Origin of the sequence: Roseobacter sp. N2S, from assembly GCF_031454055.1 — a bacterium.
In the GTDB taxonomy this organism is placed as follows: domain Bacteria; phylum Pseudomonadota; class Alphaproteobacteria; order Rhodobacterales; family Rhodobacteraceae; genus Amylibacter.
On record NZ_JAVDQB010000001.1, the window covers coordinates 1,021,496 to 1,079,166 of the forward strand.

The 57,671-nt window shown below is 56.2% G+C and carries 52 protein-coding genes and 2 tRNA genes (2 of these 54 running past the window's edge); 21 read left to right on the top strand and 33 right to left on the bottom strand.

Annotated features, from left to right (window positions below; translation table 11 throughout):
* From edd to GGE09_RS05075, 3 genes are all read left to right on the top strand, one after another.
* A protein-coding gene (gene edd, locus GGE09_RS05065; protein WP_309744481.1) for a phosphogluconate dehydratase crosses the window boundary here: on the top strand, nt 1–1,104 show its 3' portion. The gene continues 714 nt to the left of window position 1, outside the view; the window shows 1,104 of its 1,818 coding nt (coding positions 715–1,818); the start codon falls outside the window, past its left edge; its stop codon occupies nt 1,102–1,104.
* 3 nt (nt 1,105–1,107) lie between these two features.
* Entirely contained in the window at nt 1,108–1,764 is a 657-nt protein-coding gene (gene eda, locus GGE09_RS05070; protein ID WP_309744483.1) for a bifunctional 4-hydroxy-2-oxoglutarate aldolase/2-dehydro-3-deoxy-phosphogluconate aldolase, read from the top strand.
* An 81-nt stretch (nt 1,765–1,845) separates the two neighbouring features.
* On the top strand, nt 1,846–2,589 hold the full coding sequence (locus GGE09_RS05075) for an SDR family oxidoreductase (protein WP_309744485.1): 744 nt from the start codon (nt 1,846–1,848) through the stop codon (nt 2,587–2,589).
* A gap of 73 nt (nt 2,590–2,662) precedes the next feature.
* Here GGE09_RS05075 and fabI read toward each other — a convergent pair whose 3' ends face one another.
* Entirely contained in the window at nt 2,663–3,481 is an 819-nt protein-coding gene (gene fabI, locus GGE09_RS05080) for an enoyl-ACP reductase FabI (protein ID WP_309744487.1), read from the bottom strand.
* A 244-nt stretch (nt 3,482–3,725) separates the two neighbouring features.
* On the opposite strand from fabI, the gene pdxH reads away from it, so the two are divergent.
* The 6 genes from pdxH (at nt 3,726) to GGE09_RS05110 (ending at nt 11,383) form a co-directional block, all read left to right on the top strand.
* Nucleotides 3,726–4,352 (top strand): pyridoxamine 5'-phosphate oxidase, encoded by a 627-nt coding sequence (pdxH, locus tag GGE09_RS05085; protein ID WP_309744489.1) that lies wholly within the window; start codon nt 3,726–3,728, stop codon nt 4,350–4,352.
* 152 nt (nt 4,353–4,504) lie between these two features.
* Entirely contained in the window at nt 4,505–5,026 is a 522-nt protein-coding gene (locus GGE09_RS05090) for a cold shock domain-containing protein (RefSeq protein ID WP_309744491.1), read from the top strand.
* 49 nt (nt 5,027–5,075) lie between these two features.
* Nucleotides 5,076–5,477, top strand: a complete 402-nt coding sequence (locus GGE09_RS05095; RefSeq protein ID WP_309744493.1) for a DUF192 domain-containing protein — start codon at nt 5,076–5,078, stop codon at nt 5,475–5,477.
* 73 nt (nt 5,478–5,550) lie between these two features.
* Nucleotides 5,551–5,627 (top strand) — tRNA-Pro (locus tag GGE09_RS05100).
* A gap of 546 nt (nt 5,628–6,173) precedes the next feature.
* Complete coding sequence (locus GGE09_RS05105) at nt 6,174–9,833, top strand: vitamin B12-dependent ribonucleotide reductase (protein WP_309744495.1); 3,660 nt, start codon at nt 6,174–6,176, stop codon at nt 9,831–9,833.
* Between the two features lie 377 nt (nt 9,834–10,210).
* On the top strand, nt 10,211–11,383 hold the full coding sequence (locus GGE09_RS05110) for a calcium-binding protein (protein ID WP_309744497.1): 1,173 nt from the start codon (nt 10,211–10,213) through the stop codon (nt 11,381–11,383).
* A 19-nt stretch (nt 11,384–11,402) separates the two neighbouring features.
* Here GGE09_RS05110 and GGE09_RS05115 read toward each other — a convergent pair whose 3' ends face one another.
* Entirely contained in the window at nt 11,403–12,611 is a 1,209-nt protein-coding gene (locus tag GGE09_RS05115) for an MFS transporter (RefSeq protein WP_309744499.1), read from the bottom strand.
* A 94-nt stretch (nt 12,612–12,705) separates the two neighbouring features.
* Between GGE09_RS05115 and GGE09_RS05120 the strand changes: the two genes are divergently transcribed.
* Nucleotides 12,706–12,781: transfer RNA gene (locus GGE09_RS05120), tRNA-Thr, on the top strand.
* Between the two features lie 53 nt (nt 12,782–12,834).
* Here GGE09_RS05120 and GGE09_RS05125 read toward each other — a convergent pair.
* The 4 genes from GGE09_RS05125 to GGE09_RS05140 all read right to left on the bottom strand — a co-directional run bounded on the left by GGE09_RS05125 (nt 12,835) and on the right by GGE09_RS05140 (nt 19,578).
* Entirely contained in the window at nt 12,835–15,174 is a 2,340-nt protein-coding gene (locus tag GGE09_RS05125) for a TRAP transporter large permease subunit (RefSeq protein ID WP_309744500.1), read from the bottom strand.
* Nucleotides 15,175–15,213: 39 nt separating this feature from the next.
* Nucleotides 15,214–16,263, bottom strand: a complete 1,050-nt coding sequence (locus GGE09_RS05130) for a TAXI family TRAP transporter solute-binding subunit (protein WP_309744503.1) — start codon at nt 16,261–16,263, stop codon at nt 15,214–15,216.
* 111 nt (nt 16,264–16,374) lie between these two features.
* Nucleotides 16,375–18,837, bottom strand: coding sequence for an ATP-dependent helicase HrpB (gene hrpB / locus GGE09_RS05135; RefSeq protein WP_309744504.1), 2,463 nt, complete (start codon nt 18,835–18,837; stop codon nt 16,375–16,377).
* A 6-nt stretch (nt 18,838–18,843) separates the two neighbouring features.
* Nucleotides 18,844–19,578 carry a DUF3108 domain-containing protein gene (locus GGE09_RS05140; protein WP_309744506.1) on the bottom strand — a complete coding sequence of 245 codons (735 nt, stop codon included), beginning with the start codon at nt 19,576–19,578 and terminating at the stop codon, nt 18,844–18,846.
* 139 nt (nt 19,579–19,717) lie between these two features.
* Between GGE09_RS05140 and meaB the strand changes: the two genes are divergently transcribed.
* From meaB to GGE09_RS05155, 3 genes are all read left to right on the top strand, one after another.
* The gene (gene meaB / locus GGE09_RS05145) at nt 19,718–20,704 is read left to right on the top strand and encodes a methylmalonyl Co-A mutase-associated GTPase MeaB (protein ID WP_309744845.1); all 987 of its coding nucleotides are present in this window, start codon (nt 19,718–19,720) and stop codon (nt 20,702–20,704) included.
* 171 nt (nt 20,705–20,875) lie between these two features.
* A complete protein-coding gene (gene rpmB, locus GGE09_RS05150; protein WP_309744508.1) occupies nt 20,876–21,163 on the top strand; it encodes a 50S ribosomal protein L28 in 288 nt (95 codons plus the stop codon).
* 83 nt (nt 21,164–21,246) lie between these two features.
* Nucleotides 21,247–21,729, top strand: coding sequence for a copper chaperone PCu(A)C (locus tag GGE09_RS05155; protein ID WP_309744510.1), 483 nt, complete (start codon nt 21,247–21,249; stop codon nt 21,727–21,729).
* Between the two features lie 9 nt (nt 21,730–21,738).
* On the opposite strand, the gene GGE09_RS05160 is transcribed toward GGE09_RS05155, so the two are convergent.
* Complete coding sequence (locus tag GGE09_RS05160) at nt 21,739–22,326, bottom strand: thymidine kinase (protein WP_309744511.1); 588 nt, start codon at nt 22,324–22,326, stop codon at nt 21,739–21,741.
* A gap of 777 nt (nt 22,327–23,103) precedes the next feature.
* Between GGE09_RS05160 and GGE09_RS05165 the strand changes: the two genes are divergently transcribed.
* A complete protein-coding gene (locus GGE09_RS05165) occupies nt 23,104–23,445 on the top strand; it encodes a helix-turn-helix transcriptional regulator (protein ID WP_309744513.1) in 342 nt (113 codons plus the stop codon).
* Nucleotides 23,446–23,609: 164 nt separating this feature from the next.
* Here the strand turns inward: GGE09_RS05165 and GGE09_RS05170 are convergent, their stop codons facing one another.
* The 3 genes from GGE09_RS05170 to carB all read right to left on the bottom strand — a co-directional run bounded on the left by GGE09_RS05170 (nt 23,610) and on the right by carB (nt 28,374).
* Complete coding sequence (locus tag GGE09_RS05170) at nt 23,610–24,308, bottom strand: winged helix-turn-helix domain-containing protein (RefSeq protein ID WP_309744515.1); 699 nt, start codon at nt 24,306–24,308, stop codon at nt 23,610–23,612.
* Complete coding sequence (locus tag GGE09_RS05175; RefSeq protein WP_309744517.1) at nt 24,305–24,853, bottom strand: hypothetical protein; 549 nt, start codon at nt 24,851–24,853, stop codon at nt 24,305–24,307. Before GGE09_RS05175 ends, GGE09_RS05170 begins: the two co-directional genes overlap by 4 nt.
* Before the next feature lie 185 nt (nt 24,854–25,038).
* On the bottom strand, nt 25,039–28,374 hold the full coding sequence (carB, locus tag GGE09_RS05180) for a carbamoyl-phosphate synthase large subunit (RefSeq protein WP_309744519.1): 3,336 nt from the start codon (nt 28,372–28,374) through the stop codon (nt 25,039–25,041).
* A 174-nt stretch (nt 28,375–28,548) separates the two neighbouring features.
* On the opposite strand from carB, the gene GGE09_RS05185 reads away from it, so the two are divergent.
* The 4 genes from GGE09_RS05185 to GGE09_RS05200 all read left to right on the top strand — a co-directional run bounded on the left by GGE09_RS05185 (nt 28,549) and on the right by GGE09_RS05200 (nt 31,574).
* Nucleotides 28,549–29,202, top strand: coding sequence for a histidine phosphatase family protein (locus GGE09_RS05185; RefSeq protein ID WP_309744521.1), 654 nt, complete (start codon nt 28,549–28,551; stop codon nt 29,200–29,202).
* 65 nt (nt 29,203–29,267) lie between these two features.
* Nucleotides 29,268–29,768, top strand: a complete 501-nt coding sequence (locus GGE09_RS05190; protein WP_309744522.1) for a lytic transglycosylase domain-containing protein — start codon at nt 29,268–29,270, stop codon at nt 29,766–29,768.
* Between the two features lie 52 nt (nt 29,769–29,820).
* Entirely contained in the window at nt 29,821–30,981 is a 1,161-nt protein-coding gene (locus GGE09_RS05195; protein WP_309744524.1) for an aminodeoxychorismate synthase component I, read from the top strand.
* Complete coding sequence (locus GGE09_RS05200) at nt 30,939–31,574, top strand: aminotransferase class IV family protein (protein WP_309744525.1); 636 nt, start codon at nt 30,939–30,941, stop codon at nt 31,572–31,574. The genes GGE09_RS05195 and GGE09_RS05200 overlap by 43 nt, the downstream gene beginning before the upstream one ends.
* A 3-nt stretch (nt 31,575–31,577) precedes the next feature.
* Here GGE09_RS05200 and GGE09_RS05205 read toward each other — a convergent pair whose 3' ends face one another.
* Complete coding sequence (locus GGE09_RS05205; protein ID WP_309744527.1) at nt 31,578–32,222, bottom strand: methyltransferase domain-containing protein; 645 nt, start codon at nt 32,220–32,222, stop codon at nt 31,578–31,580.
* A gap of 150 nt (nt 32,223–32,372) precedes the next feature.
* Here GGE09_RS05205 and aspS point away from each other — a divergent pair, with 150 nt between their 5' ends.
* A complete protein-coding gene (aspS, locus tag GGE09_RS05210) occupies nt 32,373–34,259 on the top strand; it encodes an aspartate--tRNA ligase (RefSeq protein WP_309744529.1) in 1,887 nt (628 codons plus the stop codon).
* A gap of 43 nt (nt 34,260–34,302) precedes the next feature.
* On the opposite strand, the gene GGE09_RS05215 is transcribed toward aspS, so the two are convergent.
* The 4 genes from GGE09_RS05215 to GGE09_RS05230 form a co-directional block, all read right to left on the bottom strand.
* Nucleotides 34,303–34,920, bottom strand: a complete 618-nt coding sequence (locus tag GGE09_RS05215; RefSeq protein ID WP_309744531.1) for a L,D-transpeptidase — start codon at nt 34,918–34,920, stop codon at nt 34,303–34,305.
* Nucleotides 34,921–35,047: 127 nt separating this feature from the next.
* A complete protein-coding gene (gene hpaD, locus GGE09_RS05220) occupies nt 35,048–36,028 on the bottom strand; it encodes a 3,4-dihydroxyphenylacetate 2,3-dioxygenase (protein WP_309744533.1) in 981 nt (326 codons plus the stop codon).
* 4 nt (nt 36,029–36,032) lie between these two features.
* Entirely contained in the window at nt 36,033–37,550 is a 1,518-nt protein-coding gene (gene hpaE / locus GGE09_RS05225) for a 5-carboxymethyl-2-hydroxymuconate semialdehyde dehydrogenase (RefSeq protein WP_309744535.1), read from the bottom strand.
* Nucleotides 37,551–37,560: 10 nt separating this feature from the next.
* Nucleotides 37,561–37,953, bottom strand: a complete 393-nt coding sequence (locus GGE09_RS05230) for a 5-carboxymethyl-2-hydroxymuconate Delta-isomerase (RefSeq protein WP_309744537.1) — start codon at nt 37,951–37,953, stop codon at nt 37,561–37,563.
* Nucleotides 37,954–38,128: 175 nt separating this feature from the next.
* On the opposite strand from GGE09_RS05230, the gene hpaR reads away from it, so the two are divergent.
* Nucleotides 38,129–38,584: a homoprotocatechuate degradation operon regulator HpaR gene (gene hpaR / locus GGE09_RS05235; protein WP_309744539.1), complete on the top strand. Its 456-nt coding sequence runs from the start codon at nt 38,129–38,131 to the stop codon at nt 38,582–38,584.
* Between the two features lie 62 nt (nt 38,585–38,646).
* Here hpaR and GGE09_RS05240 read toward each other — a convergent pair whose 3' ends face one another.
* The 16 genes from GGE09_RS05240 to GGE09_RS05315 form a co-directional block, all read right to left on the bottom strand.
* Nucleotides 38,647–40,293: a hypothetical protein gene (locus GGE09_RS05240; RefSeq protein WP_309744540.1), complete on the bottom strand. Its 1,647-nt coding sequence runs from the start codon at nt 40,291–40,293 to the stop codon at nt 38,647–38,649.
* Nucleotides 40,294–40,296: 3 nt separating this feature from the next.
* On the bottom strand, nt 40,297–41,349 hold the full coding sequence (locus tag GGE09_RS05245; RefSeq protein WP_309744542.1) for a hypothetical protein: 1,053 nt from the start codon (nt 41,347–41,349) through the stop codon (nt 40,297–40,299).
* The gene (locus tag GGE09_RS05250; protein ID WP_309744545.1) at nt 41,349–43,028 is read right to left on the bottom strand and encodes a hypothetical protein; all 1,680 of its coding nucleotides are present in this window, start codon (nt 43,026–43,028) and stop codon (nt 41,349–41,351) included. Before GGE09_RS05250 ends, GGE09_RS05245 begins: the two co-directional genes overlap by 1 nt.
* Before the next feature lie 24 nt (nt 43,029–43,052).
* Nucleotides 43,053–43,523 (bottom strand): hypothetical protein, encoded by a 471-nt coding sequence (locus tag GGE09_RS05255; RefSeq protein WP_309744547.1) that lies wholly within the window; start codon nt 43,521–43,523, stop codon nt 43,053–43,055.
* 11 nt (nt 43,524–43,534) lie between these two features.
* Nucleotides 43,535–45,466 carry a hypothetical protein gene (locus tag GGE09_RS05260; protein WP_309744549.1) on the bottom strand — a complete coding sequence of 644 codons (1,932 nt, stop codon included), beginning with the start codon at nt 45,464–45,466 and terminating at the stop codon, nt 43,535–43,537.
* On the bottom strand, nt 45,463–47,040 hold the full coding sequence (locus GGE09_RS05265) for a hypothetical protein (protein ID WP_309744551.1): 1,578 nt from the start codon (nt 47,038–47,040) through the stop codon (nt 45,463–45,465). Before GGE09_RS05265 ends, GGE09_RS05260 begins: the two co-directional genes overlap by 4 nt.
* Nucleotides 47,037–47,501: a hypothetical protein gene (locus tag GGE09_RS05270; protein WP_309744553.1), complete on the bottom strand. Its 465-nt coding sequence runs from the start codon at nt 47,499–47,501 to the stop codon at nt 47,037–47,039. Before GGE09_RS05270 ends, GGE09_RS05265 begins: the two co-directional genes overlap by 4 nt.
* 6 nt (nt 47,502–47,507) lie before the next feature.
* Nucleotides 47,508–47,900 (bottom strand): PAAR domain-containing protein, encoded by a 393-nt coding sequence (locus GGE09_RS05275; RefSeq protein WP_309744555.1) that lies wholly within the window; start codon nt 47,898–47,900, stop codon nt 47,508–47,510.
* 8 nt (nt 47,901–47,908) lie between these two features.
* Nucleotides 47,909–48,604, bottom strand: a complete 696-nt coding sequence (locus tag GGE09_RS05280; protein ID WP_309744557.1) for a hypothetical protein — start codon at nt 48,602–48,604, stop codon at nt 47,909–47,911.
* A complete protein-coding gene (locus GGE09_RS05285; protein WP_309744559.1) occupies nt 48,604–49,563 on the bottom strand; it encodes a hypothetical protein in 960 nt (319 codons plus the stop codon). The genes GGE09_RS05280 and GGE09_RS05285 overlap by 1 nt, the downstream gene beginning before the upstream one ends.
* Nucleotides 49,553–50,197, bottom strand: a complete 645-nt coding sequence (locus GGE09_RS05290) for a hypothetical protein (protein WP_309744561.1) — start codon at nt 50,195–50,197, stop codon at nt 49,553–49,555. Before GGE09_RS05290 ends, GGE09_RS05285 begins: the two co-directional genes overlap by 11 nt.
* Before the next feature lie 41 nt (nt 50,198–50,238).
* Entirely contained in the window at nt 50,239–50,847 is a 609-nt protein-coding gene (locus GGE09_RS05295) for a DNA circularization N-terminal domain-containing protein (protein ID WP_309744563.1), read from the bottom strand.
* Nucleotides 50,847–51,827, bottom strand: a complete 981-nt coding sequence (locus tag GGE09_RS05300; protein ID WP_309744565.1) for a hypothetical protein — start codon at nt 51,825–51,827, stop codon at nt 50,847–50,849. Before GGE09_RS05300 ends, GGE09_RS05295 begins: the two co-directional genes overlap by 1 nt.
* Nucleotides 51,820–52,659 carry a hypothetical protein gene (locus GGE09_RS05305; RefSeq protein WP_309744567.1) on the bottom strand — a complete coding sequence of 280 codons (840 nt, stop codon included), beginning with the start codon at nt 52,657–52,659 and terminating at the stop codon, nt 51,820–51,822. Before GGE09_RS05305 ends, GGE09_RS05300 begins: the two co-directional genes overlap by 8 nt.
* Entirely contained in the window at nt 52,659–53,051 is a 393-nt protein-coding gene (locus GGE09_RS05310; protein WP_309744569.1) for a hypothetical protein, read from the bottom strand. The genes GGE09_RS05305 and GGE09_RS05310 overlap by 1 nt, the downstream gene beginning before the upstream one ends.
* Nucleotides 53,052–53,122: 71 nt before the next feature.
* Nucleotides 53,123–54,565 (bottom strand): phage tail sheath subtilisin-like domain-containing protein, encoded by a 1,443-nt coding sequence (locus GGE09_RS05315; RefSeq protein WP_309744570.1) that lies wholly within the window; start codon nt 54,563–54,565, stop codon nt 53,123–53,125.
* A 438-nt stretch (nt 54,566–55,003) separates the two neighbouring features.
* On the opposite strand from GGE09_RS05315, the gene GGE09_RS05320 reads away from it, so the two are divergent.
* Nucleotides 55,004–55,858 carry an IclR family transcriptional regulator gene (locus GGE09_RS05320; protein WP_309744572.1) on the top strand — a complete coding sequence of 285 codons (855 nt, stop codon included), beginning with the start codon at nt 55,004–55,006 and terminating at the stop codon, nt 55,856–55,858.
* Here the strand turns inward: GGE09_RS05320 and GGE09_RS05325 are convergent.
* A complete protein-coding gene (locus GGE09_RS05325) occupies nt 55,758–56,711 on the bottom strand; it encodes a DMT family transporter (RefSeq protein WP_309744574.1) in 954 nt (317 codons plus the stop codon). The two genes, GGE09_RS05320 and GGE09_RS05325, sit on opposite strands and share 101 nt — an antisense overlap.
* Nucleotides 56,704–57,671, bottom strand: partial view of an FAD-dependent oxidoreductase gene (locus GGE09_RS05330; protein WP_309744576.1) — the 3' portion only. 739 nt of this gene lie beyond the right edge of the window; only the last 968 of its 1,707 coding nucleotides appear in the window; its start codon lies off the right edge, out of view; the stop codon is at nt 56,704–56,706. The genes GGE09_RS05325 and GGE09_RS05330 overlap by 8 nt, the downstream gene beginning before the upstream one ends.

A 57,671-nucleotide genomic window follows, 5' to 3' on the forward strand; every position in this document is an offset into this window, starting at 1 on the left:
GGGCTGCATTTGCCCGGCTCCAGCTTTGTCGCCCCCAACACACCGCTGCGAGAGGCCTTGACCATTGAAGGCACAAAAATCGCGCTTGGGATCAGTGATTTGGGCAATGCCTATACGCCTGTGTCCCATGTGCTGGACGAAAAAGCCTATGTGAACGGCATTGTCGGGCTGATGGCCACGGGCGGGTCGACCAATCTGCTGATCCACCTGATCGCCATGGCGCGGGCTTCGGGGATTGTGCTGGACTGGTCGGATTTTGCCGATCTGTCCCAAGTGGTGCCGCTGCTGACGCGGATTTATCCCAACGGGCTGGCGGATGTGAACCATTTCCATGCGGCGGGCGGTCTGGGGCTGGTGATTTCCGAATTGCTGGGTGCTGGGTTGTTGCATGACGACACGCTGACCGTGATGGGGCAGGGTCTTGAACGCTATACCAAAGAACCCAAGCTGCTGGACGGTGAATTGCGCTGGTCGGAGGGGGCGAATGCCTCGCTCAACGACAAGATCATCGCAACATCAAAGGCGCCGTTTCAAGCCACGGGCGGGCTGTCTAACCTGTCAGGCAATCTGGGGCGCGGGGTAATGAAAACCTCTGCTGTTGCGCCGGAACGCCGTGTGCTGACCGCCCCTGTGCGGGTGTTTCACACGCAAGAAGCTGTGCTTGCCGCGTTTCGCGCGGGTGAATTTATCAGCGATGTGATCGTGGTGGTGCGCTATCAGGGACCAAAGGCCAACGGGATGCCGGAACTGCACGGTCTGACGCCGTGCCTGTCGGTGTTGCAGGATCGCGGCATCAAGGTGGCGCTGGTCAGTGACGGGCGGATGTCGGGGGCGTCCGGCAAGGTTCCAGCGGCGATCCACGTCAGCCCCGAGGCTTTGGACGGCGGACCGCTGGCTTATTTGCGCGACGGAGACATTGTGTGTGTTGACGCCGAGGCAGGGACGCTGGATGTTGCGGACACAACCGTGTTTGACCGCGCGATGACCCATCCGGACATGGAAGATAACGCTGTCGGGCTGGGACGAGAGCTGTTCGCAGCGTTTCGGGATAACGTAGGGGCGGCCCGTGACGGCGCCACGATTTTCAGTTTTGAGGAGGCATAAGCCGTGAAAATAGACGCAAAAACTGCCAGTGCGCAGACGTTAACCATTTGTAAAACTGCGCCGGTCATTCCGGTTCTGTTGGTGGAAAATGCCGATACGGCAGCGGCCCTCGGGCAGGCGTTGGTGGACGGCGGCTTACCTGTGCTTGAAGTAACATTGCGCACCAAAGCGGCCCTTGATGTGATCGCGGCCATGGCAGATGTTTCAGGCGGTATCGTGGGGGCGGGGACGTTGTTGACCCCGCAAGATGTGAAAAACGCCAAAGCAGCAGGGGCAAAGTTCGGGGTCTCCCCCGGTGCAACAGATATTTTGATTGACGCCTGCGAGGCCGAGGGCCTGCCCCTTCTGGCAGGGGCCGCCACCGCCACCGAGGCCATGCGCCTGTTGGAACGGGGCTATACCACGCAGAAATTCTTTCCAGCCGAAGCCGCAGGCGGGGCAAAGGCGCTGGGGTCACTGGCGTCACCTTTGCCGCAGATCACCTTTTGCCCCACAGGCGGGGTGTCCCTGACCAATGCGCGCAGCTATCTTGCTTTGCCGAACGTTGTTTGCGTGGGCGGCAGTTGGGTAGCCCCCAAAGACGCAGTGGCTGCGGGCGATTGGGCACAGATTACAACCTTGGCCCGTGCAGCCTGTGATACGCTGTGCACACCTGTCTGACGCGGGGTTCAACGAAATAGATTTTACATTTGGCAGGGGGCTGTCCATCTTACGCCTATGAATTGAACGGGAGGAACCATCATGTCATCAGTTGCGGGTAAAAGGGTTTGGATTACTGGCGGGGGATCGGGGGTCGGCGCGGGCTCAGCCCTGTTGTTGGCCGAACGCGGGGCCGAAGTTATTGTATCAGGCCGCCGTGTAGATAAGCTGGAAGAAGTCGTTGCACAGATCACCACAAAAGGCGGCAAGGCCAGTGCTGTGGCGGTAGATATGGGCGATGCCACGGCTGTTGAACAAGCGGCGGCCAAGATCGGGCAGGTGGATATTCTGCTGGCCAGCGCGGGTTTGAATGTGCCGAACCGCTCGTTAGATAAACTGGGGACTGCGGATTGGGATACCGTGGTGAATGTAAATCTGAACGGGGTTTATTATCCGATCCACGCGGTTTTGCCGCAGATGCGTGCGCGGCGCGATGGTCTGGTGATGATTGTGTCCAGTTGGGCGGGGCGCCATGTAGGGCGTCTGACGGGGGCGGCCTATACGGCGACCAAACATGCGGTGGTCGCACTTAGCGAAACAATCAATTGTGAAGAGGGCAGTAACGGTATTCGCTCGACTGTGATTATGCCCGGGGAAATTGCCACTGACATTCTGAAGGCCCGCCCCACACCGCCGTCACAGGCGGATATGGATCGTATGTTGCAGGTGGATGATCTGGCAGAAACCGTGCGCTATGTGGCGGAAATGCCCGCACATGTCTGCGTGAACGAGATCTTGCTCTCGCCCACGTGGAACCGGTTTTATCAAGGATTTGCAGAAGTCTAAGGCCCGGTAAGCGTTTCGATTGGGATTAACTACAATCGAAACGCCATAGCTTGGGCGGCAGGGTCGGGGCGGATTATTTCCGCCCTGTGACCACATCAATATCAGGTGCGTCTTCGGCCTTCATGCCGACCACGTGATAGCCTGCGTCCACGTGGTGGTTTTCACCTGTCACGCCAGAAGCCAGATCAGAACACAGATACATGCCCGATTTGCCCACATCATCCGTGGTCACATTGCGGCGCAGCGGAGAGTTCAGCTCGTTCCATTTCAGGATGTAGCGGAAATCACCGATACCCGATGCGGCCAGTGTTTTGATCGGACCCGCAGACAGCGCGTTAACGCGGATGTTTTTCGGGCCAAGGTCCATAGCCAGATACTTAACCGAGGCCTCCAGCCCCGCTTTGGCAATACCCATCACGTTGTAATGGGGCATCACCATTTCCGCGCCGTAATAGGTCAGCGTCAACAAAGCACCGCCATTTGGCATCAATTGTTCGGCGCGCTGGGCCACGGCGGTAAAGGAGTAGACCGAAACATCCATGGTCATACGAAAATTTTCCGCGCTGGTGTCCACATAGCGGCCGCGCAGTTCGTTCTTGTCGGAAAAGCCGATGGCGTGGACCACAAAATCCAGTGTGCCCCATTTATCCTGCAACGTGGTGAAAAGCGCATCCATTGACGCGCTGTTTGTTACATCACATTCCAACACCATGTCAGAGCCAACACTTTCAGCCAGCGGTTTGACCCGTTTGCCCAAAGCCTCGCCCTGATAGGAAAACGCCAGTTCCGCGCCCTGATCGTGGCAGTGTTTGGCAATGCCCCAAGCAATTGATTTATCGTTTGCGACGCCCATGATAAGGCCGCGTTTGCCGTGCATTATTCCAGAATTCATTGCCTTGTCCCTAGCAGGTATTTCGGTCCTTCACGTTTAAGCTAAGGCACGCGGGGCCGCAAGTCTGTGGTTTGCATCTTGGTTTCCGATGCAATTAATTTGCGTTGCGTATATCCCTCATGTTTTTGGATTTTGTTACATTTACAGAGTCTATTCTCTGTTTAAAGTGTCAGGACTCTTGCTTTGGTGTGAAAAATATTGTCGTGTAATCCAGCCGACCGGGAACGGCTGAAACGCAGGCTTGATGATGAAACCGAACGAACTGTCGTCGGACAGAGGTGGTGTATTCGAAGGGGATGATCCCTTTGTTATAGCGCGAAATTGGCTGGCAGAGGCCAATGAGACCGAAGCAAATGACCCCAATGCGGTCGCTTTGGCAACAGTGGACGACGACGGGTTGCCCAATGTCCGGATGGTTCTGTTAAAAGACATCGAAGCCAACGGATTTGTGTTTTTCACCAATTATACCAGCGCCAAAGCTGCCGAATTACAGGCCACGGGCAAAGCGGCTTTTGTGATGCATTGGAAATCACTGCGCCGCCAAATCCGCGTGCGTGGTGTGGTATCAACTGTAACAGATGCTGAATCCGATGCTTATTTCAATAGCCGCAGCGTGTTTAGCCGTGTGGGGGCTTGGGCCAGCGATCAGTCATCGCCTCTGGACAACCGGCAGCTATTGGTTGATAGGGCAGCAGAGCTGACCCAATCTTTGGGCAGCAACCCAGACCGCCCGCCCCACTGGGGGGGATTTCGGATCACTCCGGTGGAGATAGAATTCTGGTGCGATGGCGCCAACCGGCTGCACGACAGATTTGTCTGGCGGCGCAAAGAAAATGAAACGCAATGGACAGTGGGCAGGCTGAACCCCTAACGGGGGCAGACTGGGTTCTGTGTGATGGTGCAAAAGACTGAAAGGAAATGTCTGTTGAGAGATAAATTCGGGAAAAGTGACCCTAGGGCACTGTAAATTCTTGAGTTTTCGCTTTGGGTACTTAAAGTGCTCAACAGAAGGTGGAGTAAACGATGGTGATTAAAACCGGTAACGTAAAATGGTTCGACAGCACAAAAGGCTTCGGCTTTATCACCGATGACGATGGTGGCCGCGATATTTTGTTGCATGCGAATGTTTTGCGTAATTTTGGTCACAGCTCCATTGTCGAAGGCGCCCGCGTTGAAGTCGAAGCCGCCGAAAGCACGCGGGGCTTGCAGGCGATCGACATCGTAAAACTTGACCTGCCAGAGTCCGAAAGCGATGTGATCCTGCGGGGTGTGCCGGAATTGGGCATCGACCTGTCCACACTGACATCTGACGAACCTTTGACCCCCTCACGGGTAAAGTGGTTTGACAAAGTCAAAGGCTTTGGCTTTGTTAACCTTTTTGGCAGCACGGACGACGTGTTCGTCCATATGGAGGTGTTACGTGCTTACGGTTTGGCAGAATTGGCCCAAGGTGAGGCGATTTGTGTGCGCACAGCCCAAGGCCCACGAGGACGCATGGCGATCGAAGTGCGCGCGTGGGATTACGAAATTACCAAAGACGCTTAAAGCCGCGAGTATTGCAGCTGTTTTTGCCACATCCGCGCAGGCTGACTGTGTGGATCATGTGGTTGATTTGCGCTGGGACGGGGGCTCTGCCCGTATCAACGTAGAAATCGCAGATGATTTCGAAGAGCGGGCCCGCGGATTGATGTTTCGCGAAAGCATGCCGCGTTATGACGGCATGTTGTTTATCTATGAATGGCCGTTGAGCGTCGCCTTCTGGATGAAGAACACATTGATTCCATTGGATATGGTATTTCTGGACGAACATGGTGTTGTTCAGTCAATTCACGAAAATGCGGTCCCTGGCAGCCTAGAAAGTATTCCGGGTGGCGATGAAATTTTGGTGGTGCTTGAAGTGAACGGCGGCCTGACACGCAAGCTGGGCCTGCCCGTCGGGGCGCAGATGCGCCACTCTGCTTTTGCCAAGACCGACCCGAGTTGGGCCTGTAATTAGGCTCGATTTCAAAACACTTCATTTTTGGGGTTTTCAATTCGGATAGGGCGGTGTAGATCGCTTTTCACTGGTTCGGGGCGTGGCGCAGTCTGGTAGCGCACCTGTTTTGGGTACAGGGGGTCGTGAGTTCGAATCTCGCCGCCCCGACCAGTAAAATCCTCCAAAGTCGTGATATGATTACTTCCCTTCGGGGGCCTATATGTTGGGTCCACGGTATGGTGCAGGTACTGTGCGGTACAATGCCAGACACGCCCTGTGCAGGGTTTCAGGTGTGGTCAGTTTTTAAGCAACCACAGGTTTGCGCGCGACAAGTTTGCCACGGTTCACAGTCTGTCAGATTTTTTAACCTACGGTTCCGATTCTGTGAATAAGTCACGCTGGCGTCAGCGACGGATTCAATTTTCCTTTTAATCTGCCTTGCTTACCGGAAGCAGTAAATGTGACTGGATTCCACAGGGTTTTCAAAAGTTCCAAATATCTGACGGGTCAACAAAAAAAACGGATAGTTTTTAAAAAATTTTCGTTGACGGACTCGTGGAGGTCGTACAGTTTGTGCAGGCTTCGGTTGCAAACACAACATTTAGTGGTTTGGCCTAGAGGCGGGGACTGTAGGGGTAATCGGTAAATCACACGCTTGGATCAGGTCAGGCGGGGTGCCGATTCCCTTAATTAAGAAAACAAGCTTATGGGGCAGACATGAAGATCGACCGTCGATTCACCAAAGAAAATCAAGACGCTTACGCAGACATTGAATTTCACACAACAACCTCGGAAATTCGCAATCCTGATGGAACGGTTGTGTTTTCTCTGGACGCTGTAGAAGTTCCCGTAAGCTGGAGCCAAGTGGCGGCGGATGTGATCGCGCAGAAGTATTTTCGTAAAGCTGGTGTATCTGCGAACCTGAAAAAAGTTAAGGAAAAGGGCATCCCAGAATTCCTCTGGCGTTCGGTGCCTATGGACCAAGATCAAGCTGCTGCTGACGGGTATGATGGTGAAATCTCGGCCAAGCAGGTCTTTGACCGTCTGGCGGGCGCTTGGGCCTATTGGGGCTGGAAGGGCGGCATGTTTGATACAGAATCAGACGCGCGTGCCTATTTTGATGAAATGCGGTTCATGTTGGCCAATCAAATGGCAGCCCCCAACAGCCCGCAATGGTTTAACACCGGTCTGCACTGGGCCTATGGCATCGATGGTCCGAGCCAGGGGCACCATTACGTAGATTATAAGACCGGCAAGCTGACCAAGTCGAAGTCAGCCTATGAACATCCGCAACCCCATGCTTGTTTCATCCAGTCCGTTTCTGACGATCTGGTGAATGACGGCGGGATCATGGATCTTTGGGTTCGTGAAGCGAGACTGTTCAAATACGGTTCGGGCACGGGTACAAACTTCTCCTCCCTGCGAAGTGCCGCAGAGCCACTGGGCGGCGGCGGTAAATCCTCGGGACTTATGTCCTTTCTTAAGATCGGGGACAGAGCCGCCGGCGCCATTAAATCAGGCGGCACCACACGGCGCGCGGCCAAGATGGTGATCTGCGATATGGATCACCCTGACATCAGCGATTTCATCAATTGGAAAGTGCGCGAAGAACAAAAGGTTGCTTCCTTGGTCGCCGGTTCCAAAATGCACGAAGACAAGCTGAACGAGATTTTTGGCGCGATCCGTGCATGGGACGGTTCGGAAGAGGGGGCGTTTGACCCCAAAGCCAACGCAGGCCTGAAAACGGCGATCAAATCCGCCAAATCTGCCCGCATTCCGGAAACCTACATCAACCGTGTGCTGCAATATGCCAAACAGGGCTTTGAAAGCATCGAGTTTCCCACCTATGACACCGATTGGGACTCCGAGGCTTACGGCACCGTTGCGGGCCAGAATTCCAACAACTCGGTTCGTGTGACCAATGCGTTTTTGAAAGCTGCGGAAAACGATCAGCCTTGGGAATTGTTGCGCCGCACCGATGGCAAAGTCGCTGAAACTGTCAGTGCCCGCGAATTGTGGGAAGACATCGGCCACGCCGCATGGGCCTGTGCTGACCCGGGTGTGCAATATCACGACACCATCAACCAATGGCACACCTGCCCCGAAGATGGCGCGATCCGTGGGTCAAACCCTTGCTCTGAATATATGTTCCTAGATGACACGGCCTGTAACCTTGCCTCGATGAACCTGCTGAAATTCTACACAGACGGCAAATTCGATGCGGCGTCTTACATGCATGCTTCGCGTCTGTGGACCATGACGCTGGAAATCAGCGTGCTGATGGCGCAATTCCCGTCCAAAGAAATTGCCGAGCGGTCTTATAAATTCCGCACACTGGGGCTGGGCTACGCCAATATCGGCGGTCTGCTGATGAACATGGGCTATTCCTACGACTCGGATGAAGGGCGTGCCATGTGTGGCGCACTGACGGCTGTGATGACTGGCGTTGCCTATGCCACATCTGCTGAAATGGCCAAAGAGCTGGGGCCATTCCCTGGCTATGCCAAAAACGCCAAACACATGCTGCGGGTGATGCGCAACCATGCGCTGGCCGCACAGGGCGCTGCCAAAGGCTATGACGGTCTGGATGTAACCCCCGTGCCGCTGGATCACTTCAACACCCCTGATGCGGAGCTGACTGCACTGTCAAAAACCGTTTGGGAAGAAGCGGTTAGCCTTGGCGAAAAGCACGGGTATCGTAACGCTCAGGTATCGGTCATTGCGCCCACAGGCACCATCGGACTGGTCATGGATTGCGACACGACAGGGATCGAGCCTGACTTTGCGCTGGTGAAATTCAAGAAACTTGCCGGTGGCGGGTATTTCAAAATCATCAACCAATCGGTGCCAGCGGCCTTGGCGAAACTGGGCTATTCCACATCCCAAGCCGAAGAAATCGTGTCTTATGCGGTGGGTCACGGCTCTATGGGCAATGCGCCTGACATCAACCACACCTCGCTGACGGGGCACGGATTTGGTGCGGCCGAATTGAAAAAGATCGAAACCGCCCTGCCAACTGCCTTTGATATCCGCTTTGTGTTCAATCAATGGACGCTGGGGGCTGAATTCTGCTCTGGCACGCTGGGCATTCCCGAAGCGCAACTGAACGATCCGTCGTTTGATCTGCTGACCCATCTGGGGTTCACCAAAAAGCAGGTAGAGGCCGCCAACAACCACGTCTGCGGAACCATGACGCTGGAAGGTGCGCCATTCCTGAAAGACGAACATCTGCCGGTATTTGATTGTGCCAATCCTTGCGGTAAAATCGGCAAACGTTATTTGTCGGTGAACAGCCACATCACCATGATGGCGGCGGCACAGTCGTTTATTTCCGGTGCGATTTCCAAGACCATCAACATGCCAAACGACGCCACAATCGAGGATTGTCAGAAAGCCTATGAGTTGAGCTGGTCTTTGGGGGTGAAAGCCAACGCGCTTTATCGTGACGGCTCTAAACTGTCACAGCCTTTGTCAGCTGCATTGATCGACGATGATGAGGATCTGGAAGAAACGCTGGCCAGCGCTCCATCAGGCGAACGGGCGCAGGTTCTGGCAGAGAAGATCATCGAAAAAGTGATCATCAAAGAGGTGGCCCAAGCCCGCGCAAAACTGCCAGAGCGCCGCAAAGGCTATACCCAAAAGGCAACTGTGGGGGGGCATAAGGTCTATCTGCGCACCGGCGAATATGAAGACGGTAATCTGGGTGAGATTTTCATCGACATGCACAAAGAGGGCGCAGGCTTTCGTGCGATGATGAACAACTTTGCTATCGCGGTGTCGGTGGGGCTGCAATACGGCGTGCCGCTGGATGAATTCGTCGATGCCTTTACCTTTACCCGCTTTGAACCCGCAGGCATGGTGCAGGGCAATGACAGCATCAAGAACGCCACTTCGATCCTGGATTACATCTTCCGCGAACTGGCCGTGTCTTATCTGGATCGCAGCGACCTGGCCCATGTCAAACCTGTCGGCACATCCTTTGATGAACTGGGACGCGGCACCGAAGAGGGGGCCAGTAATGTGCGCCCTGCCTCTGACGATGCGGTGGCCATGCTGAAACAAGTGGTGTCTCCGGGGTTTCACCGCCACCGGATGCCGCAAGAGTTGATGGTGTTTCAGGGCGGGCAAACCGGTCTGTTCGGATCGGTGCGCGCGGATGTAACACTGGGTGGCGGTTTCGCTGAAACACAAGCTGCAGCACCGGTTGCTCCTTCTGCTGTTAGCGGCGTTGCGCCTTTGCAAATGGACGATCGCGCCAAGGCCAAAATGCAAGGCTATGAAGGCGACGCTTGCGGGGATTGCGGCAACTATACGTTGGTGCGCAACGGAACCTGCATGAAATGCAACACCTGCGGGGGCACCAGCGGTTGTAGCTAAGTCACAAGAACAAAGGGTCGGTGTGCCGACCCTTTCCAGCTTCAGGCGCAGGCAACCACCGAGCAGCAAATCAATAGCCTGAAAGTAGACCTAAGGGGGAGCAAAGACTCCCCCTCTTTTTTTTGCGGTTTCGGGCAATTGATTCGGTGCCGCGTTCCTGAAAAAAGACAATGGTCTTCGTGGGTTGGGATTGTTTAAATCTGGGAAACAGTAGAACCCGCAATATTCCTCCTGTGGTTGTAAAAGGGCAGGAATGTGGCGATTTCATGTTCCTTTCTTCCAATTCTTGGTAAGCTGTCAAAGATTACAGCTGTTTGTAATCATGGGTGGAATTAGTTTGTGCATCGCAGTTTTAGCGATTGGGAAATGGATTAGGTATGATTGAGATCGTTTTATTGTCGCTTGTGGGGTTGGGCGCAGTTATTTGGGGCATCGATGAAATAAACGATGACGACAACAACAACAACAATTCGGATACGACCAAGGATGAAGATCCAACGCTCTATGTGGGCGACGACAGTGCCAATGAATATGAAGGCACCGAGGGCGACGATCTGGCGATTCTGAATGGCGGTGATGACGTTGCAGAGATGCTGGGCGGTAATGATGAGGTCCGCGCGGGAACTGGCAATGATTTGGTGACTGGCGGTGACGGCGATGATTCCATCGACGGCGGTTGGGGCCAAGACATCCTGTACGGCAACAACGGCAATGACACGCTGGACATGGGCGAATTCCGTGACATCGGCTACGGCGGCGCAGGCGATGACGTGATCAACGGCGATGCGGATAACGACCTTGCCTTTGGCGGCACGGGGGCTGACGAAATTTCTGGCGGTGCGGATAATGACACATTGTTCGGCGGCGATCAGGGCGATCTGATCTTTGGCAACGGCGGCGATGATGAAATATCAGGCGACGACGGCTGGGATGAATTAAGCGGCGGCTTTGGCGATGACGTGATCAACGGCAATGCGGGGAATGATACGCTGTTTGGCAATGAGGGCGACGATGAAATGCGCGGCGGTATCGGTGACGATGACCTGCTGGGCGGTGGCGGCGACGACTTTATGCTGGGCGCTGACGGCAACGATGTGTTGTACGGCGAGGGCGGATCTGACGTGGTTTACGGCGGTGCTGGCAACGATGTGATGACTGGTGCATCCTTTGATCTGGAAGCGGCTGAATCTGGCGTCAGCGGGTTTGATTTGATCCTGAACGATGGTGCGGCAGATTCCCTGTTCGGCGGTGATGGTGACGACTCAATCATCCTGCAAAACGGCGATGAAGCAACCGGCGGTGCAGGTAATGACCGCTTTGGTATTGATGTTCGCGAAGACATTGAAACCGCTGCTGTGATCAAAGACTTCGTCGCAGGCGAGGATTCGATCTTTGTGGACTATGACGGCGACGCAGGGCTTCCCGAAGTCGAAGTGACCGATCTGGAAGACGGCTCTGGCGCGACAGTTATGGTAAACGGCGTTGCGGTTGCGGTTGTGTCTGGCGGTGCCGGTCTGACGGCTGCGGATGTGACACTGGTTGCGGTTTAAGCTGCAGGTAAAACCAAGCTCACGGCGCGTTCTTGTGAATGCGCCGTGACAAAGCCATCAGGGTAATAAAGCCGAAACCGGCCATACCCGCACAGGACAGGGGCAAGCCGATCACATCGGCCAGCGCACCCAACAAAAATGCGCCAAGTGCCGTAGAACCCAATCCCACAACCACCCAGATTGACATCACGCGCCCGCGCATATCATCGGGCAAATCCGTTTGGATCAACGACTGCATCGTGACGCCGAAATAGGTGCCACTGGCCCCCAATGTGGCAGCGCAAAGCAGGGCAAGGGGCCAGGACGCAGTATTGCCGATCAGCGCAATGGCGATCAGCCCGGCAGTGGCCACAGCCAGATTGAACGGCGACAGCGCGTCTGAATTCACCGGACGGGTGCCACGGTCCATAGTCTTGTAAATGGCCGAGCACAGCGCCCCGCCGCCCACAGCAGAGCCAAGTTGCCCAAGCCCCACAGCCCCCCGTCCAAATGACCCGTCCGCGACGATCGGCAGGACTTCGAGCACGCCGCGCAGGGCGATGGAAAACACGGTTGTGGACAACAGGATCACCACAATCACACGCCGTTGCCGGATATATCGCAGCCCCGCGGCCATCGCAGTGGTGAACCGCTCGGTCCCGTGTTTTTCAAGGGCGCGCGGGTGTAGGCGGAACAGGATCGCAAGATTGGGCAGGAACATAATCAGGGTGATAATCAGCGCCACAGTAATGCCAACCGCATCAATCAAAATACCGCCCAAAGCCGGGCTTATCAGGCGGGCCAGATTGAAGTTCAACGCAGATAGCGCCACGACCGAGGATACGTGTTTTTGCTGCACCAAGCGTGGCCCCAGCGACAAGCGCACAGGATGGTGCGCCGCTGTAACCGTGCCAATGGCCAGTGAAATAAAGACCAAACTAACCTTTGATATCAGCCCCCCAGCCTGCAACCCCAGCAGAGCTGCAATACACAGAATCATCAGAATATTGGTCGCATAAGCCGCCTTGCGCACATCCGCGCGGTCAACCATCACCCCGAAAAACGGGCCAGTGAACAGGGTTGGCAATAGGGAACAAGCGGCAACAATCCCGACAAACTGGGCGTTGTGGGTGTAATCCCATGCCAGCCAGCCCAGAACAATCCGGGCGATCCACATGGCATTCACATTTGCCACGGCACCAATAAAATACAGTCGAAATTCGGGGGAGCGCAGTGCGATAAGGTTCATAGGCTTTGGTTTAGGCCAAGGTGAAACGAAGGTGAAGCGGATTTACATCAAACGGGCTTGAAGGGCGCGAAATTGCAGAATACAACACCCTCACGCCGCTGTAGCTCATCAGGTAGAGCACATCATTCGTAATGATGGGGTAGTAGGTTCGAGTCCTATCAGCGGCACCATTTCGATCATTAATCAAGTTTCGCCATAGGGGCTACAAGCCGGATGTCTTTTATCAGGCTGGCCGCAAAGCGTTGACACGGTGGATCATCATCACAACGATCGCCAGACTGATTGCTAGCCCATAGTACATTGGATTAGCCGCCAGAACCCCGAGCGCCAGCGCCAAGCGGATTGCAATTTCAAAATATCCGATCCGATTTTGATCAAACCCAGCCAGCGCACTGGCCAGAAGATAAAGGGCCATCCCGACGCGCACCAGCAACCAGATCAGATGCCACGGGTGGAATTGACCGTCATAGCCTGTAATAAACCGCGCCGCGCCAAGGCTTGGGTCAGGGTTTAGGAGGGCGGGCTCGATCAACAGCAATTCGGGGTAAAAGGCAAAAATAAACGGAATGATAAAGATCACGATGCCGCTTTTGATTGCGGACAGACTGGTGGCCATCGGGCCCGCCCCGGTGATGGAGGCTGACGCAAAAGCTGCTAAGGCGACAGGGGGGGTGATTGCCGATGCAACGGCAAAGTAAAAGATGAACATATGGGCGGTGAATACCGACAGGCCCAGCCCCGCCAGCAATGGACCCATCAGCAAGGCCACGTTAAAATAGGCGGGTGCGGCGGGCATGCCCATGCCCAAAAGGATCGCCAGCAGCATGGTCACGCAGAGTGCCGCAAAGCGAAACAAACCCGCGCTGCCACCTGTGTCAAAGGTTTGTAAATACGCCACAATATCTTGGGCCGCGAATTTGGACAGGCCGGTCAGGTTCAGGCAGATGTCTATGATCGAGATCGCCAGAAACATCAGATACAGCGACGCGATCAGCCCCCCAGAAGCCGCCAGCGCATCAGGAACCTTACGTGGTGCGCGGCGTATGTCGCAATCGAGAAACAGCAGCGCAATCATCAGCATAACCGCCCACCACCCAGCACTGCCAGGGTCTCCTACGCTGTTTTTCACAACCTGCAGCAGCCAGGGCAGATCAACCGCGCGGCAGGTTCCGCCGGTAAAGATACGCTCTACCCCCAGTAAGCCCGCCAAAGGCCCACAACCAATTGCGTCTTTTGAGGTCAGCAACAGGAACAGGATCAGCAGGATCGGCGCAAAGATTTGCACCAAATGGCGTTTGTCGCAGGCGGTCAGGCGCATGTCATCGCTTAGGGGGCCGATGGGGTGAATCCCCTGTTTGCGCGACTGAAACATCACCGACAGGGACAAGCAAAAGAAATAGGCCACTGCCGGGATAATCGCCGCAATGATCACCTGACGGTATGGTACGGTGGTCAGGGCTGCCAGTACAAAGGCCGCAACCCCCATCACCGGAGGCATGATCGCCCCGCCTGACGATGCAGCAGCCTCTACCCCGCCCGCAAAGACCCGGCTAAAGCCCCTTTTCAACATCATGGGGATGGTTAGCACGCCGGTGGATAAGACATTGATCACCGGCCCGCCTGTGATTGTGCCAAACAGTGCCGAGGATATCACCGCCGCATGGGCTGGCCCGCCGCGCAGGTGCCGCGTCCATAAAAACGCCAGTTTGATCAGCGACGTTCCCCCCGCCGAGGCCGCAAACAGCCCGCCCAGCACAATATAGGGAAACACGGTATTCATCAGAATATGAATGAACCGCCCCAGCAGCCCCGAGCCGTTGTTTACCAAAGCATCATGCAGCTTTGGCCGCCCGTCCGACAGCAATCGCGGTTCGCCGCCCAGTTTGGTTATCAGGTATTTGTTAACGTCATCCGGCCCGTGAAAATACCAGACCAGCACCGTGCCAAGGGTATAAGCCACGATCAGGATGGATACCAAAACCAGCGGCAACCCCCAGACTTTGACGTTATAACCCAGAAACAGCATCACAGACAGGCCGACTATGGGCACCAAGAATCCTTGGGTGGTGTGAAGGCATTGCGGGTTTTCGACGGTGTCGGGCAGGGGCAGGCCGTAAAGTTCGGCGAATTCCCGTTCTCGGGCCAGACTGCTGGCGATCAATTCGGCGCGCTCTCCGGTCAGTTGGTCAATCAGGCAGACGCTTTCGATTTCAATCAGATAGGTGACGGCGATGGTAAAGGCGGCCAGCACAAAGGCGATGTCCAGACACAGCCCCAGCCAGCGCTGGAGGGCAGGGCGCGCTGCCCAATCCCGCCAAACCGAATGTTTCAACGCGACGATCAGCATCATCCAAAAGAACGCCAGCGGGTAAAATGTGGCATAGTGGAACTTGCCAAAGGTTATCCAGTCAATCCCCGTGACCGTGCGCAAAGCTCCGTTCAGGCCCGGAAAATTGGGGGCGGCATTCACCAGCCCCACCAGCACAAACACCAACCCCAAACCGTAGGCCAAACCCCTTAGCGGTCTCGACATGGCGGGGGAGGTCTGGGCGGTGTCGCGCATGGGGCGGGTCCAATGGGCCGGTGTCTGTGCTAAGTCGGGTTAAGGTTTGGCGCAGTCGTCTATTTCATAGCCCGCCTCTTGCCATGCAGCGAGTGCGCCTGCGTGGTACTTCAAGGGATTGGCACCGCACAGGCCGGATCGGACAGGATCAAGATCGCCGTAGCCCACATTGGCCGCAAACGGTGTCTTGGCCTTTAGCGCGTCGAGCGTTTTGATATGCGCCGTCACCAGCGCCTTTGCCAGATCGAAATCCATATCTTTATGCACAATATCACCGCCTTTAATCGCAAGACCGCGGAATTTATCGTCTTGGGATACCACGCTCAGACCTTCGGGCGCGTTGACATCTTTTAGGTCCATAATCCAAGGGGCACTGCCCGGCAACTTGGCCAGTTTTACGAAGTGTGCGCTGTCGTAAACGGGTTTGGGCAAGGACCAAAGCGTCATTCGCCCTGCCGCCAAAGCGCCCGTAACCCGTGTGTCGGGGAATTGCAGCGGCAGCACTGCGGCGTCAACTGTGCCATCGGTGATGGTTTTTAGCGCCTGGCCCCAATTGACCTGAACACCTGTGTAGCCCGCACCTTCGTTCAGGCCGGTTGCGATGCGTATAAGGGCGCGCGCATTGGTCAGCGCGCCACCGCGAGGGGGGCCGTTCAAAAGCGTGCGCCCCTTCAGGTCATCCCAGCCCTGAACCCCTGCACTGTCATAGCCGTACAGCCCGATCACCCCCAGCGTATAGGGATAGAGCAGCCGCAAATTCGCCGCCAGTTCGGCGCCTTTTTCCGCGCCAAGCGTACTATATGGCCCGCGCCCTTGTGACATCAGGAAGGGCAGAACAAAGGTGGTGCTGGCAATGTCGGTTTTCCCCTCGGCCAGATTCTGGGTGGTATTGGTCAGGGTTTGCCCCGCGCTTAACTGGATGTTGGCGATGCCTGCGCTGGCGGCGGCTTCGCTTAGGTGTGACAGACTTAAATAGGCCGTCCCGCCTGGGTTGGCGGTTTCCCCGCTAAGGTTTTGTTGTGCAAACACCGCGCTGGCAGAAACAGAAATCGCGGCGGAAAAAACGAGACGTGAAAAACGTTTGAACATAATGGTCCCCGAACGAAAATCGCTGACAGCGTTTAGGCTGCTCAACGTATTGTAGAACACTGTCCTTGGTCTTACGAGTTTCTGCAAGGGCCAGTTTGCACAGGCTGGGGATCAGTTTCTGGGCTTTACCCGCCGTGTGGGTTCCGCCTGTGTGGGGTCTTCGGGCCACGGGTGTCTGGGATAACGCCCGCGCATATCCTTGCGTACATCACTGTAAGAACTGGCCCAAAACCCCGGCAGATCGGCGGTGGTTTGGACGGGGCGACAGGCGGGGGACAGCAGCTCGATCAACAGCGGCAGGCGTTTCGGGCCTGCGGTCGGGTGGGTGGTCATGCCGAACAGTTCTTGCAGACGCACAGCGATTTTGGGTTGGTGGGCGCTGTAATCAATCGGCAGTTTGGTCCCAGTAGGTGCGGTAATACTGGCAGGCGCCAGCTGGTCGAGTGTCTGCACCGCTTCCCAATCCAGCTGACTGCGCAGGATCATGTGCAGGTCCAGCCCGCGCAACCCGTCGGGGGTGCGGATGCCGCCAAGATGGGGTTCCAGCCAGTCGGTCAAACTGTCCAGCAGGGCTGTATCTGACAGATCGGGCATGTCATGGCCCTGACCGCGCAGCCATTCCACGCGGGCGCGGAACAATGTGGCGGGTTGGCTCCACGGCAGGCAGCCCAGCCCCAGATCGGCAACACCCAGACACATGGCAGCATTGGACGCATCGGCGGGGCAGTTTTTCCAGACCTGATCTTCCAGAACCAGCGCCCCGAAACACAGATGTTTGCGGCTTAGCACGCGGCGGTCCCGTTTAGACCATTCACAAATCTCGCGGGTTTCAAACTGGTCGCCGTAGACATTGGCCAGTTCGGCCTGCGTGATGGGAAGGGCCATGCGCACACGGGCCTCGCGCGCGTCGCCATCGAGCGAACTCGCGATGATCAGGCGTTCGGCCCCTGTCGGGTCGTCTTCGGCAAAGACAGCACCTTTGCCACCAGACAGTACAAAGCGGGGCGCATCGCCTTTGCGGCGCAAGCCGATCCGGTCGGGGTAGGCCAATGCCAAGGTTTCGCCCAGCGACATGGTAGCGGATTTTGGACGCAAGCGTTTAGCCTCGGCCTTGATGGATTTCACCACCGCTGCATTGGCATGATAGGGGCGGCTGTCTGCGAAACGGCGCGGATCGCGGATCGCTTCGACGCGCAGGGACAGATCACTTGGCGCACTGCGGGGCAGGGGATCGCGGCTTTCCAATAATGCGGCAAGTATAGCAGACTCTGCCCCGCCCAGCTCCAGCATATGTGCCAGCCGCACATGCAGTGGATGGCGCAACAACGCGCGGCCATGGGGGGTGATGCGATTGCTGGCATCCAGTGCCCCCAGCCACCGTAGCAGGCTTTGGGATTGGGCCACATCGCTGGGGCGGGGCAGGTCAAGAAACGGCAGATCAGCAGGATCAGACGTGCCCCAAGCCGCCAGTTCGAGGATCAGATTGGTGATGTCGGCCGACAGGATTTCGGGCAGGGGGAAGGGCGCAAATCCGCCTTCTTCGCCTTTGGTCCAGAGTTTGTAACAGATCCCGGCGGCCACACGACCCGCGCGACCCTGGCGCTGGGTGGCTTCGGCCTTGGTCACCCGTTCGGTTACCAGTCGCGACATGCCGGACCCCGCATCAAAACGGGCACGGCGGGCGCGGCCTGCATCGACCACCACTGAAATATCCTGAATGGTCAGGGATGTTTCGGCAATGGATGTGGCCAGCACAATCTTTCGCCCTTCGGATTCAGGCAAAACGGCGCGGCGTTGTTCGGCAAAGGGTAGCGCGCCAAACAGCGGGCGGATATGACAGGATGCGGGCAGAGTACCTTGCAGCAAAGCCTGTACTTTGCGGATTTCACCTTCGCCCGGAAGGAACGCCAATATCCCGCCCGTGGTATCAGTGGCGGCCTGAAGGATCAGATCGGCGGCGGCATTTTCAAAGCGGGGGCCGCGCTGGTTCGGGCGGCTCCAGGGGTGATCCAGATGGCGGGTTTCAACCGGATAGCTGCGGCCTTGGGATGTGATTACGGGGGCATCCCCCATCAAAGTGGCCACGGGGGCGGCATCCAACGTGGCAGACATGGCGATCAGGATCAGATCGGGGCGCAGGGCCTCGCGGATTTCAAGGGCGAAGGCCAGACCTGTATCCGCCTGCAAACTGCGTTCATGGAATTCGTCAAAGATGATGCAGCCCACGCCCGCCAGTTCGGGATCATTTTGCACCACGCGCATCAGGATGCCCTCGGTGATCACCTCGATTCGGGTGTTCGGGCCGGTTTTACTGTCGCCCCGCATACGATACCCGATGGTTTGGCCCACAGGTTCCCCCAGCGTTTCAGCCATTCGCTCCGCCGCAGCGCGGGCGGCCAGACGGCGGGGTTCCAGCATCAGGATACGGCCTGACACCTGTGCGGTTTCCAGTAGAAACAATGGAACGCGGGTGGTTTTACCCGCCCCCGGGGGGGCTTGAAGAACCGCCATACCTCGGGCTGACAGGGCCGCGCCCAATTCGGGCAAGACGGATTCGATCGGCAGTTGCGTCATCAAGAGTTACTTTCGGGCGGCCTCGGCACTGCCAAAAGAAGTCTCGGTCGTGAAAGAGGATAGGATATAAGTGTCTGCATCCCCTTTGGTGTACACAAGTGTAAACGGAAAGTTGACCTGTTCCTGCATATCCTCGGGTGAAAATCCTGCAATCCGCGAATAGGCCCCCGTGCAGATAGTGTTTTGCCCGGTTTCAACGGGCGCATCCAAGGTCAGGCGTGTGCGTCTGCGCCCGTCAAAAACGTCAATCACCTTGTTACACAGATCGCCCAAGGCTTGGTCGCGAAATACCAGATGGGCTGCGCTAAGCGGGTCCAGCACGCCATTTTGCGCGGCGGGATCAATATCATAGTCCCGATGCTCGCGGCTGGGCGCGTACATTTCGACAACAGGGGCGGCATCAGGGCTGGCATCGGTGAACTGCAACTTCACCTCATTTTCGCGGGATTCAGTGCGGGTGTGGCTGTGATAGGTGGCGGGGTGGATTTGCCCGTCCCGCATTTGCCCCTGCACCACACCGCTGTAGCCCACATCGTGGAAATGCCGCATCACGCTGGTAGGGCTAAGCGCACCTTCAAGGGCGTATTGCCCCTGTTCCATGGTCCCGCTCAGATGGCCCTTGATCTGGATAGACCCCGCCTTCAGCCCCGAAACATACAGTCCGAAGGTCTGGTTCACATCTTCGGCCCGTACGGTCGGGCCAATACTCAAAAGCAAAACAGTCAGGGCAAAGCGGCGCATGGGCGGGGCTCTTTTTTCAGTGGCTGGCTTCCCCCTTGGTTTAAGATTGATTAAGACGTGGGGGAACCCAAGCGGGCAGGGTGGGCATAAACCTGCCACTCCCCGTTTTGGCGAAAAATAACGGAGTGATTTCAAAGTGATGGACGTTGACGCCAAAACGGTAGAGGCCATTCTGTCAGGGGATCGGCGGATTTTGGCGCGTGCGATCACGCTGGTAGAGAGTACACGAGCGGATCACCGCGCACTGGCTGTGAACCTGATTGATCGCTTGACACAGGCCAAGCGCTCGGCGCTGCGCATCGGGCTGTCTGGCACGCCGGGTGTGGGGAAATCCACCTTCACCGAAAGCTTCGGAATGATGCTGGTCGAGCAAGGTCTAAAGGTTGCTGTTCTGGCGGTTGATCCGTCGTCCAAACGGTCTGGCGGGTCAATCCTCGGGGATAAAACGCGGATGGATCGTCTGTCACGGCATCCAAATGCATTTATCCGTCCCTCCCCGTCCAGTGCGGCGCTGGGCGGTGTGGCGCGGCGCACTCGCGAGGCGATAACCCTGTGCGAAGCTGCGGGATTCGACGTGGTGCTAGTGGAAACCGTAGGCGTGGGCCAATCCGAAGTCATGGTCGCCGATATGACCGATCTGTTCCTGCTGCTGTTGGCCCCTGCGGGGGGCGATGAATTGCAAGGCGTGAAGCGGGGGATCATGGAAATCGCCGATCTGATCCTTGTGAACAAAGCTGACGGAGATCTTAAACCCACAGCCATCCGCACCTGCGCCGACTACGCGGGTGCGTTGCGGTTGTTGCGCAAACGCCCCCAAGACCCGCGCGGCTTTCCCAAGGCGATGACAGTGTCTGCTTTGGAAGAGGACGGGCTGGAAAAAACATGGGAAGAAATCCAAACCCTGACCGATTGGCGCCGCACAAAGGGGCAGTTTGCCGCGAATCGCGCCCGCCAGGCAGAGGTCTGGTTCCAGGATGAGGTCCGCCGCGGCGTGCTGGCCCAGTTGGATCAGGACGAAAGATTGCAAAAAATGCAGCTGGAATTGCGCGAAAAGGTGATGAACGGCGCGCTTAGCCCCGATGCCGCCGCCGCAGAGGTGCTTTTGGCGCTGAAAACCGCAGTTTAGCGCAGATAAAAGGTTGTGTTTTGGTCCCAAAAGGCCCAAAGCAACGCAACAGTCGTTTGATCACGCGCTGCCCTTGACGGGGCAACAAATCGCGCCTAAAGAGGCGGCTCGAATTTCAAATGTCAGCGCAGGCCGTATGTGGCGCGCGACAAGAGAGTAAGGATATACGCGATGTCTCGTCGTTGTGAGTTTACAAGCAAAGGCCCAATGTCTGGCAACAATGTCAGTCACGCCAAAAACAGAACCCGTCGCCGGTTTTTGCCAAACCTGAACGATGTAACGCTGATCAGCGAAACATTGGGCCGGTCTTTCAAATTCCGCATCTCTGCAGCTGCTTTGCGCACTGTTGATCACCGTGGTGGTCTGGATGCGTTCATGGCTAAAGCCAAAGATGCTGAACTTTCAGACGCCGCTCTGAAGTTGAAAAAAGAAATCGCAAAAGCAACTGCAGCCGCGTAAGCCGCACTGTTTTTGAAGTTTTTCAGATTTGACGGCTCCGAATGCTCGGGGCCGTTTTTTCGTGTTTTAGGGGCAGTTGTGTGATGAACAGAATTCTGGGTCTTGGGGCGGTTTTCGCTGCCGTAATCGTGGCTGCTGCATCCTTTGTGTTGATCTATGGTCTGGGGGTTTGGACGCCTGAAAGGGACAGCGGCACGCTCTTTCGCATAGAAGACGGCTATGTCCGCAGCGTGGGGGCCAACGCTATGGCTGGGGGTGCTTATATGGTGATCCACAACCTGTCTGGCGCGGATGACCGGCTGGTTGGGGTTCAGACCGATGCCTCAAACTTGGCAGAGCTGCACGGCCATACAGAGGATGCCAACGGGGTGATGATGATGCGCCCCATTGAAGGTGGCATCCTGATTCCGGCAGGCGGGCAGGCGGTGCTGGAACGGGGCGGTGATCATGTAATGCTGATGGGGTTGCACAGCGGTTTGGCAGAAGGATCACAGGTCAGGATCACCCTGCGTTTTGAAAAGGCAGGGGAAATTGTTGTTGATGTATCGATGGACAGCAGCCGCTAAGGACGTTGCCTAGCGAGGCAGGTCGCCAGTCGCCTCGCGCCAGTGACGACGGCACAGTGAAACATATGCCTCGTTCCCACCGATCTGAACCTGTGCACCATCGGTAATCACATTGCCTTGTGCATCTTGGCGCACAACCATAGTGGCCTTTTTACCGCAATAACAAATGGTCCGGACCTCTCGCATTTCATCGGCCATGGCCAGCAGGGCCGATGACCCCGGAAACAGCTTGCCCAGAAAATCTACTCGCAGCCCGTAACACATGACCGGAATGTTCAGATCATCCACCGCGCGGGCCAATTGCCAGACCTGCGAGTAAGACAGGAACTGTGATTCGTCGATGAAGACACAGGTTAGCGTGCTGCTTTTCATCCGTTTGTCGATCATATCAAACAGATCACTATCCGCATCAAACCCGTCTGCCTTGGCAGAGATCCCAATGCGAGACCCGATCTCCCCACTGCCGGCACGATTGTCGAATCGGGCGGTCAGAAGATAGGTCTCCATTCCCCGCTCACGGTAGTTGTGGGAGGCCTGCAAAAGTGCCGTGGATTTACCGGCGTTCATGGTCGAATAGTGGAAGTAAAGTTTTGCCATGGCGGGACTTTTACCCGCAGCGGGGGGTGTTTCAAGAGATTCGTTTTGCCGATTTAGGCCCAAGCCCGTCTCGCAGATTAGAACAAGTCAGGCGGGATTTTCTGAGATTCTGTCCTTCAGAGACAAAATACGGGGTTTGAATTGCGTTCAAATTAAGGCGTGCTCCCCGCATAGGTTGCAATTGACCGCCGTATAAGTGCCATGAATTCGCCTGATTTTCTGAGGTTTCGGTCTAAAATTCCGACTTCTACCCATTGTAAAAACACTGTTTCCAAGGTTGTTGGGGCAGGGACAATTCCAGATATTTAAATGTCATCTGCTGTTTAGTATAAATTGTGTGTTCCGCCTCGATGAGAAACGTCGGTTGAGGTGTATTTCTCGGTAACGCATTGTATTTACGTTTATAAATAAGAGTTTTCCAGCCATTGCAGTCATCTGCAACGATGCTGGTTTTATGTATTTTCTGGCCTAAATAGACTCTGCTCTGTCTATGAGAAACTAAAGGAATCGCCTTTAGGCCCCATGGATTTGGCACAATTATACCATAATTCAGGGTGTGAATCGGCGATGGTTATCGCGCCTTTGCGCAACGTCTATCTTGGGTTGCAGAAAACTTAATAAAAGGATTGCAATTTGACGCGGGTATGATTAAACCTGTCGTTATAAACCGCCAAGTGAACTCAATCACAACGGCGCTCCGTCGGCAGCGACCCTCGGCTAATCTATGACACATGTAAAAACCCATTGCGGGTTTGTCTGAGTTATTAGGAGCCGAATATGCCCCATCCAGTTGACGTTTATGTTGGTACCAAAATCCGCCTTACACGGGCTTCTCGCGGTATCAGTCAACAAAAGCTAAGCGAAATGCTTGGTATTAGTTTTCAGCAACTTCAAAAGTACGAACGCGGAATTAACCGCATCAGCGCCAGCCGTCTTTGGGAAGTGTCCCAATCGCTGGGCGTGCAAATCTCATATTTCTTTGACGGTGCAGATGGTGAAGAGGGACAAGAGATCGAAGAGATTTCAACCCGCACAATCGAGCTGGCGACACAGATCAACCAGATCCCAAACGAAGCCGTTAAAAACCAGATTGTTGGCTTGATTAAAGCCTGCACCTGACCCTTTTGCGCGGTGGCATTATTTGCCGCCGCGCAAACCTGTACCGCGTATTTGTAACCCTGCGTACCTGAAATTTCGTTCGTATCTAGTGTATGAGTGTCAAACCCCGACAGCCCGCAAAGGCCGTCGGGGTTTTTCTTTTCACTGCGTAGGACAGTAAAAATTCAGGATTCTTTAAGCTTTTTAATTACAGCTCCGGCAAAAGTCGTCACGCCGTTTTTCTTTGCAATTTTCTTGTGATGCGCATGAAGCGTCTTGGGCGATAGCCCCAGAGCCAGCGCCATTTCATTTTTACTAAGTTCCGGATGATCAATCTGCATCTGCAATATTTTGGCCTGCATGTCCGAAAGTGTAGGATTCTCGCGGGGAACATGGGTGAGCAACGGATGGCCCGGACGTAATTGTCGGGTCAGTTTATCCGCCGCAAAATAGAGAATTCCCCCAAGTTGATCGAAGGTTTCTTGTACGGGAGATTCGGACGTTAAAATAACCGAAGACCGCAAATGGTTCGGCCCGGTCAACAGAACGGCGCCGTCATTCATCCCGAATTGCTGGAACACACTTTCCACACGCTTGGTCTGCTCTGTTTCCGGACCTGCCTGGCTGCGGGCTTGAGTGAACGTATAGCTTCGTGACCACGAATGTATGGCTTTCGCAATGGGGCAGTATTGATCGAGTTGGGCACCGTAATAGTGCTCCAGAAACCCATCCTCGATCTTGCCTTCCCAGTTTTCAATATAATCGAGCGACCAGCGTTGGAACACCAACCCGTTAAATCCCAGGTTGAGAATGATGTCCCGAGTTGTCTCGGGACCATCAGACTGCCAAAGACGCTCAATCAAAAGTGCAAAGCTTACACTCACGTAGTTTTCCTCGTTTCAGCAAAAACCTCTGGCACTGCCATAATTGCCTGACGCAATGTCAATTCTTCTTGCGGCTTATCCCGCTGAATTGTCAGGCGAATTGGGCGATAGGTATGCCCGCGGAATTCCAAAGGCTCTTCTCCGGTTTCTTTGCCACCATAGATCTGCCAGAATCGCATAAGCTTCGGGTTTTCAACGATTCCAATGACGTTCTTAAGCCCCATTAAATCTGTATAGTGCCGCGCGCTATTCATCAAGGCGCGAAACAGCCATGGGTTGCGTTCACGGGCGTCTTTCAGGATTGCCATGCGCTCCCAGATGATCGTGCCACCTTCGTTCCCGGAAACAATACGCAGACGCATTGTGCCAACGGCCTCACCCTTCCAATAGGCCAACAAATGTGCGGCGCAAAAATCATTGCCGTCAAATTCGACATCTTCTGATTCTTCGCCCTCAATCACAAAGACTTGCCTGCGAATATCGTGCGCAAGCTGCATCTCTGAAAGGTCTTTAATCATTGAAACTTTGGTTTCCGAGTTCTGCATAATACTCTCCTACGTTGAGCGGTTTTGTATTTGCAAAACTACCTGCAATTTTCCAATTGTGCGCGGTTTTTGTTCGAAATGTGTCGAGAATAATGCGAATCGTACAATTAGAGGCTGAATTTTGACGTGCGAATGCACGCCTGACGCGTTATCGTCAGGCGTAAATTCTAAGGTAATTCAAATATTTAGTATTCTTGCAGTGGGAATACTTCGATATCGCCTTCGCGAATGTTGCGAATAGCACGCGCCGAGGCATAACTTGCTGCTGCTGTCGTATTGTAGACAATTTTCCCATAAAGCGCTTCGGATCGAATCGCCCGACTGTCCTGAATGGAATCAGCACCTTCGGTTGTGTTTATCACAAGGTTAATGTCTCCATTGCGCAGGCGGTCAACAACGTTGGGGCGCCCTTCATAAACCTTATTCACCACTTCAGATTCAATGCCGGCTTTCTTCAAAAACGCGGCAGTGCCCCGTGTGGCAACAATCTTGAAACCAGCTTCATGCAGGATTTGCGCGGCTTCAATCATCTGCGGGGTTTTGTCGTCATCTTTAATCGAAATGAATACAGTTCCCTCGGATGGCAGCGTGTGCCCCGCGCCCATCTGTGCCTTCAGGAAGGCCCGATCAAAGGATTTATCCAGCCCCATCACTTCGCCCGTAGATCGCATCTCTGGGCCAAGCAGCGTGTCGACACCCGGGAAGCGGGCGAAGGGCAGTACGGCTTCTTTCACCGCAAAGTGCTTGGTTTGTGGATCTTTCAGATCAAAGGCAGACAGTTTTTCCCCGGCCATGATCCGCGCCGCGATCGCCGCAATCGGAGAGTTCACCGCCTTGGCCACAAACGGCACGGTACGGGATGCCCTTGGGTTCACCTCTAGGATGAATATCTCGTTGTTTTTAATAGCGAATTGCACGTTCATCAGGCCCACAACATTCAGCGCCAAGGCCAGCTCATGGGACTGGCGTTTCAGCTCTGCAATGATTTCTGGGCTTAGGGAGTAGGGCGGGAGCGAACAGGCGCTGTCACCCGAGTGGACACCCGCTTCTTCAATGTGCTCCATGATGCCTGCCACATGCACCGTGGTGCCGTCACACAGGGCGTCTACGTCCACCTCGACAGCGCCTGTCAGATAGCTGTCCAGCAGCACGGGGCTGTCGCCCGAGATTTCCACCGCTTGTGTGATATAGCGTTCCAGATGGGCGCCATCACGCACGATTTCCATGCCCCGTCCCCCCAGCACATAAGAGGGGCGGATCACCAGCGGATAGCCCACATCGGCAGCGATTTCAAAGGCCTGCTCGCTGGTGCTGGCGATACCGTTATAGGGTTGTTTTAGGCCCAGATCGTTCAGCAGTTTCTGGAACCGTTCGCGGTCTTCGGCCAGATCAATAGCGTCTGGCGTGGTGCCCAGAATCGGGATGCCTTCTTCTTCTAGCGCATTGGCCAGTTTTAGCGGCGTTTGCCCGCCAAACTGCACGATAACCCCGTGCAACGTGCCGTTTTCCTGTTCAACCCGCAGAATTTCAAGAACATTTTCTAGGGTCAGTGGTTCAAAATACAGACGGTCCGATGTGTCATAATCGGTGGACACTGTTTCAGGGTTGCAGTTGACCATGATGGTTTCATAGCCTGCGTCGGTTAACGCATAACAGGCGTGACAACAGCAATAGTCGAATTCAATGCCCTGTCCAATCCGGTTCGGACCGCCGCCCAGAATAACCACTTTTTTGCGGTCGGTGGGGCGGGCTTCGCATTCCACTTCGCCCATAGCGTCCATTTCATAGGTGGAATACATATAAGGCGTTTGGGCTTCGAATTCCGCCGCGCAGGTGTCGATGCGTTTGTACACTGCTGTGACACCCAAAGTAGTACGGGTGATGCGAACATCCCGTTCGGTTTGCCCTGACAGTTCCGCCAGACGCGCATCGGTAAACCCATAGGTTTTCAGACGCCGCAGACCTTTGGCCGATTCTGGCAGACCGTTCAGGATAATCTCTTGTTCCAGAGCGATAATTTCGCGGATACGTTCCAGAAACCACGGATCAAAGCGGGTGATTTCGTTAATTTCATCGTCCGAAAAGCCGAAGCGCATGGCCTGTGCAATAATCCGGATACGATCGGGCGTTTGCAGCGCCAACGCGCGGGTAACGGATTTGTCGATGGCGGTTTGTGCATCTGCATCCGCGCCGCGCACGATAAAGGGCAGGTCGCCGGACGGGTCGTCTTCACGCACGCAGGTGTCTAAGGCGGGGCAGCCATCAACTGCGATCTCGTTAAAGCCGGTCAACCCAGTTTCCATCGAAGCCAGCGCTTTTTGCATGCTTTCATGGAAGGAACGGCCGATGGACATCACCTCACCCACGGATTTCATCGCGGTGGTCAGGGTTGCTTGCGCGCCCGGGAATTTTTCAAACGCAAAGCGCGGGATTTTTGTGACCACATAGTCGATGGACGGTTCAAACGATGCAGGTGTCACCTTGGTGATGTCATTGTCCAACTCGTCCAGCGTGTAGCCCACTGCAAGTTTGGCTGCGACCTTGGCAATCGGAAAACCTGTCGCCTTAGAGGCCAGCGCAGAAGAGCGTGACACCCGCGGGTTCATTTCGATCACAACCATACGGCCATCCGCAGGGTTAACCGACCACTGCACGTTAGAGCCGCCGGTTTCCACGCCGATTTCGCGCAGCACGTTGATGCTGTGGGTCCGCATCATCTGGTATTCTTTATCCGTCAGGGTCAGGGCTGGGGCCACAGTGATGGAATCCCCAGTGTGCACACCCATCGGGTCGATGTTTTCAATGGCGCAGACGATGATGGCGTTATCCGCTTTGTCGCGGACCACTTCCATTTCGAACTCTTTCCAACCCAGCAGACTTTCGTCGATCAGGATCTGGCTGGTCGGAGAGGCATCCAGCCCACTGGCGCAGATTTCTTCATAGTCTTTGCGGTTGTACGCAATGCCGCCGCCGGTGCCACCCATAGTAAAGGCAGGGCGGATGATGGCGGGCAGGCCCACGTCATCAATGGCAGCCATGGCCTCTTCCATGCTTTCGGCGATGGTGGCGCGGGGGTTTTCGATACCAAGGCGGTCCATGGCTTCGCGGAACAATTTGCGATCTTCGGCCATTTCAATGGCTTTGCGATCCGCACCGATCAATTCGATGCCGAATTTCGCCAGCGTGCCGTCTTCGTCCAGCGACAAGGCTGTGTTCAGGCCTGTCTGCCCGCCCATTGTGGGCAGCAGCACCAGTTTTTCATCGGGGCGCGCTTTGGTTTCCCGCTCAATGATCTTGGCGACAACTTCGGGGGTGATCGGCTCGATATAAGTGGCATCGGCCATGTCGGGGTCGGTCATGATCGTGGCTGGGTTAGAGTTCACCAGCACAACGCGGTAGCCTTCTTCGCGCAGGGCTTTACAGGCTTGTGCGCCGGAATAATCGAACTCGCAGGCTTGCCCGATAATAATGGGCCCCGCCCCGATGATCATTACAGTGTCGATATCGGTTCTTTTTGGCATGCTCGGTCCCAAGGCTTGGCCGCCCGTCATCAAGGCGTAAAGAAACGCGTCGGATTCGGGGGGCGATTGCAAATTGTCGTGGTTATAGTCCACAAGACAGGCTGTTCAAGGGGAATTGGTTGTGGATTCTGCGCTAATTTGTCATGAAGCGGCACAAGCAAATGGCAGGACAATATGGCAGTGATAATAATGGTGCGCCACGGGCAGGCGCAGTCAGGTGCAAAAGACGAGGCGAGTTACGACAATTTGTCGGACCTGGGACACCAGCAAGCCAATTGGCTGGGCGAACATCTGGGCGCGGAACATGCTTTTGACCGGGTGGTGACAGGCACCATGCGGCGTCAGATGCAGACAGGTTTGTCTATGGGGTTACCCAATGTGGAATACGAAACAGACAGGCGTTTGAACGAAATGGATTATTTCGGCTTGGCCGGGGTGCTGGAAACCAGCCACGGCTTGGCGGTTCCCACCAGTCAGGAAGAATTCCAAACCCATGTGCGTGATGTACTGGGTGCTTGGTCGCGGGCCGAAGTGGGCGATGATCTGGAAAGCTATGCGGATTTTCGAGGCCGAATCCTTGGGGCGGTTCGCGATATTGCACAAGCACAGGATCGGGTGATTCTGGTCAGTTCCACCGGAGTGATTGCCACTTTGATGGCAGTGGCGCTGGATTTGGATATCCGCCGCAAATCCGATGTGTTTTTGCGTATCGCCCACACATCAATACATAAATTTGAATTGGTGGGTGATGATCTGCACCTGATTCAGTTCTGCGCCACCCCCCATTTGGACCTGCCTAAGCGAGTTCATGCTCGTACTTTGATTTAAATCTGGTCGAAACCCGTCTGAATGGTACACAGCACGGGTTTTTTAACTGTTTTTAAGGGTTGGGCATGGAAAATGTCACAAGACGAGCCGCAATTGGGCTGGTTGCAATTGGATTGGTGGGCGGTCTGGCTGGCTGTGGTGGCCGGCGGGAACGACGCAAGGATCGCAGCGATGAAAAAGCGGCGAAATCAGCGCCTTTATTTCCCAATGAAACGCCGCAACTGCGCGGGTTGATTGTGAAATGGGCAAATTACTATGATGTACCTGTGTCGCTGGTGCAGCGTCAGATCGTGCGCGAAAGCACCCATCGCCCCCACGCCCGCAATGGCCCCTATTACGGGCTGATGCAGATTCTGCCCGCCACCGCCCGCACGATGGGGTTTCGGGGCAAGCCGACGGATTTGCTGAACGCTGACACCAACCTGAAATATGCAGTAAAATATCTGCGCGGGGCTTGGTTATTGTCCGATGGGAACCATGCCACAGCGGTAAAGTGGTACTCTCGCGGCTATTATTACGAGGCAAAGCGCCGTGGTATGTTGAAAGAAACCGGTCTGGTGTCCTGATCCGCCAAACTGCCCTGTTCCCAAAGTGGGCTGCTTGGGCTAATGCGGAAATATGACTGACACGCCGTATGTTCTTGTTGATTTTGGTCCCGAGGGTCGGGCGCAGGCATTTGCACAGCCGCGCGATTTGATCGTGGCCTGGACAAGTGACGAAGTTCCTGCCGCTTTTGAAGCCTTGCAAACGGCCAAAGACGCAGGCCACTGGCTGGCAGGATTTGCCAGTTACGAATTGGGCTATGTGCTGGAACCCAAGCTGGCCGCCCGATTGCCCAAAGACCGCCGCGCGCCTCTGCTGTGTTTTGGCGTGTTTGACGGGCCGGATGACGCCGCAACGGCAGGTGTTCTGGCCAAAGCCGAAGCAGAAGAACACCGCGCAAGGTTAAGCGCGCCAACCCCTTTGTGGGACGAGGCGAGTTACACCAAAGCCTTTGATCAGGTGGCAGGCTACATAAAATCAGGTGATTTTTATCAAACCAACCTGACTTTCCCCATGCGCGCCAAATGGTCTGGCAGCGCAGAAGGATTGTACGGCGCATTGGCGCGGGTGCAGCCGGTGAATTATGGCGGCATTGTTAACCTTGGTCTGGGGGATGTGCTGGTCTCCCGCTCACCCGAATTGTTCTTTCGGCTGGATCAAAGCGGGCAGATTTCCACCCGCCCGATGAAAGGCACGGTGCCGCGCGGCAAAACCGCCGCCGAAGATGCCGAGCTGAAGCAGTTTTTGGCAAATGACGTGAAAAACCGTGCCGAGAACCTGATGATCGTCGATCTTTTGCGTAATGATATCAGTCGTATCGCCAAAACGGGCAGTGTAAAAGTGCCCGAGTTGTTCACTGTGGAAAGCTATGCCACGGTGCACCAGATGACTTCCCTTGTAACGGCGCAAATGCGCGCGGATGTGGGCTTGGCTGAACTGTTCACCGCGCTGTTCCCCTGTGGTTCGATCACAGGCGCGCCAAAAATTCGCGCCATGGAAGTGATTAACGATCTGGAACAGGGCGCACGGGATATTTACTGCGGTTCTATTGGCTGGATTGCCCCTGATGGTGCCGCTGCGTTCAACGTGGCAATCCGTACCCTGTCGCTGGCCGAGGATGGCACCGCGCGTTTGAATGTGGGGGGCGGCGTGGTTTATGATAGCACCGCCCCGTCCGAATATGAGGAGGCCCTATGGAAGGCACGCTACGCGACCTTGCTCCCGCCGGTTTGGTGATCATCGAAACGCTGTGTTTTACCCCGAAAGACGGTTTCGCCCGCCTTGGTCTGCACATGGATCGGGCAGAGCGGAGTTGCGCCCGCCTGAACATCCCCTTTGATAGGGGGGAGGCATTGCACAGCCTTGGAACCTCGGTCGATATGCTGCCCGCGCGGGTGCGGATGACGGTGGATCTGGCGGGGCAGGTGGCGGTGACCACGACGGAAATCACCACGCCGCCCGAAGTCTGGCGGGTTGCGTTCAGCGATGTGAAATTGCAATCGGATGATCCGTGGCTGACGGTGAAAACATCCAATCGTGCGATTTATGATACGGCCCGTGCCGCATTGCCAGACGGTGTGGATGAGTTGATTTTCACCAATGAAAACGGCCAGTTGTGCGAAGGCACCATCACCAACCTGTTTGTGAAGCGGGACGGGATTCTGCTGACGCCGCCGCTGGCCTGTGGCCTGTTGCCCGGTGTGTTGCGGCAGGAATTGCTTGAAAACGGCAGCGCGGTTGAGGCGTTTTTGAAACCTGATGATCTGCAAGGCGCAGAGGTCTATCTGGGCAATTCCTTTCGTGGGCTGATCCTTGCAACACTGGTTTAATCTTCAGGTCTTGCGATAAATCAGCACCTGCGCCTTATCCTTGCCGTGGGCGCTGTTCGGGTCGGAATATATCGGCACGGTTTCCAAAACGGGTGCGGTGATTTTTCCCTGTGAATGCAACCGGTCCAGAACTGGCGCAAATCCTTGGTCCGCAAAATGCTGCGCGTTAACTCCGATGCAGAACAGCCCGCCCGGCCCCGCAAGGGTTAACAGGTTTTCAAGCGGGTCCGGCCCCAAATGACCGTGGGTAAAGGTGCCCGCCGAAACCACCGCCCCGAACAAGGTCGGCGGCGGGGGGAGTGGCAGTGTCAAATCCACGTTATGCAGAGCAGCGTAAAGATTTTTTTCACGGGACCGGTCCAGCATTTCCGGTGAAATATCAAAGCCGTGAATGGTTTTGGCTGGCAGGGATAACGACTCGGCTACCAATCCTGTGCCACAGCCGATATCAGCAATTGGCCTGTCCTGTGGGGTTGCAATTTTGTGGTAAAATTCGGCAATCACGCGGGGGTAAATATAGCCCAGCTTTTGCGCAAATTCCGCATCATAGTGATCGGCAAAATCGTGATAATAGGCCCGTGAATCCGCTGGTGTTTCGATTTCATAGGCGCCCTGTAGCAGTTCGGTTGGTGTTCTTTTTTCTGACATGACCAAAGGGTCCGCTTATCGCGCCGAAATTGCAAGGTATTGCCGCGTTTTCAGGGCAAAAAGCCAAGGTTCCCTTGACAACAGGGCGTTGACGCGGTCAATGCGCAAGAGAATTAACCCCCAGATCAAAGACGCCTGAAGGATATCCAAATGCACGCTTATCGCAGCCACACCTGTTCTGAACTTAATGCGTCGAACGTGGGTGATACCGTGCGCCTGTCGGGCTGGGTTCACCGCGTCCGCGATCACGGCGGCATCTTGTTTATCGACCTACGCGACCACTATGGCATGACGCAGGTTCTGGCCGACCCTGACAGCCCCGTGTTCAAGGACATTGAAAAGGTCCGCTCTGAATGGGTGATCCGTATTGACGGCGAGGTAATGGCCCGCGCGCCGGAACTGGTGAACCCTAAACTGCCCACTGGCGAAGTTGAGGTGTTTATCCGCGATATCGAAGTGCTTGGTGAAGCCGCGGAACTGCCGTTGCCCGTGTTTGGCGATCAGGACTACCCTGAAGAAACCCGTCTGAAATACCGCTTTATCGACCTGCGCCGCGAAAGTCTGCATGAAAACATCATGATGCGGTCCAAGGTGGTATCGTCTATTCGCAAACGGATGGAAGGGCAGGGGTTCAACGAATTCCAGACCCCGATCATCACTGCCAGCAGCCCCGAAGGCGCGCGGGATTTTCTGGTGCCTAGCCGTCTGCATCCGGGCAAATTCTATGCGCTGCCACAAGCCCCCCAGCAGTTCAAACAGCTGATCATGGTTGCGGGCTTTGACAAATATTTTCAGATCGCCCCGTGTTTCCGCGATGAAGACCCTCGCGCTGACCGCTCGCCCACCGACTTTTACCAGCTTGACATGGAAATGTCCTTCGTCAGTCAGCAGGATGTATTCGACACCATCGAACCTGTGCTGAAAGGGGTGATGGAAGAGTTCGGCAAAGGCCGTCCTGTCAATCAAGACTGGCCGCAGATCAGCTATAAAGACGCGGCATTGTGGTATGGTTCGGATAAACCCGACCTGCGCAACCCGATCAAGATGCAGGTGGTGTCAGACCATTTCGCAGGCTCCGGCTTTAAAATCTTTGCATCCCTTCTGGAAAACGAAGGCACCGAAGTGCGCGCCATTCCCGCGCCAACTGGCGGGTCGCGCAAATTCTGTGACCGGATGAATAAATTCGCCCAACAAGAAGGCCTGCCCGGCATGGGGTATATTTTCTGGCGTAAAAGAAATGATGAACCAACCGAAATCGATCTAAAGATGATTGAATGGTCGGTTAATAAATTACGCGATGAAGGGGCCTCAGACGCGGATATTGAAGCCCACAAGTCGTTCCTACATCGGATGGAAGCAGCCGGACCTTTGGCCAAAAACATCGGCCCGGAACGTACCGAAGCCATCCGCCAGCAGCTTGGCCTGGGCGTGGGCGATGCGGCTTTCTTCCTTGGTGGCAAACCAAGTGCTTTTGAAGGGGTCGCAGGTCGTGCCCGTAATGTAATTGGCGAAGAATTGGGCCTGACAGACAAAGAAAAGTTCGAATTCTGCTGGATTGTCGATTTCCCGATGTACGAAAAAGACGAACAAACGGGCAAGATCGACTTCTCGCATAACCCGTTTTCCATGCCTCAAGGCGGTATGGCCGATCTGGAAAACAAAGACCCGCTGGACGTCTTGGGCTATCAGTATGATCTGGCCTGTAACGGCTATGAACTGATTTCAGGTGCGATCCGGAACCATAAACCCGAAATCATGTACAAGGCTTTTGAAATCGCGGGCTACCCGAATGAAGAAGTCGACAAGCGCTTTGGCGGCATGGTCAATGCATTCACCTATGGTGCTCCGCCCCATGGTGGCTGTGCAACAGGGATCGACCGTCTGGTGATGCTGCTGGCGGATGAAAACAACATCCGTCAGGTCATCATGTTCCCGATGAACCAACGGGCCGAAGACCTAATGTTGGGCGGCCCATCAGAACCCACAAACGAGCAATTGCGAGAGTTGGGTCTGCGGGTTCTGCCGCAAGACAGCTAAGCACAAAAAAGAAGCGGCGCGTGCGGTTCACGCGCCGCAATTCTTATCCAGTGACGTCGGAACCGATTGGTTTCTTTGGATAAAGCCCCTTAGGGTGCAGGATCACTTTGGTATCCATCGGCACCCGATTGTACAAATCAACCATATGCGCATTCACCAGACGGGCACAGCCGTTTGACACATCCAGACCGATGGTCTCTGGCTTGTTGGTGCCGTGAATCCGCAAGAAGCTATCGCCGCGTCCCGGATAAAACAGATATAATGCTCGTGCGCCCAGCGGGTTGTTTGGCCCGCCCGGCATTCCGTCTTCAAATTGTTTGTAGCTTTTGGGAGAGCGTTCGATCATTTCAGGGGTGGGCGTCCAACTTGGCCATTTTTTCTTGGCCCCCACAAAAAACGACCCACTTTCATACAGCCCGTCACGCCCGACGCCCACGTAGTAACGGATCGCCTTGCTGTCCTCGATCGTCAGGTAAAGCGCGTAATGATCAGGGACCACGTGGATTTCACCGGGTAGGCCACCTTTGATCTTGACGATTTTCGGTGCAAGAATTTCCGGGATCGGCGGCTCGTTTGCGATGGTGTTATCATAGGCGAGCAGCGGGCTGCCAGCGCAGGCCCCAAAGGCTACTGTGCTGGCTATAAATTGGCGTCGTTTCATAGAGTCCCCTTTGTGGTTAAATAAATCCTAGCCAAACAAGGGTATTTGTAAACAAAAACGGATATTTTTTTGTGAGATGTGGCAGAAGCCCAGATTGTAGCCCCATTACAGGGGCTACAAAACAGGATTACGGCGCAATGATCGGCTGTGCCTTCAGGCTGGGTTCTTGGGTGGGCAGATCGGCGAATGTGCTGCCATGCTCGAACCAACTGCGCGGCGCAGGTGCCCCCCAAAGCGTCTGGCGCTGTGGATCGGTCAAGTCCCAGTTGATCGGTTCGTGGTCGGGATCAACGGTTTGATAGTCCGAGCAGTAAATTTCCGTGCGATGACCGTCAGGGCAGAGAATGTACAAGAAAAATGCATTTGAGATGCCATGTCGGCCCGGTCCACGTTCGATATTTGCTACATACCCTGTGGTCGCCATCAGGTCGAGCAGGTCGATAATGTTCAGGGGTGTCGGCACCCAAAAGGCCAGATGGTGCAGTCGCGGGCCAACGCCGTTGGTGAAAGCAACGTCATGCACGCCGCCCTTGCGATGCATCCATGCGGCCCAGTTGCGGCCCGTTTTAGCGTCCTCGGTGTGTTCGGTGACGCGGAATCCCATATCGCCCCAGAACGCGATGGACGCATCCACATCGGGAGAGAAATAGTTAAAGTGGTCAATCCGCAGCGGCTTTACGCCTTTGTACAGTTTATACTGTTGGTGAATGGTCTCTAAACGGTCCATCTGGTGATAAAATTCGATGGGCATGCCGTTGTTGTCTGTGGTCAGCAGCGTCCGGCCCTGATGGGGGCGGGTAATCCAGCTGGTAGGCAAGCCTTTGTTTTTGAAAAAGACTTCGGCTTTGTCTAAATCCTCTTCGGAGTAGACCTTAAAACCGCAAACATTGACGCAGGCGCTGGGGCCTTTGGTCAGGATCACACAATGATGCCCCCGTTCTTCCATGGCGCGCAGATAGACTTGGCTGGCGTCCTCATAGGTGATTTGCAGGCCCAATGTATCCACGTAAAACGCTTTGGATGCCGACAGGTCGGTGACCACAAGTTCGATGTGGGACAGGCGCACGATGTTGAAATCGGGGTAAAGGTTTGGGGTTGGAAGTGGCATCAGATCAGCCTCCGAGTTTGGGAATACGATGTTCGCTCATGGCGAAAGCGATGTTCTTGGTTTCCATGTAAAAATCGAACGACCAGTCGCCGCCGTCACGCCCGATCCCACTGGCTTTGTTACCGCCAAACGGGGCAGGCAGGTGGCGGGTGTTTTCGGAATTGACCCAGATCATCCCGGCATCCAGCGCGTCCGAAAACTGCAAGGCGCGGGTGACATCTGCGGTCCAGATATAGCCAGTTAGCCCGTATTCCGAATCGTTGGCAATGGCCAGTGCTTCCGCGTCATCCTTAAACGGGATAGCGGTTAGAACAGGGCCAAAGATTTCTTCGCGGGCTATGCGCATCTGGTTGTTTGCATTGGTAAAAAGGGTCGGCGATACGTAACAGCCGTCGCCCAATCCGTCGGGTTTTACCCCCCCTGCGGCGATAGTTGCGCCTTCTTCGGTCGCCAGCGCGATGTAGGATTTAACCTTTTCTTCATGCACAGGGTGGATAAGGGGGCCAACGGTGGTGTCCGGATCCAAAGGGTGCCCCACTTTAATCCGCTTGGCCTTTTGGGCGACTTTGGCGGTAAATTCGTCATAAATACTCTCGTGCACCAATAGCCGAGAGGAGGAGGTGCAGCGTTCGCCGTTCAGGCTGTAGATCATAAACACTGCCGCATCTGCGGCCCGTTCCAAATTGGCATCTGGAAAGACAATCACAGGGTTTTTGCCACCCAGTTCAAAGTGAAACCGCTTTAGCGTGGTCGATGCCTGTTGCATGATATGCGTGCCTGTGCGTCCTTCACCAACAAAACCGATGGCTTTGATGGCCGGGTGTTCTGTCAGGGCCTTGCCCGCATCCTCTCCCATGCCGTTCACAAGGTTCCAAACCCCTGCGGGCAATCCGGCTTCCTCGGCGATTTCTATCAACAGGCGGGCTGTCATGGGTGAAAATTCGGCAGGTTTGTGGACAACGGTGCAGCCACAGGCGATGGCTGGGGCGATCTTCCACGTGGACAGCATGAAGGGCGTGTTCCACGGGGTGATGATGCCCACCGGACCGATAGGTTTACGGTTGGTGACGTTTAACTGGTTAGGTGCATAAAGGGATTTCCCGTCCCGTGCTTCAACCGCTTTATCCGCGAAAAAGCGGAAGTTTGCGGCTGATCGAATGGCGGCTTTGGACATGAACCGCAGCGCCTGACCTGTGTCTAGGCATTCGGTAAAGGCGATTTCTTCGGCGCGGGCTTCAATTCCATCGGCAATGGCATGCAGGATGCGTTTGCGTTCGGTCGGGTCGGTTTTTGACCAGGTTTTGAACGCTTCTTGGGCTGCGCGGGCAGCTTTGTCGATATCTGACGCCTTGCCATGCGCCACTTTGGCCAGCGGTTTCAAATCTACCGGAGAAATGGTTTCGAATGTGGTGCCGTCATCGGCGGGGACGGCCTGTCCGTTGATGTGATTTAAGACGCCGTCTTTGCGAAAGCGGGCGATGTAACCTTCGGCCTTGGCGATATTGTTTTCAAGTTCTGACATTATGCTTCTTTCATGTCTTTTGCGCGCGAACACGCGGGTGAATGGCATTCTGTTTCCAGCTGAAATCCGGATCAATTTCTCGAATTTCCATGGTCAGGGCAAAATGGGGGGTGTCAAACAACGGGGCCAGAAAGTCTGTCATGGCTTTCCAGATATGCTCTCCTGCGGCCCGTTTCAGATCCGCAGGACGCCCCGCGCCAATACTGATGGTCAGGTGGATAAATCCGTTTTGCGGCAACAAATCCGCAACGCAAAATGTTTCGCTGCGATGGGCGCGAACCCGAAGGGCGCCTAATTCGAACAGGCCGGATTCCAAGGCGGCTGTATGCAGTGCATTGCACAGACCTTGTTGGTTAACCGAGCCGTCCAGATTGGCTGAATATTCATAGGATAGGTGTGGCATGGGATCCTCATCATGTTAACACGTTAATTACATTGTGGAGCGGTATCTGTCAAGTTTGACGATTATTTTTGTTTACCTCCCACCTTAGGTTGTGATTGGTCCACCGCTTTCCTGTTGATTTTTTCCGAAAAATCATTTATCAAGTGAAGTAAGTTTAGCGAAGGATCTGACCAGAATGGACGATCGCACTGCACTTGACGGCCTTAAGCCGATGAACAAAACACTGCCTATTTTACTGTCGCGCGCCCGTGAAACGCTGTTGTCGTACTGGCGTCCGAAACTGACGGAAATGGGCTTTACCGAACAGCAATGGCGGGTGCTGCGTGTGGTGGCTGAACACAGGCGGATCGACATCAGCACCCTGTCGGATGAAACCGCGATGCACATGCCAAGTGTAACGCGAATTTTGCAGATGTTGGAACAAAACGGGCTTGTGGAACGGACCCGAGACGAAGAGGATTCCCGTCGCTCTTGGATCAAGGCCACTCAGAAAACATTTGATGTGTTGGCCAGTTGCGTTGAAACCTCGAACGAGATTTACGCGGGTATTGAAAAGAAATTTGACAATAAAAAGATGACGCAATTGCTGACATTACTGCGCGAGTTTTCGGATGTTGGCACGCGAAGCTAGATGCGGAAGCATCAGCAGGGCAAGGTCGCCAGTGGTTTTTTCTTGCGCAAAAATGGTGTTGTTTAACTGAAAATACCAGTTTCAGTTTCGCAGCTTAGCTTTTCGATTTTCAGATTCACATCACTGCTAAGCGTGACGTCACCGCTTTTCAGAATCGCCGAAAACGCGGTTTCTGCTTTATGCACCGCCACAGATTTTGTGTCGCCCAGGGATGATACCGTCAGGGTGCCAATGGTGTCAGACGGCGTAGTATAGCCCAGTTCAAAAACCAGCGCCTTTGCAGAAGCCCCGAAGTTTCGCTGGGTCCAGCCTGTGTCACGGCGGATGTCTTTGGACAGCAAGGGTTGCAAGCGCGGGTGGTTGTGTGGGGTTTCCAACAGGCGCAAATTCCCGTCGATAGCCGATAAAACCAGCCCATGAAGCAGCGATTGTTCGGGGGGGTCGAGCACCCAAGGCGTGGTGAATGGAAGCCATGCTGCAACCCGCCCCTCTGGTCCGATGTCGTGGTCCATCAGGGCGGGGCTGATTGTTGCTGTGGTGGTGCAGATTTCGGCGCCAGCGGTATTCTTGGCGCTGTCCCATTTGTGTAAGCCTAGGGTTAAGGTTCCCTCGGATTGGGGGGCTTCTTCTAGCATCAGCCAGCATCCTGTTATCGTAATCGGTGTTTCGGCGTAATCGCCTTTGGGTTGAAAAGGTTGAGCCAGGCGAAGCCGTGGATGCGCGTGAATTTGAAAAGCAGAGGGCGTGGTTTCCATAAGCCCAAGATGGGCCGGTCCCGTGGCGCGCAGCGTTCCAGTGATCCGCGTTGTCTGGGGCAGGTCGGGATCGGGTTTCACCGGTGCAATAACGGCTGGCTGCCAAGGTGTAATGGCGAATTCTGTCTTGTCAGGGCTGTGCCCTATGGCGAAACGGGTGCGTTGCTGCGTGCCTGTGACATGTAGTATCCCGTTGCTTTGGCTTAGAATATTCAGGGTAAGCGTGCCAATGGTCGCGGCTGTGTTGAAGGTTTCTGATAAATCAGGTGTGGTGGCAGACTGGTCAACAGCAAGAGCCTGAACAATGCGGTGAAGGATTTGATCCTCGGCAGTGGAAACGGCGATTCCAGCGGGGGCATTGTCGATAATCAAGGCTGCTCGATTGCCGATCAGGTCACCGCTGGAAAAATAACTGCTGACCGAATTTATCTTCGCGTTAACATTTCGGGCTTCAATGGCCGGGGCATCGTACGCGAGGATGGCGACGCCTGTAACAGCATTTTCGGCAGAGGTGAGCGTGCTAAAGGAGCCGAATTTGGATTCGGTGACGAAACTATGCACAAAAACCGGAGGTTCGATCTGGCCGATGCGGGCATAGTCCCCGCCGTAAAGGTTGTTTGTGCTTTGGTGTACAATTGAACCGGGGGCTGGCATCGCGTAGCGGGCCGATGTGTTGGTGAAGGTCAATTGCGCGTTTAAAAAACGCCAATCCGCCAGACCGGTGATCGTCAGCTTGGACACTTGCCCAGCCGCGAGCCGTAGATCTGTGCCGTCTTGCAAATCGTTTAGCGCGAGGGTCTGCTCAAGGCTGGCATTTACGTCGTGGGACACGTGGTTGCGCAGTGCAAGGCTGTAAAGGACAGGGTTATACGACTCGATCAACAGGTCGACCACGGCGGTTTGAGCTTGCTCCAGATTGGCCTCAATTCCCTGTGTAATCACCTGTAGTGCCATGGCTTACACCTCTGCTTTGGCGGTGGACAGTTGGCCCAGCGTTAACCGTGGCCACGCGTCCGTGCGCAGGAAAGGCATCAAAGGTTTAGCCAGCAATTCAACCCGTAGTTTCTGATCCGCAGGCATTTGGGCTGGCAGGGTCAGAGTTGTTCCGTCCCAGACCTGATCCAGTGTCAGTTCTGCAAATTCCGTGTCCAGAAACCCTGCGTTAATCCCGTTAAACACAAGCGAGCGGCGCAGGTCGAGAAACAGATGCAAGAGCTTCAACGTGCCTTCCAGTGACGTATTGCTGCCCGCTATTTCCACCGCTGTGGCGTCCAGTTGCGTTTTGGGGATGCGCAGCAGGTCGACCAATTTGACAATGCTAAACGCACTGAATTGATTGGCATTTTCGGGGCCGATATTGGCAATGACGGAAATTGGCAGGTCATCTGTGGTGGCGTCAATACGGGCTGTCATATGTTTGGGGTCCGGCGCTGATTGGCTGTCTATGGCGATTTGCAGGATGTGGCCTCCTTCGGCCGGAACGGCGCTGAGGGTTTGACTGCCGCGAAACAGAACCTCCAGCCGCCAGGCCTGACGGGTGCCGAAAGGCTGTGGCGTGATTGCGGTCAGTTGATCAAAGCGCCAGCGGGCAGATAACCTGCGTCCGCCTGCCAGAATATCCGCCGTATCCACCGCCAACCCGCCCGTTTCATCCGAGGCAAGCAAGCGATCTAAAACCACACTTAACATCAGATCACGTCCGTCGGTCGGGGCGTCTGACGGGGTGCGCAGCGCAGTGCTCAGTTGCATACTGTCCGGCCCGATCAGATGCAAAACGACGCTGGCGGTAAAAGGGGTGGCCAATGCCTCACCCGCACTGCGCCCGCCTACATCACTGTCATGGGCCAAGGCCCCAAGGGCGGCATAGACGCCGGCGGTTTGGGGCAGGGTGCCTGTTGGTGTGCCCGTTTCCGCGCGGCAGGGGGCGGCGAAAAGTCCTGTGGGCGTGGCCACGGCATTCACCGCATGTGCGGCGCGCGCGGCCAGTAGTTGGGGGAGTGCGGAGATCATCAGCTGGCCAGTTTTCCAAAGACGGCAAGATCAAAACTGAGGTTGTTCACATCCACAACCGACCCGTTGGCCCGCAGTCCTTTAAAGGTAATCTCGCATTTATCGGGGGATTTGTGACGGATGTGCCCGCTGATCATCTGAAAACCGAATTTAAGGCGCGGGGTGACAGATACGGAATAAGCCGAGTTTTGGTAAGGTTTTATAAAGCGAATCCGCACATAAAGGGTTTGAGTAGCAGCATTCGCCACCTGCTGGCGGGTGACATCCAGAATATTGCGCCCGCCGCTGATAGCATAACCTGATCCGAACAGATCGGGGCGATCCAGAATGTCGGGCAACCAACTGGTGCCGCCCCACATGGGATTGTCAGCGCGGTAAAATCCTGCATCCCCGTTGATGGCGCGCTGGATGTTGCTGCGCAGATCGTCCGAAAGCGAACCCCCTACAGCGTCAAGATATTGTGCGTCGATTCCCAGATTATACAGCATGGATTTGCCTGCCGCAGCAGCACGGTCCCGTTCCCCTTGGTTGCCAAGATCGCGGAAATCAACAGATTCACCCTCAGCGAAAAAACTTTGCTTGCCGACAAAACCTGACGAGACAGTAAAGCTGTCAGGGCTGCCAACGGGAACGGGTTTGCCGTTGATATCCACTGCGCCAACACTGGTCATTCGCGCCGCGGCCATCTGGCCCCCTTCGGTCAGTTTGATGCTGACAGGCTCGGGCTCGGCGGTTGTTGTGGCTGCGGGTACGGTGGTTCGTGCAGCGTTCGAACTTGGGGCAGGCGGCGCTATTGGCGCGGAGGCTGAAGCAGAGGTTGAAGCAGCGGCCGCAGATGCAGGTGTGGCTGAACGCATCATAGCGGCCCCCATAGTCGTCCCCCCTGCTGTCGCTCCCGCAGGCATCGTCATTGTATCGGGCAATCCCATCCCGCCGATTGCCCCCGCTTCGCGCAGTATTTGCACCCCCCCTGACAGCACTTCAAAGGCCCCGACCGTTTCGATTTCAAGGGTCGTGCTGAAAATTGCGTCTTCCAATGTGAAGGCCAGTTCAGGGTTTTGGGTCTTTAATGGGTTGCTGGTGCCAAAGGTTTCAAAGGGCTGTAACGTCGGTTTCCCGTCTACTTGGATGATCTTGGGGTTCAACTGGATCGGCAGGTCGTCGGGGTTCAGCCCAATGACAGGGGGCAGCCAATAGACTAATTCAGGGTCGATAAACGTGTCGATTATGGTGGGGCGGGTGTCGATTGGTTCCCAGACCACAATCGGATCGCGCCAGATTACCTGACTGGCCGAAGACGCACTGTCCCCCGTGCGGCGCAGCATTAATTGTACCTGCGCCGACAGCTTTTCCTCGGTCACCGCGCCGTTTTTCAGATGTCGTGTTTCGACTGCACTGTCTGCCAGCGCATTTGTCCCGATTGCCCCGTCCGCAATATGCGCTGTGCTGACGGCGCCATCCGCAAGGGCGCGCGCCTCTACCGCTTTATCCGCCAGTTTCGGGGCTGTGACGGATCGGTCCTGATAGGCAGGAGTGTCCAGCGCTGGCCCGTTTTCATCCCCCTCATGGGTGTGGGAGTACAGTTGGCGCAGGATTTCAGTCTGCAGCGTGTTCAACTCGCGGGCTGAAAGCGGAACGCCGGGGCCGAATTCGGCGGGGATGACGATGGGATCGGGCATCACAAACTCCTGTCCATAGTTGGGTTAATTGCCCACGCTCAGGCTGAAATTCAGCAGAACGGGCATGCCTTTGACCACTTCGATGGCGTTATCGGTTGGCGCGAAATTATAAAGACTGGTGGCCTTGGCCCCTGTCGCGGTCTGGCTGTCTACCAACAAGCCGCCGCCGATGATTTTGGCAGGACGCGGGGCATCGCCGCGATAGCTGATCGTCAGGGTGCTTTTGGCCAGTTTCATATCCAGACGTTCAATGTTTTCAAGGGCCATCGCTGCGGCCTGTTCTTCGGGTTTTGCCGCATCCGGCTTGAAGCCGTCTGCCCCAAGCAAGGGCCGGAATTCTGGCTTGGTGCTGGAGCCGCTTAACAGGTTCATCAACAGGGCCTGACCTGCGGGCATCACCGAATTGTGCCGTTTTATGCAGGTTAACGGGGTGCCGTCCGGCGCAAGCAAGGTCAGGGTCATCAGGCCGGACAGACGGGTGTGGGAATGGGTCATTTCAAGCTCCTTTAATCTATGTTGGTTTTGCGGATTGTGACGGTATCGCCACTGCGCAGGTGGGATTTCAGCTCTATGCTCACAGGGGGAAGGTCAGGGGGAGGATTGGGATCCACGACGGGGTTGGCTTCTAGGGAGTCGACCAGTTTTGCATGGCTTGCCAGTTCAATTCTGTGTTGTGGCATCAGGCTGAAACGGTCCGTGGGCACAACATGATCGCCCAGCGGCAACACCGGCCCGCCAGCAGATATTTCCAGCGTGTCGGTTGGTCTGGCCACATCGGAAGCCCCAAGGTCCAGCGTTGTTTGGGGATGAACCGTCAGGGCATCTGACATTGTTGCATGGGATACCAAAACCCCGTCAGGGGGTGCGGCGCCTAGATCAAAGCCAGAGGATAAAGCCACGTTCGAAGCGATGGTCAAACCAACCTGCGTGTGAACCGTCAGCCCGTCTGACAGCAGTACATGGCTGTCAAACTGCGGGCCTGCATCCAAATCGAACCTGTCTGACAGGGTGGTTTTTGAGGATAGGTCCAGCTCCACTTCGGGCAGGGGCAGATCGCCAAAGGCATCTTCGGGCAGGGGCGTGACGCGGATTGTGCCTGCCAGTTTGAACCGGTCGATCATCGAATTCAGCCAGTGGACACGGTGGGTCAAAGGGCCGGATTGATCGGGGGCCAATCCGGTTTCATCAAAGCGCAGCGCAAATTCCCCAGCGCGCCGCCCCGCCCAACGGGCGGTGATCCGCAGCTTGGCCGCGCGGGGCAGCGGGGTGAAACGGGCGTCCAGAATATCGGTCTGGGCCGCGTCCGAGGGTTTGTGGATTTCGATCACATGCCAGCGGGTTTTGCCATCCCCCAACAAGGCAGGCATCTGTAACCGCGTGCCAGCCCCTTGCGGGATCGAGCCTGTGTCGATCATCTGATCCACCAGCAGCCCCGTCCAATCCAGATGATCCGCCCCGCGTACATCCAGCGCATATCCCGCAGCGGGATCGCTTGGTTCATTGTCAAACAGGGATTGCACTGATGCGATTTCCGACAGGCCCGCATAAACCGAATCCTTTTCCCCCTGTGTGGTGATCCAACTGCGGCTGGTGGGAGTCGGGCTGTCTCTGTGATCCCAGCGCAGGGCGGCCACATCCACGGTTAACCGTTCACCGGCCCTCATTTTACGGTTCACTACAATCACGCGGGGGGCATGTGTCAGGCGGTTTGGATCCACTTGGATCAGGGCAAAGGGGCCGATGGGCTGGCCCGCTTCAAAATCAAAAACCGGATCGGGGTACAGACGCTCTGCATCCCCCAGCACACCGGACAGGGTTTTGAAGGCAGGGTTTTGCAACTCGAACACATATTCGGGGCGGTTCAAAGGTTCGGCGGTTTGGGTATACAGGCGCAGCGGGGCGTCCAGCACATCGGCTGCAAAGGCAGTGCCACCATCAGGTTTGGCAAACAAGCCACGGGTTTGGCCCAGCTCGATGCTGCCAGATTGGGTCAGCCCGTTGTGGCTGTGGGAATAGGTCGGATCATCAGGGCGATAGGAAAAAGCGGCCAGCAGATCTGCGCTAGCGGCCAACCCGATCAGCGCCAACATCCGCCGCGCAGTGGCCGCGCCTTGTAAGGCCAGAACGGACACCATGCGCAGGCGGGTGCGAAAGGACTCTGTGTCTTCTTCGGGCCAAGGGGTTTGATCGTGTAGCGCCCCAAGGGCGGCCCCATCGGACAGATCACCGAAATACGCGACAGAACGAGAGCGTTGCAGCTGCTCCAGATCGAAATCGGCCCGTTTCAGCGTATCGCGGCTGGCTTTTGTGACCACGGCCATGGGCGTGTGCGGGTCATGCAAGGCGCGACGATAGGGATCGGGCAAAAAGCGATCCACCCGTTTAAAGCCCTGGGCAGGGGCAAGCGCGCGCAGGATTTCAGGGGACAGATCGGTCATGGGGTTGCGGGCTCCCATACAAAGCGCACAGGGGGTGCGGCGAGTGTGATGAGCGTGCCTGCCGCCACGTCCATTGTGGTGTTTGCCCCCGTCAAAGCTGCGGCGCTGCGTTCGATCATATCAAGCACATTCAGGCGTGTGGTATTCGCTGTCAGGCTGGCCCCGACCGCGCCGCCCAAGCCCTCGGGGCCAGCCAGTTGCGCGATCATATCGGTCAGGTTCAGGGTGCGCGGCTGGGTCGGGGCCAAAGCGTTCAACCCGTCGATCACAGCGTCTAGAACAGCGACCGCATTGTCCGTCAGCGCGGTAATTTCAGCGCTGGTGGGTTCTTGCATAGGCGGAGACAAGACCAGCTCCAGCGACACTAGCGGGATTTCTTCGAGTGTTATGGCCACTGCTTCGACCCCTTCGCCAAGGTTCAGACGGGTGAAAGGGGGGAGGGTGATATCCCCAAGACTGGTGGCGGGGGGGCTGCCTGACAGGCGCAGGCTGCTGTCGGCGGTGACCACATCGGCGACATTTTCCACGCCCATCAGCCCTGCCAGCAGGCGGTTCCACGTCAGCGTACCGCCAATGCCCATACCATCCACTTGCGCGGTTAAAACGGCAGTGCAATCCGCGATCAGTTTCAGGGTTTGTGCGCCGGTTAAGGCGCCACTGGCTGGGCGGATCACCAAGTTGCCGCTTAAAACCTGTGTCGCTGTGGCCCGCACCCGCGCGAGAATACCCGGGCCTTTATGGGCCTCAATCGCGGCAGTGATTTCCGCCTCGTTCTGGATCAGGTCCGCATCCGAGGTTTCCAGCACGATTTCCAATTCGCCGGGCGGCATGTACGGCTGCCCCATTTCATTCAGATCAGATGCATCACGCAGGTGAACAGATTTGATCTCTGCAATTCCCATCAGCGCGTTTTCCAGCGCCTTGGCTGTGCCGCCCCCCGCGCTGGCAATGGCCATTTTCGCCCGTTTGCGCAGCTGTTCATCGGTTTCCCGAATCCCGAGTGACACCGATGGCCCCACAAGCGCCAGCCCTGCGATCCCCGCAATCGGGCGCAATTGCGTGACGGTGCCATTGTCTGCGTCATCCTGACTAAGCGCAACATCGGCGGCGGTCTGGTTCTGGGTCAGATCGGGCAGCGCATGCATGCCGATAACCAGCGTGTTTTCGCCCACTCGCATTTCGTAATCATCATCGACGGAGTAAATCACCTTGTCGTCCGCCTGCACCCGCAAAACCGCGATCTGGCTGCCAGCGGGGATGATCACCCGCGCAGTAATGCGGCTGTCGCGGGCCAGGGTGGCCTCGGCGATTTCGGCGGCGCCGTCAATACGGGTGATCCCCACCAGCGCCACCAGTTGATCCAGCGATGCGCCTGTTGCCGTGTCGATAAACCCTGCGTCATAAACCGCGTTCATTCGGGCATAAAGTTCGGAAAACTCCCGTGCTGTGGCTTCGACCATAGTGCGGGCAACAGAGCCGGGCGCAAGGTCTGTCAGCACGCCACTGTCTGACAGTTTTTCCAGCATGAAAGCGACAATGTCCTGATAAGGGCGGCGGGCGTTTTCCGGGGTCATCGGCTTGGCTCCAACGCAAGGGCGGCGTCGCCGTTGATCAGGCTGATCAGGTCAAAGACCAGCCGCGCCTCGGGGTCGATTTCTATCTGCACCATGATGGCATTGGGATCGGCAGCGTTGCGGCTGATTTCAATGCTGCGCAGGGTAAATCGCGGATCGGCACGCAGGGCCTCGCGGATATATGCGCGGGCGCGGGCAATGTTTTGCGCGTTCAGCAATTCGCCGATCAACAGATGCAGGCGCGATCCGAAATCCGGATGCCCGAGCGCAGACAAGGATCCGCGCGGCACCGCCAGCGCCAGCCATGCGGCCTGACCCACAGCATCTGCATCCACCACCGTGTCCAGATCCCAGCCCACCGCCGTGGCGCGGCGATCCAGACGCAGGGCGCTGCCCGCGTTGCGGCTGGGCTGCAAGCGGATGTCGCTTAGGTCTTGGTGGCGCAACTCGGATCGGAGCATTGGAAATTATCCTATAAAAACAGTGCCCGCAGCGATGATTGTGCCCATTGGCGCGTCGCTGGGATCGTTGCATGTCAGGGCTGTGTCGCCATTGCGCGCCGCTGCCTTGCCGTTGATGAAAACGGATGTGGACCCCATCATCACCTCGCCCGTGTCAGATGGCGGCGATTGGAACGGGCCGCCTTGGGGGATATGGGGGGGCGTGTTGGTGGCGGTGGATCCTTTGGTGGCGGCGGCCAGCCCTGTGATGAACACATCGCTGCTTAATTTGCCATCAATCAGCCCTGTAAAAGGGTGAGGCAGCGGTGTGGGCACGGTGGCGGTTCCGGCCGGGATCATCACAATATGGATGTCGGTGCCGACGATCTGGTCATTCTCTTTGGCGGCGGGCAGTCCCATAATAATCCTCAGTTCAGGTCAATTTTCGAAGCCTTCAGCGCCATGGTGCCGCTGGCTTTTATTTCGGTGTTTGTACTGGATTTCAGGATCAGATTGCCCCCTGCTTCAAAGGTGATGTCACCGTCTGCCGACAGGGCCGCATTGCCCGATCCATCCAGCGTAAAGGTCACGCCTCCGCTGGTCAGGGTGGCTGTGTCAGCATCCGCATCAAGGGTCAGGGCAAAGTCGTCCAGTTGCGCGGCAATGCTGGTATCGGTCATCTGCAATTCTGGGCCTTCGGGCAGGGTGACGCGCCAGATGCGCGACCCGTTGGTACCAGCGGTCTGGCGCATTTCGATTTGATCTGCGGGCGCAGCGCTGTGGGGCAGGCGGATCAGGCGTTCACCTTCGGCCATTTCGGGGGCGGAGACGGTTTCGGAAAACATCAAACCGCTGATGACGGGCGCATCAGGATCGCCGCCGATAAACTGCAACACCACCACATCGCCGACCATCAACGGTGCCAGTTGGCCCAGATAGCTGCTGCTGATTGGCACTTTCTGATAGACCGCTGTGCTGCCTTGCAGGCGCACATCACAGGCGTATTGGTTCAGCCCTGCCGCATCGGGCAGGTGCAGGCTGTCCACCACCCCAAAGGCAGAAGGTTGGTTGGACGCCAGTTCGTTTTGCACAACCGATTTTATCAAGGTCACCAGATCCAGCATCACATCCCCCTTACATCTGAAAAGGCATATTGCGCCGATAGACCCGCCGTAGCCGACAGGGTGACAGACAGGGATTCTATCCGTGTCAGGCGCAGCGGCAGGCCGTTGGCATCAGGGATCGTCACCACGTCACCGGGCGATGCGGCAACAGGCAACGGCGTGTGTAATTTGACGCCCGCTGACAAGGCAGCACTGCGCTGATCGGTTGCGGTTTGCAGCACCAGCGTGTCGGATAAAATCCGCAACGCGGCGGCACGGGTCTGGATCGCGGCGTCTGGCGGGCCAGACTGAATAGACGCAGGGTCCGCCATAGGCAGGGTTGTCATGCCGGGGCCGCTGGCCCCAAACGCACCTGCCCCTGTCACCCGTGCTTTGGCGTTGTTGTCGGGGAAGGACACATCGGCCAGTTCCTGCGCTGCCCTCTGGGTATCAAAACTGCCCGTTGGCACAGGCACAGCCAGCGCGGCGGTGGACACCAATCCGTTCGCATCACTGGTCAGGGCCAAGCCGCTAAGCTGTGCCAGCCGCAGACAATGGCGCAGCAGGGAGATGCCCGACCCCAGCACCATATGGGGAATGGTCAACCCGGGCAGGATAGTCCCCACAGGCACGCTGGCAGCGGCACAAAGATCGGTGATAATCTGCCCCGCCGTGGTGGCGGAATAGGCTGTATCGGCTTGCGTGACATTCAACGCGGCCAACGGTTCCAACAGGGTCAGATGCGCCCCTGTGGCCCTGTTTGTCACCTGTTGCAGACTGCCTGTCATCAAGCGATAGGTGCTGCCGCCGGTTTGCGCTGTCAGAAAGGCCAGCGCATCTACTGCGGGGGGGGCCACTCCTGCGGGCAGTACAATTTGCGCGCGCCCGACAGGATAGGCCAGCCCCCGATCCAGCCGTAGGGACCGGATCGGAACATCTGTACCGTCTACGGTAAGGGTTATGCCAGTCTTAGCGGTCATCGCTACCCTTTGGGCCAACAGCCAATGATTTCAACAGGTAAGCGGTGCTTTGCGCCACATAGGTCGCAAAAATCTGATAGGCGTCCTTGCTGCTAAGGACCCCTTCCACCGCATTGATTGCATCGGTCACGGGCTGGGTGTTCAGATTGCTGTTGGCCGCCGCGTTAAACACATCCAGCACCCCTTGGACATAGCCAAAATCAGGGTCTGTTCGCGCACCAGAGGCGGGATTGTTCAGCTCCTTAAACGCGGTAATACGATCATCCAGCCCCGCGGTGTTCAACAGGCCCTGCACCTCGTCATTGACTTTGGTCATGAAGTTTTTGATCTCGGTGCTAGCGGACATGATGGCGTCGCCCACGGGCAGGCCTTCGAATAATGTGTCGATGGCGTCTTCCAGATTGTCGGTGACTTTTAGTTCGGAGAAGGCGTCATTGATCGCTGTGAGATGGGTTGTGACATCCACTGCATCTGCTACCGGATCGTTCCCCGGAGGCCAGATCAGATCATTGCTAAAGGTGACGCCGTTAAAGGTTTCACCGCCAGAAATAATGGTGTTCAGGTTGTTCAACGCCAGTGAAATATTCTTGGAGCGTTGATCGAGTTCATTAAAAAGTTCGGTTCCAGTAGCCATGTCAAAAATCCTTTCAGAGTGGCAAATTCAAATGGTGAAAATTAGGTGTCGGATGCAGAAATCACCTTTCCGGCGGCATCCAAAAGCGCCTGAATTCCCATGGCGCCTTCAACAAAGGCCGCCGCGTCTTCGACAAAGTCTTTCAGCGTATCAATGGCATCCAGCGCGCCTTGGGCCTGTCCCAGCGCATCCGCCAGACCGGCCATAGCATCCAACCCAAGGGCGGCATCCAGATCGCCAAGTTCGGCCAGAAAATCAGTGGAAAACCCGCCGATTGTGGGCGCAGGGGGCGGCACATAATGGCGCAGGCTCATGGAATAAGCGTAACCACCGGGCATCTTCCCCGATTGCACCACATTCAAGGATTCCAGAAGCGTCTGTTCAATATCCGCCCCGACCGCGGCAGAGGACACAAAATCCTGCGGTGCACCACTGGCAAAACTGCTGCGCAATTCTTCTAGGCGTGTGCCGGCATCAGGCCCGAGTGCAAGGCCGGACAGGGTGATACGGGCGGCAGTTTGGCCCAGATCCTGCACCAGATCACTGTCCCATCCGGGTACCGAATGTGTCGCCAGATTGCGGGTTTGATCCACCCGTAATTCAGTGACGCGGTTCAGTTCCAGATCGCCGATCAGCACTGTCTCTGCCATCAGAAAACCCCCGGAATACGCAGGCCGTGGCGCAGCATGTCTTGGGCCAGAATATCGGCCAAAGCCGCGCGCAGGCGGGTTTGAAAATCGAAATCATCTTCGGCATTAGGGGCAGGGGCTTGCAGCGGGGCATCGTTCTGCGCGTTTTGGGTGTTCGGGCGCAAAAGGCTGTCCACTAAAGCAGAAAGCGAACCGCTACTTGTGTTGGTTGTTTCGAGGGCAGCGCTTGCATTACGCGAGGGGATAGTTTTGCTGCCAACAGATGAAGCACTGCGCTGTCCCGTTGCAGTGGTTTCAAACGCAGGCTGTTGGGGCTGGACAATACTGAACGGCGTTTGCCCCTCCTGTGGGCTGCCCCCTTGCAAACCTATCCCCTGCAGCTGCGCATTTCGCGTCGCAAACGGGTTTGGCAAATTGACCATTGCGCGCCCGTCTGGATAAATTTGCATGGGCATCGACGTCTGATCAGTCTGGATTTGGGCTGCGTAAGCTGCCGTACGGCGCGCAATCCCGTTACGCAGCATTTTGAGCAGTAGCTGTGACGAAGTAGCTGTATCTTGCCGTGTATCATCTTGTTCTGTTTGCGTGTCGGCCTGTGTGACAGGGCTGTTTGTCACCAGCTTTAAAACCTGCTGTGAAGGCGTGATCTCGCTGTTGGGATTGGGCTTTAACGCACTTGGGGAAAGGGCATCCGAAGTTGCTTTCGCCAAGGACGTGGCCACGTCTTGCGCTGCGACTGGCTGATGCTGGCCATGTTCTGGCGGATCAAAAACCGCCGAGTTTACCCTGTGCGCGGGCGCGCGCAACCCCGCTTCCTGATCCGTTAAAACTGTGGTTTCCGCGCTAGGAAAACCCGCGGCATCTGTCCGCTCTGGTCCGCGTCGCACAAGCGCCTGATGGGCCAGTGTCAGAACCGAACCCGCAGTTTGGGACAGCGCATCGCCCAAACGGGGGCGCAGATATGCGGCGGGATTAGTCATCGTTGATCACAATCTGCGTGACGTTATCACCCATCGGTGCAGTGGCCGTGTGTGAAGCAGGCTGCGGTGCGCTTGCGGCCAGCAACCGCGCGGCAGCGTTTAGCCGTTTGGCGGTGGCAGCGGGCAAAGCCTCGGCCGCATCGGGGGTTATGCCAAAGGTCAGACACAGGGTTGCAAGTTCAAGATCAGGGTGCTGTAGGCCAGCCTTGGCAAAGGCGTGGATTTCAGTGCCAGCCGCAGGATCAGACAGCCGCCGCGCCTCGGTGATCAGGGCTTCGCCGACCACAAGGGGCAGGGCGCGCAGGGTGGGGATACTGATCGGAGCATCTGTTTTCGTGTCGGTGGTCGAGCGGGCCACAAGGGTCAGCTCATACAGGCTGGCGTTCATTTGCGGACCGTCGGCCTGCAGCACCAACGCATCGCGCAGGCAGGTGTTTCGAGCGGAAAAGCTAAGCGGGTGCAAGGTGAATTCATGCTGGACCGTTGTAACAGTAGCCCCGTCATCCACAGCGGCAACTTGGACGTTCAATTCCTTGCGCTGGGTCTCTAACGCTTTGGTTCCAGAGGCCAAAAGCGTGTCTGCCAGAACCGCTGGCAAATCGGCAATGCGCGGGATCGGGCGAAAGTTCTGGGCCGCATCGGCCTGTTCGACACTGGCTGCAATCCAGGCTTGTAACAGGCGATCGGGATCGGCGCGATCGGTGCTGTCCTGCCCCCGTGCGGCGCGGTCCAGAATATCCAGCCAGCGCCCCCAGTCAGGCAGGGTCAGGCGGAAATGTCCCGCCTCTAGCACCAGATCAAAAGGTGCGGTTATATGGGCCTGGGCAGCCATCAGCCTGCAGACTCGCGGGTTGCGCTAAAATCATAGAGGGTTTCGGCCACGCCGCCCACGCCCATGGCAAACCGTTTGCCGTGGCCATAACATTCCTGCAACGAGATGACGTTTTCCTCTTCGCCGTCAGCCCCGTCAAAATTGGTGGAAATCACCACCTGAAACGACTGGTTGGTGTTGAATTTTTCATCCAACACCGCAACGGTGGACCGCGCTTTGATCACTCCTGTGACGCGGGTTGTCCCAAAAATAATGCCGATCCGCTCGGCCTCGCCTATGGCTGCGATGTCCTGGCTGGGGCGGTCGGTGACAAAGCTGATGTCTTGCAGGCCTTCGACGGGTTCGCCGTCGATCAGAACTTTGGACCGGTTGGCGCTGAGGATTTTTGGCATGGATCTATCCTTATGATTTTGACGGAGTCCGGGCGGGGACTGCCCGGGCATCCTTCGGCAAATGTAGGGTCTTAAAAGGCGCGGACGTTGATCGTCGCGTAGATGTAATCAATGGCGCGTACGGGGCGCACAGCGATGCCGATACGCACGATTCCGGCGGCGGCATCCGCGTTTGTGGCAGTGACTTCCACCTCGTAGGGGGGTGAAAGCCCATCGGCGCTGGGCACGAGTGCACCCTCGCGGTACATGGCGTTGAACGCCTCGTCTATGCGCTGGCGCAGGGCACTGCGTTGAGCCTGATTGTTCAGCAAGCCTATGTAATCAATCGCAATATTCTGCACGGTGCGCACCGCGCGATCGGCTGTGCGCTGCACGTTGATCTGGTACTGGCTGGTGGCGATGCCCTTGACCACGGCCACGCCTTTGCGCGGCAATGTGTCAATCGGCAACAGACCAGCAGTCAGCAGGGTTTTCAAATCCCCATCCGAAAAATCGAAATTCGGGGCCGCAATTCCGCGCAGGGTTTTGAAGGTGGGAGACTGGAAATATTTCTGCGCGGACAACAGCCCTGCAACCGCCCCCACATAACCGCTTGGGGCCGTCAAAACAAAGCGGTCCGAGGTTAGCGCCAGCGCCATAGCTTTAGCGGACTCAATATCAGGGCGGGTGGTGCCATGGGGCGGGATTTGCCCCAGACCGATGCGGTTGGCGGCTTTGCGGCTCATGGTTTCGCAATGGGAAATCACCGCGGAATTCAGCTCGGTTGCGTCGGCGGCATTGCTAATCCGGTTGGACGCAATCACCATATCCACCTGCCGCTGGGTTTCCAGCCGTTCCAGCGCTGCGGAATAGGCGCTGACAGTGGGTTCCAAACCGCCGCTTAGCGCCACGGGGGGATTGTCTGGCTTGATGTTTTGCGGTGCGATAGCCCCGCCAACAGCCGCGGGGGGGACGGCTGCTGGCAGTTTGATCAGCCCGCTTTCGCCATTGATCACGGTCATAAAAAACCGCGGATCATCGACCAAAGTGGACAGATTTCGGAAGGTTTCAGAAAACTTACCCGCCTGCACATTTGTGCTGCCGATAAAGATAAACACATCGACGGTTTTGGCAGCGCCCGCGCCTTTGGTGACAAAGCGCACGAATAAATCATTGCCCCAAACCCCCGCTGCCCGTGCCGACACCCGCAAAGGCGCTGCCGTCGGGGTGTCATCCGCCGCGAAAAGATCGAATTGCACGTTCAAGCCCGCCGCCAACCCCGCCGAGGCAGGCAGGGCGGCGCAGACCAGTGATTTCAATCCATTGGAAAAGGCCAACTCCACCTCTGGCATAGAGGCCACAGAGCCCGCGCCAAACAGGTCGCGGAATTCCGACAGGGTGGTGACTTCGCGCAGCGGCTGATCGGCCAGCGGACGTTCGGCGCATCCCACTATGCCCAACACGCCAGCAGCCCCAAGACCGCGGGGGACCAGCTCTTTTACGACGGTGATTTCGATTCCGGGTATGGTTAGCATAAAAATCTCTTTTTCTGTTGGAACACAAAAGCAAATTCAGTGGGTAATCGGGCGGGTAAATCGGATATTTTGAATATGCCTCAACGGTTCCGCAGATACTGAGTCGAGTCAACCTGTGATGGTGTGAAAAGTTTACGTGGAATTTTTTTAGGTAAGGTGTTGCGGTTTTTAATATATTTAACAGCACATTAAATGTGAGCCAGTTTTCGCCTTATGGGTGTGGGTAATATTTTTTTAACGATTTTCTGGCGTTTTTTTACGGTGCTCTGATCCCGTGCTCTGCTGGTGTTTCAACCGGTTTGGCATGATTTGCTCGGGGCGAATGTTCGTCCAAAAAAACAGTTTTTACCGCACTGGCTCTATTGATTTTGCCTTGTGATGTGTATGGTAAACCATCCTTGGCAGGACTTGCTCCGCCGCCCCTAGTAAGGCTTTACGATGCCCAAATCCTCTCAATCCGAACCCGCATCGCGGGGTGTGCAGTCTATCGAAACCGGCGGGCGTATTTTACGAGAGTTGGCGAATGCCTATGGGCCGATCAAGCTGCGGGATCTGGCGGCGCTGTTGAATGTGGCACCTGCACAGTTGCACCCCTACCTTGTCAGTTTTCGGGCGATGGAAATGGTAGAGCAAACCGCGCGTGGCACCTATCAGCTTGGCCCTTTTGCGCTGCAACTGGGGTTGGCGCGGTTGCGCGGGCAGAATGCCTACCGCGATACCATCGCGCGGGTGGGCGATCTTTCGGATGCGCTGGGGCTGATGATTTCCGTGTCGGTTTGGGGTGCGCAGGGGCCGACGATCACTTATGTTCAAGAATATGCCGCGCGGATTCATGCGAATGTGCAGGTGGGCGGCATTTATAACATGACGGTCACAGCCACGGGACGGGTGTTTGCCGCATTCCTACCGCCCTCCATGACAAAACCAGTGATTGAACGGGAATTGACTGACCATGAATTCCGCCGCCGCGCCTTGTTTGACATAGACGAGGCCGCATACAACCGCGCCGTGGCGGAAACCAAAAAACTTGGCTATTCGATCACGCGGGATATGCCAATTCCCGGGGTTTCGGCAGTGGCTGCGCCCGTATTTGATCACACGGGCGCGATGCAGTTATGTGTGACGGCGATCGGGCCGACGGGATTGATCGACCTTGATCCCAAAGGCGAGGCCACCACAGGATTGCTGGAATTTACCGAGAAACTTTCGCGGGATTTCGGCCATGAGCACGCCAGCGCCCCATCAGACCCGGTAAGTTTAACGAGACAAGTAAACCCAGTGTTGCAACAATAATCCCCACCATTTGGGGCAGGTTCGGCACCCGCCCTGTCATGGGAATGGCCATCAAAACCGCCAATGGTGGCACCAGCGCGGGGAACACCCCTGCCGCAATCGGACCAAGGCGCACCACGGCCAAAACGTAGAACACAATGGCCAAAGCGCCGCCCAGAACGCCTTGATATGCGAATTGGATGGCCCAAAGCCCAAGGTCGGTTACGACTGTTGACGTGGACAACAGGTAAACCGGCAGGAAGATCACCGTGGATGACAGGGCAATCGCCCCTGTTGCAGCAACAGAATCCAGCCGCCATCTGGACATCAGCCATGTGAATGTGCCCCAAAGACTACCAGACACCACAAAGCACAAATCCCCCAGCCAAGCACTGGCGGCGGTTGCGCCTGCATGGGGTGCGGCGCTGCGATCCGCAGCGATGAACATCAGCCCTGTCACCAACAACCCCATGCCTGCCAGTCGGGATTTGCTGACAGGAGATTTGTCGATGAAACGGGACAGGGCGGCACTGCTCAGCATTGTGACACCCGGTCCGATCACCACCGCATGGGCCAGAGGGGCCATGGAAAACCCTGTGGTGATGAACCAGGCAAAGGGTGGGCCAGCCACCACGGTCAGCACCGCCAACCGCCCCCAGTTCAGCCCCTGCATCGGAGATTTGCGCATCACAAGCATCAGGGGCAGCATCACAACCGCCCCGCCAAGATAGCGCAGCAGGGTCAGATCGGCACTGGAAAACCCCTGTGTGCGCCCGATTTCAACCCCGACATTATAGACCCCCCAGCCAAGCGAGGCTGCAAGCCCGAAGCACAGCCCTACCAGAAGTGCCGAGGAGTCCTGCGGGTTACGCATTTGCGCCAGACATATGGCGCGCGGCGATATAACCAAAGGTTACCGCTGGCCCAAGGGTGATACCGCCACCGGGGTAATTGCCCCCCATAATGCTGGCCGCGTCATTGCCCGCCGCATAAAGCCCGCCAATGGGTTTGCCAGCGTCATCCAGAACCTGCGCATATTCATCACAGCGCAGCCCAGAAAACGTGCCAAGATCGCCCATTACCAGTTTGATCGCATAGTAAGGTGCGGTTTCAATCGGCGCGACACAGGGATTTGGTTTGTGTTCGGGATCACCCAACGAGCGGTTATAGGATGTTGATCCACGTGCAAATTCAGGATCCTCGCCACGGCGTGCCGGACCGTTGAACGACTCAATGGTTTGGGCCAAAGCTTCGGGATCAGCCCCAATCTGTTTGGCCAGTTCTTGTGGAGTTTGACCGCAGAACAGATAGCCCGATTTGATGTGGTGCTTATAAGGCACGGGGGCGGGTTTCACATAGCCCAACCCGTATTTGCGCAGGGTGCGATGGTCGCAGATGAAAAAGGCGCAGGTTTCGCCGCCTTCTTGTGCAATACGCGCCGTCAGGGATTGGCCGAAATCATGGTAGCTGTTCGCCTCGTTGCAAAACCGAGTGCCGGATCGGGTGACGCCGATCACGCCGGGTTTGGAACGGTCCACGAAATGGGGGAAAGTACCCAGCGTGCCATCGGATTTCAGCGGGCGCGAAATCGGCACCCATGCGGCGGCGTTGGGCAACGTGTCATCCACAGTCGCGCCAACAGCTTCTGCCAACCGCAGCCCGTCACCCGTATTGCCCGGAGGCGCAGGCGAAGCATGTTCATAGCCCGTTGGCGCATGGGGAAACAGTTCCTTGCGCCGTGTCGGGTCTTGCGGAAAGCCCCCTGCCGCCAGCACAACACCTTTGGAGCATTGCACTTCGATGGTGCCTTTGACCGTTTCTACCAATGCCCCTG

Bases quoted from the DNA above. Each gene is read 5' to 3' on its own strand.
- GGE09_RS05305 (WP_309744567.1), bottom strand. From the start codon at position 52,659: ATGGCTGCCCAGGCCCATATAACCGCACCTTTTGATCTGGTGCTAGAG.
- GGE09_RS05295 (WP_309744563.1), bottom strand. From the start codon at position 50,847: ATGGCAGAGACAGTGCTGATCGGCGATCTGGAACTGAACCGCGTCACT.
- GGE09_RS05130 (WP_309744503.1), bottom strand. From the start codon at position 16,263: ATGTTCAAACGTTTTTCACGTCTCGTTTTTTCCGCCGCGATTTCTGTT.
- GGE09_RS05195 (WP_309744524.1), top strand. From the start codon at position 29,821: ATGACTGACACGCCGTATGTTCTTGTTGATTTTGGTCCCGAGGGTCGG.
- GGE09_RS05290 (WP_309744561.1), bottom strand. From the start codon at position 50,197: ATGGCTACTGGAACCGAACTTTTTAATGAACTCGATCAACGCTCCAAG.
- GGE09_RS05200 (WP_309744525.1), top strand. From the start codon at position 30,939: ATGGAAGGCACGCTACGCGACCTTGCTCCCGCCGGTTTGGTGATCATC.
- GGE09_RS05160 (WP_309744511.1), bottom strand. From the start codon at position 22,326: ATGGCAAAACTTTACTTCCACTATTCGACCATGAACGCCGGTAAATCC.
- GGE09_RS05115 (WP_309744499.1), bottom strand. From the start codon at position 12,611: ATGAACCTTATCGCACTGCGCTCCCCCGAATTTCGACTGTATTTTATT.
- GGE09_RS05190 (WP_309744522.1), top strand. From the start codon at position 29,268: ATGGAAAATGTCACAAGACGAGCCGCAATTGGGCTGGTTGCAATTGGA.
- GGE09_RS05325 (WP_309744574.1), bottom strand. From the start codon at position 56,711: ATGCGTAACCCGCAGGACTCCTCGGCACTTCTGGTAGGGCTGTGCTTC.
- GGE09_RS05270 (WP_309744553.1), bottom strand. From the start codon at position 47,501: ATGCTCCGATCCGAGTTGCGCCACCAAGACCTAAGCGACATCCGCTTG.
- pdxH (WP_309744489.1), top strand. From the start codon at position 3,726: ATGATGAAACCGAACGAACTGTCGTCGGACAGAGGTGGTGTATTCGAA.
- GGE09_RS05320 (WP_309744572.1), top strand. From the start codon at position 55,004: ATGCCCAAATCCTCTCAATCCGAACCCGCATCGCGGGGTGTGCAGTCT.
- carB (WP_309744519.1), bottom strand. From the start codon at position 28,374: ATGCCAAAAAGAACCGATATCGACACTGTAATGATCATCGGGGCGGGG.
- hpaR (WP_309744539.1), top strand. From the start codon at position 38,129: ATGGACGATCGCACTGCACTTGACGGCCTTAAGCCGATGAACAAAACA.
- GGE09_RS05125 (WP_309744500.1), bottom strand. From the start codon at position 15,174: ATGCGCGACACCGCCCAGACCTCCCCCGCCATGTCGAGACCGCTAAGG.
- GGE09_RS05240 (WP_309744540.1), bottom strand. From the start codon at position 40,293: ATGGCACTACAGGTGATTACACAGGGAATTGAGGCCAATCTGGAGCAA.
- GGE09_RS05105 (WP_309744495.1), top strand. From the start codon at position 6,174: ATGAAGATCGACCGTCGATTCACCAAAGAAAATCAAGACGCTTACGCA.
- rpmB (WP_309744508.1), top strand. From the start codon at position 20,876: ATGTCTCGTCGTTGTGAGTTTACAAGCAAAGGCCCAATGTCTGGCAAC.
- GGE09_RS05255 (WP_309744547.1), bottom strand. From the start codon at position 43,523: ATGACCCATTCCCACACCCGTCTGTCCGGCCTGATGACCCTGACCTTG.
- GGE09_RS05265 (WP_309744551.1), bottom strand. From the start codon at position 47,040: ATGACCCCGGAAAACGCCCGCCGCCCTTATCAGGACATTGTCGCTTTC.
- GGE09_RS05185 (WP_309744521.1), top strand. From the start codon at position 28,549: ATGGCAGTGATAATAATGGTGCGCCACGGGCAGGCGCAGTCAGGTGCA.
- GGE09_RS05090 (WP_309744491.1), top strand. From the start codon at position 4,505: ATGGTGATTAAAACCGGTAACGTAAAATGGTTCGACAGCACAAAAGGC.
- aspS (WP_309744529.1), top strand. From the start codon at position 32,373: ATGCACGCTTATCGCAGCCACACCTGTTCTGAACTTAATGCGTCGAAC.
- hpaE (WP_309744535.1), bottom strand. From the start codon at position 37,550: ATGTCAGAACTTGAAAACAATATCGCCAAGGCCGAAGGTTACATCGCC.
- GGE09_RS05230 (WP_309744537.1), bottom strand. From the start codon at position 37,953: ATGCCACACCTATCCTATGAATATTCAGCCAATCTGGACGGCTCGGTT.
- GGE09_RS05165 (WP_309744513.1), top strand. From the start codon at position 23,104: ATGCCCCATCCAGTTGACGTTTATGTTGGTACCAAAATCCGCCTTACA.
- GGE09_RS05280 (WP_309744557.1), bottom strand. From the start codon at position 48,604: ATGCTGGATCTGGTGACCTTGATAAAATCGGTTGTGCAAAACGAACTG.
- hrpB (WP_309744504.1), bottom strand. From the start codon at position 18,837: ATGACGCAACTGCCGATCGAATCCGTCTTGCCCGAATTGGGCGCGGCC.
- GGE09_RS05275 (WP_309744555.1), bottom strand. From the start codon at position 47,900: ATGGGACTGCCCGCCGCCAAAGAGAATGACCAGATCGTCGGCACCGAC.
- GGE09_RS05075 (WP_309744485.1), top strand. From the start codon at position 1,846: ATGTCATCAGTTGCGGGTAAAAGGGTTTGGATTACTGGCGGGGGATCG.
- GGE09_RS05110 (WP_309744497.1), top strand. From the start codon at position 10,211: ATGATTGAGATCGTTTTATTGTCGCTTGTGGGGTTGGGCGCAGTTATT.
- GGE09_RS05215 (WP_309744531.1), bottom strand. From the start codon at position 34,920: ATGAAACGACGCCAATTTATAGCCAGCACAGTAGCCTTTGGGGCCTGC.
- hpaD (WP_309744533.1), bottom strand. From the start codon at position 36,028: ATGCCACTTCCAACCCCAAACCTTTACCCCGATTTCAACATCGTGCGC.
- GGE09_RS05155 (WP_309744510.1), top strand. From the start codon at position 21,247: ATGAACAGAATTCTGGGTCTTGGGGCGGTTTTCGCTGCCGTAATCGTG.
- GGE09_RS05310 (WP_309744569.1), bottom strand. From the start codon at position 53,051: ATGCCAAAAATCCTCAGCGCCAACCGGTCCAAAGTTCTGATCGACGGC.
- fabI (WP_309744487.1), bottom strand. From the start codon at position 3,481: ATGAATTCTGGAATAATGCACGGCAAACGCGGCCTTATCATGGGCGTC.
- GGE09_RS05260 (WP_309744549.1), bottom strand. From the start codon at position 45,466: ATGACCGATCTGTCCCCTGAAATCCTGCGCGCGCTTGCCCCTGCCCAG.
- GGE09_RS05205 (WP_309744527.1), bottom strand. From the start codon at position 32,222: ATGTCAGAAAAAAGAACACCAACCGAACTGCTACAGGGCGCCTATGAA.
- GGE09_RS05245 (WP_309744542.1), bottom strand. From the start codon at position 41,349: ATGATCTCCGCACTCCCCCAACTACTGGCCGCGCGCGCCGCACATGCG.
- GGE09_RS05250 (WP_309744545.1), bottom strand. From the start codon at position 43,028: ATGCCCGATCCCATCGTCATCCCCGCCGAATTCGGCCCCGGCGTTCCG.
- GGE09_RS05140 (WP_309744506.1), bottom strand. From the start codon at position 19,578: ATGCGCCGCTTTGCCCTGACTGTTTTGCTTTTGAGTATTGGCCCGACC.
- GGE09_RS05285 (WP_309744559.1), bottom strand. From the start codon at position 49,563: ATGACCGCTAAGACTGGCATAACCCTTACCGTAGACGGTACAGATGTT.
- GGE09_RS05315 (WP_309744570.1), bottom strand. From the start codon at position 54,565: ATGCTAACCATACCCGGAATCGAAATCACCGTCGTAAAAGAGCTGGTC.
- meaB (WP_309744845.1), top strand. From the start codon at position 19,718: ATGGACGTTGACGCCAAAACGGTAGAGGCCATTCTGTCAGGGGATCGG.
- GGE09_RS05175 (WP_309744517.1), bottom strand. From the start codon at position 24,853: ATGCAGAACTCGGAAACCAAAGTTTCAATGATTAAAGACCTTTCAGAG.
- GGE09_RS05300 (WP_309744565.1), bottom strand. From the start codon at position 51,827: ATGACTAATCCCGCCGCATATCTGCGCCCCCGTTTGGGCGATGCGCTG.